Genomic DNA, 56097 nt, shown 5'->3' on the forward strand with positions numbered 1-56097 from the left:
TGGTGGCCGCGCTGAAGGGCGAATGGTGTGACACGGCCACGTTCGATGCCCGGAACCGCGCGGTGACGGCGCACTATGGGCTGGTGAGCGCAGATGGCCGCCGGGAGGCCATCATGGAAATGAGCGCGGCCTCCGGTCTCGCCATGGTCAGTGACCTGCCGCTGGATCCGGCCACCGCCAGCACGAGGGGCACAGGCTTGATGATGGCTGATGCGCTGAAACGTGGCTCGCAGCGTCTCGTCATCGGCATCGGCGGGAGCGCCACCAATGACGGGGGCATCGGGATGGCCGCAGCCCTGGGCTTTCGTTTTCTAGATGCGGCGGGGGCGGTGCTGGAACCGATCATTTCAAACATGGACCGTCTGGCCCGGATCGAGCGGCCGGAGACGGCGTTGGCGCTTCCTGAGATCCTGGTGGCCTGTGATGTGAACAATCCGCTGCTCGGGGCGCATGGCTGCACCCAGATCTATGGCAGGCAGAAGGGGGTGACGGACTCCGCATTCTTCGAGGAGCGGCTGCGGCGTCTGGCCGACGTGGCGAAAGGTGACCTCGGTGTGGACCACCGTGAGGTGCCGGGGGCGGGAGCTGCCGGCGGGCTGGGCTTTGGGCTCATGACTTTCTGTGGGGCGAAACTCACCAGCGGCTTTGATCTGATCGCTGATCTCGTCCATCTGCGCGAGCGGATTGCGGGTGCTGACCTTGTCATCACCGGGGAGGGACGTCTGGATGCGCAGACGCTGCATGGCAAAGGTCCGATGGGCGTGGCGGACATGGCGCGTGAACTAGGCAAACCCGTGGCCGCTTTTGCCGGAGCGATTGAGGCCGAAGACAAGCTACGCGGGCGGTTTGATCTTCTCTGCGCCATCAAGCCCAGGGAAATGCCGCTGGCCGAAGCCATGCAGCGCGGGCCGGAACTGCTGGGGGCTTCGGTCATTTCCCAATCCCGCGCCCTCCTTGACCTTCTGACCAACTCTTGACCTGCCCCGTTGACCGTGCTCAGTGCCGTCTCCCCTCTTCAATTACCACCTACATTAGACACACTTCACGAATGAACGCAGTTCTCCTCTTCGCCGGTCAAGGCGCACAAAAAGTCGGCATGGGCAAGGATCTTGCCGAAAGCTATCCCGCCGTGCGCGCCCTCTTTGACCAGGCCGATGCCACGCTGGGCTACTCGCTGACGAACATCATGTTTGAAGGCCCGATGGAGGAGCTCACGAAGACGTCCCGCTGCCAGCCCGCGCTTTATGCCCACGGCCTGGCCATCCTGGAAGTGCTGAAGAGCAAGGTGCCCGCGCTGAACATCACCGCCACCGCGGGCCTCTCGCTGGGGGAATTCACGGCGCATGCCGCAGCCGGCACCTTTGACTTTGCCACCGGCCTGAACCTGGTCTTTCAGCGCGGCAGCTTCATGGAAGAGGCCTGCGAAAACACCAAGGGCGCCATGCTGGCGCTGCTGGGCGGTGAGGAGCCGGCCATCCGTGAGCTGGCGAAGGAATGCGATGTGGACGTGGCGAATCTGAATGCGCCGGGACAGATCGTGCTGAGCGGCAGCGCCGAGGGCATCGCGGATGCAGCGGCCAAGGCGAAGGACAAGGGCATCAAGCGTGCCATTCCCCTGCCCGTGGCCGGCGCCTACCACAGCCGCCTCATGAAATCTGCGCAGGACAAACTGGCGGCGGTGCTCGCCACCGCGGCCATTCAGAGCCCGCGCGTGCCGGTGATCTGCAACTACGAGGCACGGCCCGTGGCCACGCCGGAAGAGATCCGCTCCACACTGACGAGCCAGGTGACCGGCAGTGTGCGCTGGGTGGAAAGCATGCAGCATCTCATCGCGGCGGGTCACACCACCTTCATCGAACTGGGGCCTGACGAAACGCTGCGGGGGCTCATGGGCAAGATCGACAAGAGCGTGAAGGTCATCAGCATCAAAGACGCGGCGTCTCTGGATGCGGCTGTGGCCCAACTGCAGTAAGATCATGAAACACCTTCTTTGCGCCTTCCTGGTGCTCACAGGCCTAGCGTCTGCGATGGAACTTCCTGCCATCGATGGCATGAGCTATGATCCTGCGGCTGTGGGCGCAAAGAAAGCGGTGGTGCTGTTCTTCGTCTCCCCGTTCTGCTCCACCACGAAGTCGTTCATGAAGGAGATCAACCAGATCAGCGCTGACTACGGTGATCGTTTGGTGGTGTATCTGGTGCATTCGGATCCTGAGATCACCAAGGAGGTGGCCATGGAGCATGCCATTCTCTCCGAGGTGAAAGTCACGGTGCTGCTGGACAAGGAACAGGCGCTGGCCAAGCAGGTGCAGGCGAAGATTACGCCGGAGGCGGTGGTGACCGGGCCGGATGGCAAGACGTTGTACAAGGGCCGCATCAATGATCTCTACCTCGGCCCGACCAAGCGCCAGCGTACCGCGACCACGAAGGATCTGCGCGATGCGCTCGACGCCATCCTCGGCGGCAAACCAGTGCCGGCTCCACAGGAACCGGCGCAGGGGTGCAAGATTGGTGGGATGAAGTGATCCTGCTTCACTCCTCGGCTTTCTTCCCCTTCCCCTTCCCTTTGCCTTTGGCAGCGGGCTTCGGGCCTGCTTGTGCGACGTATTCTTTGTCCAGCTTTTCCCAGCGCTCGGCCATGGCTTTCAGGCGCGCGGGTTCTTTGGCGGCGAGGTTGTGAGACTCTGCGCGATCGGTGCTGAGGTCGTAAAGCTCCCAGGCATCGCCATTGTCGGCAGCGCTGACGATTTTCCAGTCGCCCTCACGCAGGGCGCGATTGCCGGAGTGGTGCCAGAAGAGGAAATCGCGGCTGACGGTTCCGTCTTTGGCAAAGGCGGGCACGAGGCTGCGCCCTGGGAAGGGGGGAGCGTTCTCAGGCATGGCGGGCTGGGAGTCGCCGGCCAAAGCGAGCAAGGTGGGCACCACATCAATGACGTGGCCCTGGGTGTGGCGGAGTTCGCCTCTGGCACTGATGCCCTTCGGCCAGTGGGCGATGAAGGGCGTGCTGATGCCGCCTTCATGCACCCAGATTTTGTGACGGCGGAATGGTGTGTTTGAAACGGTGGAACCGCCTGGGCCGAGGCAGAGATAAGAGGCCGCCGCGCCCATTGGGGCCGCTTTGTCGTGCCCAAGTCCGCGCACCATGACCTCTGCACTCGCGCCGTTGTCCGAGAGAAACAGGATGAGCGTGTCTTCATAAGCATTCATGGCCTTCAACTGCGCCAGCACGCGCCCCACCTCCTGATCCAGGCGGTCGATCATCGCGGCGTGGATGGCCTGCTTCGCGGCCTGAAACTGCTTCTGCTCCGCCGTGAGACTTTCCCATGGCACGGCATGGCGCGTCTCACCAGGACCGAGGATTTCCAGATCGCTCTCCTTGCCGCTGGGTGCGGTGATCTGTGGTTCGGGATCTGACAGCGAGGTGTGCACGAGGCCGAGCTGTTTCTGCTTTTCAAACCGAGCCGCGCGTGTCTGCGGCCAGCCTTTGGCATAGGTGTCCTTGTATTTGGCGATGTCCGCCGGGAGTGCCTGGATGGGGAAATGCGGTGCGGTGAAAGCGATGTAGCTGAAGAACGGGGTGCTGGCATGCTGCTGCGCGTGCTCCTTGAGGAAATCGATTGCGTGATCCGCGATGGCGATGCTCGAATACCACTCGCCTTCCGGCTCAGGCAACGGCGCGTCATCGAGCATGTGCTTCTTGGGATGGAAGTGGTTGTCCTGCTGCTGGACGTAATAGGAGCGCGTGAAGCCGCCGTCCGCCACGACACGCGGCGCATTGGTCACGTGCCACTTGCCGGAGTGGTAGCTGCGGTACCCCAGCGGTGCGAGCCGCTGCGGCAAAGTCCGCACCCAGGCTGGAAACTTTCCATACTGCGGATCCATCCCGATCTGCTGCGCGTAGTGTCCCGTCATGAGCACGCTGCGCGTGGGCCAGCAGCGGGCCGTGTTGTAAAACTGGGTGAAGCGCAAACCGCCCGCCGCAAGCTTGTCCAGATTCGGGGTCGCTATCTCACCGCCATAGCAGCCCAGATCTGAGTAGCCTAGATCATCCGCCAGGAAGATGACGAAGTTGGGCTTGGCGGACGCTGCGTGGAGAGTGGCGCAGTAGAAAAGGAAAAGAAAAACAGGAAGCCGGAGCATAGGCATCCAAACGATGCCCATGACCGACTTCCTGCTGCAAATAAGGGAGGATTGACTGGAACGATTACTCGGCCGCAGGCGTATCTGCGGCGGGCTCCGAAGCTGGCGCATCCGGCGTCACGGCATCGGCAGCAACTGCGTCCGCCACAGCCTCAGCGGCTGCTTCATCCGCCACCACGGTGGCAACGTCCTGGATAGTTTCGCCTTCGTTGAGGCCCATGAGCTTCACGCCCTGGGCGTTGCGGCCGGTTTCGCGGATGTCGCAGACGCGGATGCGCACGCTCTGGCCTCTGGTGGTCATGAGCATGAGTTCGTCTTTGTCATGGACGGCTTTGGCAGCGACAACTTTGCCGGTCTTCTCGGTGACGTTCATGGTGGTCACGCCTTTGCCGCCGCGATTTGTCAGGAGGCGGTATTCATCAAAGGCAGTGCGTTTGCCGAGGCCGTTTTCAGACACGACGAGAACCATGGTATCTGGCTCGTTGGTGATGCAACTGACGAGGAAGTCGCCGTCATCCAGCGTGATGCCGCGGACACCAGCTGTAGCACGGCCAATGGGGCGCAGGTTTGGCGATGTGGGGTCGTCTCCCGTTTCATGGAAGCGGGCGCACATGCCTTCATGGGTGACGAGGCAGACTTCCTTGTTGCCATCGGTGAGCACGACATCGACAAGATCGTTTCCTTCATCCAGCTTGATGGCGATGATGCCGTCCTTGCGATAGTTTTTGAACTCTTCGAGGGCGGTCTTTTTGACGGTGCCGTCCTTCGTGGCAAAGAGCACGTACTTATCAGCGGCCCACATGGCTTCGTCCTCAGCGCCCTGGGCTTTGAGGATGAGAACGCTGGCGATCTTCTCTTCCGAACGCAGGTTCAGCATGTTCTTGATGCTGCGACCTTTGCCGGTGCGTGCGGCTTCGGGGATCTGGTACACGCGCTCCACGTACATGCGGCCGGTGTTGGTGAAGAAGAGCAGGAAGTCGTGCAGATGTGCGCTGAAGAGGTGCTCCACGAAATCCGTGGCCTCGTCTTCGCCCTGGGACTCGCGAGTTTCCATGCCCTTGAGCCCTTTGCCGCCACGGCCTTGGACGCGGTACTCGGCAGTGGCGGTGCGCTTGATGCTGCCCATGTGCGTCATCGTGACCACCGTTGGGTCGTTCGGGATGAGGTCGATGCTCTGGATCTCGCCCTCGGCGGCTTCGATGCGGGTGAAGCGCGGGGTGGCGTGCTTGAGGCGGATGGCCTGCAGCTCGTCCTTGATGATCTGCAGCACGCGAACTTCGCGCGCCAGGATGTCCATGAGATCGCGGATGCTGGCGAGGATCTCGTCGTAGTCGCCTTTGATCTTGTCGCGCTCAAGGCCGACGAGCTGGTAGAGGCGCAGTTCCAGGATGTCTTCGACCTGCTTGTCGGTGAAGACATAGCGGTCCCCCTGAATGCTGGCCTGGCCGCGGATGAGAATGCCGAGCTGTTCCGCGGTGCTGACGGCAAAGTTGTAGGCCTTCAGGCGCTCGCGTGCTTCGTCACGGCTGCGGCTGTCGCGGATGATCTTGATGAAGTCATCCAGATGGCCGAGAGCGAGGAGCTGGGCTTCGAGCTTTTCGGCCTTAACCTCAGCCTGCTTCAGCAGGTAGCGGGTGCGGCGGATGATGACCTCACGACGGTGCTCGATGTAGCACGCGATGGCGTCCTTCATGCTGAGCACGCGCGGCTTGCCGCCGTCGATGGCCAGCATGTGGATGGAGAAGCTGGTCTCCAGCGCGGTGTGCTTGTAGAGATTGTTCAGCACCACCTGGGCGCGGGCATCGCGCTTGAGATCGATCACCACGCGGGTGTTTTCGTCCGACTCATCACGCACGCCGCTTATTTCGGCGATGACTTTTTCATTGGCGAGTTCGGCGATGCGCTTCACCAGTTCCGCACGGTTCACGTTAAACGGAATCTCGGTGATGATGATCTGCTCGCGGTTGCCGTTTTCCACCACTTCCGCCTGACCGCGGATGCGCACGGCACCGTGACCGGTCTCCATGTATTCGCGGATGCCGCTGGTGCCCTGAATGGCGCAGCCCGTGGGGAAGTCCGGCCCCTGGATGAACTGCATCAGCTCGCTGATGGTGATCAGGGGATTGTCCACCTGCGCGCACACGGCATCCACCACCTCGCCCAGATTGTGCGGCGGCATGTTTGTGGCCATGCCGACGGCGATGCCGGTGCCGCCATTGACGATGAGGTTCGGGAACGCCGCCGGGAAGACGACAGGCTCGGTGAGACGTTCGTCATAGTTCGGCACGAAATCGACCGTCTCCTTGTCCATGTCGGACATGAGCGTGCCGCCGAGATGCGTCATGCGGGCTTCCGTATAACGCATGGCGGCCGGAGGGTCGCCTTCCACAGAACCGAAGTTCCCCTGGGGGTCGATGAGCGGCTCGCGCATGGCCCAAGGCTGGCCCATGTGAACCAGCGTCGGGTAAATGACGGCTTCGCCGTGCGGATGGTAGTTACCGGAAGTGTCGCCCGCGATCTTCGCACACTTCATGTGCTTCTTCGGCGGATAGAGGGACAGCTCGTGCATCGCATAAAGAATGCGGCGCTGGGAGGGCTTCAGGCCATCACGCACGTCCGGCAGAGCACGGGCTATGATGACGGACATCGAGTAGTCGAGGAAGGAATTTTTGACTTCGTCGGCAACGGAAATCGGATGAATGTTAGGATCTTGCATCGAATGAAAACTTGAGGTGTTGAGTCAGTGGAGAAAGCGGTGCGGATGGATCACACGTCCAGGTTTCTCACATTGAGGGCGTTCTCTTCGATGAAGTGTTTGCGTGGCTCAACGACATCTCCCATGAGGATGGTGAAGATGCGCTCGGCCTCGTGAGCGTTGGTTTCGTCCAGTTTGATCTGGAGAAGCGTGCGCTTGGTCGGGTCCATGGTGGTCTCGAAAAGCTGCTTGGCATTCATTTCGCCCAGACCTTTGAAGCGTTTGATCTCCATGCCTCGCTTGCCGATTTCCATGACCTTGTCGAGGATGCCGGGAAGGCTGAAGACAGGGTGTACTTTGGCGTGGTCGCCATCACCTTCGATGACCTCAAACAGCGGCTTGTCCTGGCTGCTGAAGTGATCCACGTGCAGGCCCAGCTCATCGAGCTGCTGGAAGCGGCGGCGCATGCCGTGAGCTTCGTGGATTTCGATGAGACGGGCGCGGCGACTGGACTTGGGCGTGTGCCCGTTGCCGCTGCCGTTACCATTGGCCTCCGGGTTCGGCGTGCCGTCTTCGTTGAGCGCCGGAGCTGTCGCAGGCTTGGCAAACAGATGCAGGTCCTGGTTCTCCTTGGCAAAGGCGGCGAGCTGCTCATTGCCGAGGAAATATTTCACGTCCACCTCGTTGCCCACGCGAATCATCACGAGGTAATGCGGCAGACTGCCGGTGGCCTCATCGCGGGCCTGAAGGTAGTGCTCGAAGTCACCGCCATGCCGACGGATAATGTCGGCAAACTTGGCCACGGGGACGAGGAGTTCCAAGATGGACTTCAGGCGGTCGTCGGCCACCTTGGTGCCATCGGAGATGTTGCGCAGGCTGATTTCGCCGGAGCCCAGCTCGAGCAGGATGGCGTCCATCTCGGCATCGCTCTGCACGTATTCCTCGCGCTTCTTGCGGGTGACCTGGTAGAGCGGCGGCTGGGCCACGAAGATGTGGCCGCGCTTCACGAGCTCCGGCATCTGGCGGAAAAAGAAGGTCAGCAGCAGGGTGCGGATGTGGCTGCCGTCCACGTCGGCATCGGTCATGATGACGATCTTGTGGTAGCGGAGTTTGTCGATGTTGAAGGAGCCTTCCACCTCGCTGTCGCCACCGATGCCGGTGCCGATGGCGGTGATCATGGTCTGGATTTCCTTGTTCTGGAGCACCTTCTCCAGGCGGGCTTTCTCGGTGTTGATGAGCTTGCCACGCAGAGGCAGAATGGCCTGGTTGTGACGGTTGCGGCCCATCTTGGCGGAGCCACCGGCGGAGTCACCCTCGACAATAAACAGCTCAGTCTTGGCGGGATCGCGCTCGGAGCAGTCGGCCAGCTTGCCGGGCAGGCCGCCGCTGCTCATGGCGTCTTTGCGGATGGCTTCACGCGCCTTGCGCGCAGCCTCGCGGGATTTGGCAGCGATGATGATGTTCTTGATCACCTCGACGGCGGTTTCCGGATTCTCGTCAAAGTGGCGCAGCAGTCCTTCATAAACCACGGAGCTCACCACGCCTTCCACTTCGCCGTTCACGAGCTTCACCTTCGTCTGCGAATTGAAGCGCGGATTGGGCAGCTTCACGCTGAGCACGCAGATCAGACCTTCGCGGCAGTCGTCGCCCTCGATGTCCGGAAGCTTGTCTTTGAAGGCCTTGGGATTGGCGTTGATGTACTGCTTCACCGCCTTGGTCAGGGCGCTCTTGAGACCGCTGTAATGCGTGCCGCCGTCGGGGTTGGGGATGGCATTGGCAAAGCACAGCGTCTGCTCACTGAGCCCCTTGTTATACTGAAGCACGCAGTCCACCAGAATGAACTTCGGCTTGTCATCGATCATGATCTCGCGGCGGCCTGCCAGCGCGATGGGCTCGGGATGTACCTTGTCCTTGTCCGCACCCATCTCGCGCACGAACTGCTTCACGCCTTCGGTGTAGAGCAGCGTCTCCTGCCGCGGCGGGGACACGCGCTCGTCGGTGACGGTGATGTTGATGCCGGGATTAAGGAAGGCCAGTTCACGCAGACGCACCAGCAGGCGGTCAAAGTTGAACGTGGTGGTGATGGTGAAGATCGTGGCGTCCGGGAAGAAAGTGATCTTCGTGCCGGTGCGCTTCGGCTCCTCCTGCTCGCCCAGAACGGTGAGCGGCTCGGTGGTGATGCCACGCTCAAAGCCGATGGCGTAGATCTTGCCGTCGCGGAAAACCTCGCACTTGAACCAGTCGGACAGGGCGTTCACGCACTTGGCACCGACGCCGTGCAGACCGCCGGAGAATTCATAGGCGCCGTCGCCGAACTTGCCGCCGGCGTGGAGATTGGTGAGCACGAGTTCGACGGTGGGAATGCCCTTCGCATGCATTTCCACGGGGATGCCGCGGCCGTCGTCCTCGACGCTGAGCGAGCCGTCGCTGTGAATGGTGACGCTGACGTTTTTGCAGTTGCCCGCGAGATGCTCGTCGATGGAGTTGTCCACCACTTCAAACACACAGTGGTGGAGGCCGCGCTCATCGGGATCGGTTGGCGGCTACGTGGGTCGTGCTGTGGAGGTCGTTGTTGTCGTCAGACATGGCTTTGCGTTACGGGGTGTTCCATCGCCTGAATCCGTCCTATTTGACCACTCCGGAAACGTGCTCGATGAAGGTCTTTTCAGACTAGCAAGATGACAGGGTGAGCCAAGAGTTTTTTTACTCTGAAACGCACTCTTTTTTGCCTCCAAACCGGCCCCTAAACAACATCCTGCAAACCCAGCTTTTCGATAACTTCCGGCAAAACGCCGGGGTACGGTCCGCCGACGCTGATATTGCCCACGTAGCCGAGGCTTTTCCAGGTCTGACTGTGGGTGTAAAAGCCGCTGAGGCAGAGCTGGCGGAAGCGCCTGAAAAAGACGGCCCCGATGTGGTGCTCCGGCCGCGCCTTCTCGGTGTCGCAAATATCGTCAGCGATCTGGCACTGCTGCGGCTCGGCCAGGTCCTCAAAACGCTTGGAAAAGCGCTTAAAACTCTCCGTATTGAGCCAGCCCAGACCGCCACGGATTGTCTCGCGGTCCTCCTGATGCGCGGGGTAGTCCGCGCTGACCCATTCATTGATGAAATCCGGCACTCCCACCTCGGATGCCGCGGGGGAGGTTTCGTCCTTCGGCAGAATGAGGTCCGCCAGTGCCTGCGTGGTGGCCAGTTCCTCGGCAGACAGCAGCTTCTCCCACGGAAACTTCAGCGGCTGCATGAAGTCGGGATCGTGAAAGACAAACCGCGAGGGATAAGCCGGAGGCGCAGGCTCGGTAGCGTGGGGCGCCGCGATGGCAGGCGCAGCGGCTGCACCTGCAACACCGGTGAGAAGGCCTTTGAGGGCGTGGCGGCGGGAGATGGCGGAAGATGATGCGGCGTCGTTCATTCGGAGACGAGAATGGCTGGTTGCACGGAAAACTGTCTGCGGTTCAAAGCCAGGAGCCAAAACCACAGCAAACCGAAAAAGGTGCCCACGTAAGGCTGCCAGACCAGGAGAAGGGCAAATGCCAGCGTGATCCCAAAAAACCATCGCTCGCGGAGGCGACCATTCATCCAGGCGTGGGTCAGCATGGCCCCGCCCACCAGCAGCACGATGTTGCCGAGTTCCAGAATATCTCCGGCCTGAGCCATCCTCTGCGTGACTGCAGAGAGCGCTTGTGTGACCTCCCGTTGGTCATCCATCCCGGTAAAATTCACCGAGCCCAATGCCCTGGCGGCACGGTAGAATCCCACGAAGCGAAAGATCAACGCAGCCCCGACGAGCAAAGTTCCCAGATATGCCAGCACCCGGGCATTCTGCCGCCGCTGCTGAGTCATTTGCGGCCGGGGAGGATTTTGCCGCAGCCTTAGAAGTCTTTGATCTTTTCTCATGGCAGGCAGAAATCACACGTTCCCCCGTTTCATCTCCTCCATCAGCCATTCGCTGGAGCGCCAGGCGAGGGCGAGAATGGTGAGAGTGGGGTTTTTGTCTGGGTTGCTGGGGAGGACGGCACCGTCCATAAGGAAGAGGTTTTTCACGTCCCAGGTCTGGCAGTATTGATTGGTGACGCTCTCGGCGGCTTTGGCCCCCATGCGGGCGGTGCCGACTTCGTGGATAATCTCTCCGGGGCGCTGGATGGCCTCGGCTCCGCTGAGTGGTTTGGGCTTGCCGCCCATGCCCTCCAGCATGGCGGCAAAGGTCTGCTGCATGTGCGCGGCCTGCTTGATCTCGTGATCGCTCCACTTCCAATGAAAGCGCAGCACGGGGATGCCCCACTGATCCACGACATTGGGGTCAAGCTCGCAGTAGCAGTCCTTGTTTGGAATCATCTCACCGCGTCCGGAAAAGCTGAAGTGTGCGCCAAAATAACGCCGCGCATCGGCCTTGAGTTTGCGGCCATAGACTCCGGGAGAGGTGGAATCCAGGTAGCCGAAGCTCTTCACATCTGGCATCTGCCTGCCGCCGCCCATCTCAATGTGGTAGCCCCGGGGAAAACCAAGCCTGGCATGCTCGTTCACCAGCCACCACGGCACGTAGGTGTGCAGGCCGCCTGCGCCGTCTTCATTCATGGGCGGCAGATCCTCCATGGCGGGAATGTGGGCGCCCAGGCGTGTGCCCACGCTGTCCATGAGATTGCGACCCACCTGTCCGGAAGAATTCGCCAGTCCGGCTTTGTCGCGCGATTTCGAATTCAGCAAAATCCGCGAGGTCTCGCAGGTGCTCGCAGCCAGAATGACCACGCGCGCCTTGGCGATGACATCCCGCCGTGACACTTTATCGATGTAATGCACGCCGGTGGCTTTGCCGCTGCCGTCCAGCACGACTTCACGCACCATGGCGTCGGTGATGATGTCGAGGTTTCCGGTGGCCAGCGCAGGCGGCAGCAGCACGGTGGTGCTCTGGAAATTGGCGCGGATGCTGCAGCCGCGGATGCAGTGGGTGGCCCAGAAGCAGGCGGCGCGGGTCATCATGTCCCTGCCGATGATCTCCTGCGCCTTGGGATTGTTCGGAAAGAGCGCCTTCGGCAGATTCTTCCAGTCCAGCGGCTGGCTGAGCACCGCGCGGTGCGCTGCCACCACGGGCACGCCGAGCTTTCTGCCCGCCTTTCTGGCGAGCAGCTCCCCCACCCTGGGTTTCGGCGGCGGCAGCAGCACGCCGGGCGATGAATTGGGAGCATTGGCGATGCCGTCGTTCTCGCCATACACACCGATCAACTGCTCCACCTTGTCATACCACGGAGCCATGTCGTCATAGCTCATGGGCCAGTCCACGCCGAGGCCGTCGCGCGACTTTGGTTTGAAATCAAACTCGCCAAAGCGCAGCGAGATGCGGCCCCAGTGATTGGTGCGCCCGCCGAGCATGCGTCCGCGCCACCACCAGAAGTCTCCCTCGGTGCCCAGCTTGTTTGTGTAGGGTTCTCCCGGCACCTGCCAGCCGCCGATGTTTGAATCATAAAAGCCAAACCAGCGGTCCGGCGTGGCCGCGCCACGGAGGGGTGCCATCTCGGGCGTGTTAAACATCGGTGTCTCCTTCGCGGGCTCGTAGTTTCGTCCGGCCTCAATCATGAGAACCTTCACGCCGTTCAGGGCCAGAATCATCGCGGCCATGCCGCCGCCTGCTCCTGACCCGACGACAATGACATCATACTGCGGCTGCGTTTTGCGATCGGTGAGGACTGGCATGGCGGATGAATGTGCTGGACTACAGCCATGAACGGATGGCGACAAGTCATGTTACGGTTTTAGCAGATTTGACGCGCGAATCAGCAGCCTTTTTCGGCGCCAAAATTTCAGATCTGACACAAGGCAAAATCGTAACGCCGTGTGTTTCGACAGTCACGGGCATTGCATGGATAGGCGCGCGGCTCAGCCCCCCCTCCTGACATGAAAACACCCCCCTTCTCCTTTGCCGCCGCCACCCTGGCCCTCGCTGGCCTGCTCGGCGCGCCTTTCCTGCAAGCGGCCGGCTTCACCATCAGCACAAGCTCCACCACGCCACAGACGCTTTCTTCCGGCACCGGCACCGTCACGGAGACGGGCACGCTGACGGTGACCGGCAACAACGTCGCAGTGGGCTTCACAGGAAGCTCCACGCTCACCAATCTCGGCACCATCCAGCAGACCAGTGTGATCACCGGCAGCAATGCGGGCAAGAGCCGCGCGCTGCGGGACAACACGGGAGGCATCACTCTCACCATCAACAATGGCAGCGCCACCAATTCGACCGCCTTGATCCAGACGGCGGATGCGGATGTGATCCAGATGAATGTGGCGGGCAGCACCATCACCTTTAACAACTACGGCACCCTCAACTCGCAGAACTCCTCCGCCAGCGGGAACCAGGCCATCGACTGGAACGCCCTGAACACGACCACGGGAAGCAACACGCTGAACAACTTCTCCACGGGTGTCATCACCGCGAGCGAGGCCGACGCGGTGCGGCCGGGTGTCAACGGCTTCATCAACAACGCCGGCCTGATCAAGTCCACCACCAGCTCCGGGAGCAGCAGCGATGGCGTGGATTTGCAGAGCAACAATGGCGCCACCATCACCAACGCCAGCAACTGGAGCGCCGGCACCCCCGCAACGCCGGGCACGGGCACCATCGAAGGCGGCCGGCACGGCATCACCGGCGGCCCTTCAACCGACATCACTTTCACCGCCAGCATCACAAACAACCTCGGCGGCACCATCCAGGGAGACAACGGATCCGGCATCAACTTTGACGGGTTCAGCTCCAAGCAGATGGCGACCATCGTCAACAACGGACTGATCACCGGGAATGGTCACAACATCAGCGATGGAGTCAGCCATGACGGCGACGGCGTGGACATCGATGGAATGGTGAACCTCACCAACACGGGCACCATCCGCTCCATCAACTCCTTCAACATCGCCGCCGATGGCGTGGCCCACAGCGAAGGCATCACCGTGGGCGGCGGCACCATCACCAACTCCGGCACGATCGAAGGCCTCGTGGCCGCAGGAAATACAAACGCGATCGGCTACGGCATCACGCTGCTGGGCAATGACATCGCGGGCGGCGGCCGCGAGGCCATGTACGCGGACGCCACCATCACCAATCAGGCGGGCGGCCTGATCCGTGGCGACAGCGCTTCCGGCATCGCCATGCTGGGTTCCACGGCGGGGGGGCACAGCGTGACCATCAACAACAACGCTGGAGCGACCATTCAAGGTGGCGCGACCCTCTCCGGGCTGGGTGGCACGATGGCAGCCATCACCACGGGCAAGGACGCCGTCACGATCAACAATGCCGGCATCATCAACGGCTCCAGCAATGGCTATGCGATCACTGGCGACAGCGGCAACATCACGCTCAATGTCACCGGCGGCGCGGCCTCAATTCTGGGAAACATCACCGGAGGCTCGGGCACCAACGCCATGCATATCGATCCCGGTGCAGGCAACAGCTTCTCCTACGCGGGCGCAATCTCCGCCTTTAACAGTATTGAGGTCAAAAGTGGCACGGTGTCCCTCTCCGGAGCCAGCAGCTCCTACAGTGGCACCACCACGCTGACCGGCGGACAGCTCAATCTTAACAACGCCGCGGCCATCGGCACCGGCGGTCTCGTCATCAATGGCGGCGCGCTGGACAACACCACCGGCTCGGCGCTCACGCTCAGCACCAACAATGCGATCACCATCAATTCTGACTTCGAATTCAAAGGCAGCAATGACCTGAACCTCGGCACCGGCGCGGTGACGCTCAATGCAAACCATGTCGTCACCGTGGACGCGGGCAAGCTCACCATCGGCGGTACGTTGACCAGCTCGCAGTATCAGCTCACCAAAGCCGGCGCCGGCACCCTGGAGCTCAGCGGTTCCAGCAACTTCACCGGCCCCGTCAACGTCAGCGGCGGTTCCCTCAGCACCAGCAATGTGGACTCCCTCGGGACCGGCACGCAGGTCAATCTGGGCAGTGGCACCGCCCTGCAATACACCGGCGGGAGCGCCACCATCACGCAGGACATCACGGTCACCTCCGGCTCCGGCACCATCGCAAACACCGGCGGCGGCACGCTGACTCTGAGCGGCACGCTCAACAAGGACGGCACCGTTCTGACCCTCTCTGGAGGCGTCATCAATGCGAACGGCGCCATCACCGGCAGCAGCTCGGGCTCCGACCTCGTGGTGGATGGAGCGACGGTGAACGAAAATGCCGCCAACTCCTACAACGGCCCCACCTACATCCGCAATGGAGGCACGCTGAATGCCAACGTCGCCGATGCCCTGCCTACCACCAACGGCCGCACCTCCGTGATTCTCGATGACACCGGCAGCGGCAGTTCCAAACTCGCACTTGGCGCGGATCAGGCCGCCGCTTCCCTCACCGGCGCGGCGTCTTCCACGGTCGATCTCGGCGGGCACAGTCTGACAGTTGGTGCCAGCAGCGGCACGACCACCTATGAGGGCGTGATCGCCAGCAGCAGCGGGGGCGTTTTAGTCAAAGACGGCGGCAGCACGCTGGAACTCGCGGGTGCCAGCACCTACAGCGGCGGCACGCAGATCAATGACGGCACCCTGAGCGCGACCAACACCAGCGGCAGCGCCACGGGCTCAGGCTCTGTGATGGTCAATGCCGGCGGCACCCTGAACGGCACCGGCACGGTGGGCTCCGTCTCCGTCGCCAGCGGCGGCACCCTTGCACCCGGCCTGAGCATTGGCACACTGAACGTGGATGGCACGCTCGATCTGGTGTCCGGCTCCCATGTGGACTACAGCCTGGGCAGCCTTTCCAGCCTGCTCAATGTTAGCGGCGCGCTCAATTTCACCGGACCCGGCGCCGCCATCTTCGACATCACCGACACCGGCGGCATGACCAGCAACACCGACTACACCCTCATCAACTACGCCTCTGAGTCCGGCCTCACGCTTGCGAACCTCGCCTTTGGCAGCACGCCATCCGTCTTCAGCGGGCACTTCGTCATCGGCGACAATTCGCTCACTCTGCATGTGGACGCCGTGCCGGAGCCCTCGCGCGCCTTGCTCGGAGCTCTCGGCCTTGCCTTCATCACCCTTCGCCGTCGGCGCCGGGTGCGTGCGGCGGTCACCGCCTAAAACTCAAAACTCGCCACGAAACACGCAGCGTGCGTTGGGTGTTTCGTGGATGACGATTTCGCAGAGACCTGGAAGCTGCGGAGCCAGTTTTTTCCAGAGCCAGGCGGCCATGTATTCGATGGTGGGATTCTCCAGGCCTTCGATCTCATTGAGATAGGAGTGATCCAGCCGGTCCATGATCGGCTTCATCGCCCTGGAGATCTCCGCGTGGTCATAGACCCAGCCGATCTTCGGATCCACTTCGCCCTCGATGGCGATCTCGATCTTGAATGAGTGACCATGCATCTTGGTGCATTTGTGGTCGCCAGGGAGATTGGGCAGCGTCTGGGCGGCCTCGAAACGGAAGTCTTTGATGATGCGTGCTCGCATGGTGGGTATAGGGGGGCGTGTCTCTTAAACCATAAATGCTCACGAATCAGCACAAATGATGAACTGAGAGGATGATGGGATCATGAGCACCGGTCAGGGCTTTTTGGCAGGCACTGGATGCGGTGGCAGGATGGTCAGGTTCAAACGGTAAACCGCACCGTCAAACGGCGTGCTGTTGGGGCGGGTGGCGGCTTTCAGCAGGCCAAAACTCTGCCCTGCGGCGATGCCTGCCGCTGCTTCCTGAGGAAATCCCTGCTCGAATGGAGCCACGCCGAGCACTTCGCTGTGTCCCGGTACGGCCAGCGTGATCACACCGCCGGTGTCGATCTGCGCGCGGATGTTGACCCGCCCTTTCTCCAGCGCAGCACCACTGATGACGGTGCTCGTGCCATTCACAAACACGGTCAGTGTCGGCTGCGCAGCCACCAGGTGCAGCACGTAGCCCGACTTCTCATCCCCCTGGGCCAGCAGCGTGCTGTCCTGGTCCACCAAGGGATCGAACTCAAAGGCGGCATCGATGAAAACACCCCTGCCCTTCAGTTTCGGCGCATCGGCAGCCGTCAGGACATCGCCGATGCGGAGCACCAGATCATCGGAGCCGGAGGGACTCGGCGCACCCACGATCTCAGCCGCAGGACGCATCGCGCTTTTGAATTCCTTGGGGAAAAAGGCCGCCAGGGCGGACTTCAGGGCCGCGTGCTCAGGCTTTGCTGCCAGATTGGTCCACTCGTGGGGATCTGTCTGGTGATCGTAGAGCTCCTCGCTCCCATCAGCATAGCGGATGTAGCGCCAGCGCACATCCCGCGCGGCGTATCCCGCGTTTTTGCCGCCGCTCATGCAGGTGACGGCAGGGTGGTCGCGCCTGGCCGCCGGATCCAGCAGCATCGGCTTCAAACTGCTGCCATCCAGATGCTCCGGCAGCGGCAGCTTGGTGAGATCGCAGAGCGTGGGATAGAGATCGATCAAAGCCACGGGCTGCATGGAGACGCTGTCCGGCCGGGTGACTCCTGGAGCGTAAATGGAAAGCGGCACCCGCGTGGTCTCCTCCCACAGCTTGCCCTTGTGCCACATCTGCTTTTCACCGAGGTACCAGCCGTGGTCGGAGGCAAAGACGATGATCGTGTTTTTCGCGTTTGGCCCCTTCTCCACGGCATCAAGGATGCGCCCGAGCATGGCATCGCAAAAGGCCACACTCGCCAGGTAGGCGCGCACGGCATCCTTCCAGAGGTTCTTTTCGAGGATCAGCTTGTGATAGCCCTCCTTGAGATGCGTTTTGGCAATGGCAGGCACATCCTCCAAATCGTCAGCTTTCACCTCCGGCAGCTTGATGGAATCGAGCGGCAGAGCATCGAAGTACTTCTGCGGTACATACCAGGGGGAATGCGGGCGATAGAGTCCCAGCGCGAGGAAGAATGGCGGCTGCTTTTGAGTCAGGAAATCCGCAGCGAACGCGGCGACCTGCCCGTCATCCGTCTTCTCTTCCGCCACGGGAATGCCACCCCAGTCCCAGTGCCAGATGTTGAGACCGTTGAAGTTCTGCCCTGTATGCACGGGCAGGTCCGGAATCTGCACCCCTGGCTGGGGGAAGCGCCGGGTCCAGGCTGATTCCTGCTCAAAACCACGCCTCCCACCGTGCCAGCCAGCGAGGCGGCCTTCGGGACCGCCGTGATTGGCGTGGAAGATTTTCCCTGCGGCAGCCGTGGTGTAGCCCTGGGACTTGAAGTATTCCGGCAGCGTGGGGTTGCCCGCCACCTGCACGCTGCGCCGCCAGTCCTGCTCATTGCCAAACACCCCGCTGGATGACGGCAGCATGCCTGTGAGGAGGGAGGTGCGCGAAGGATTGCACAGGGCGTAGTTGCAGTGCGCGTTGGTGAAGCGCATGCCCATTTTCGCCAGACGATCCATGTTCGGCGTCACTGACTGCGGATGCCCGCCCAGCCAGCCGGCGTAGTCTCGCAGGTCGTCCGCAATGATGAACAGCACATTTGGCTTTCCCTCCGCAGACACCCCCCGCGCTTTTGGTTTGACCGCCGCGCCCGCAGGCAGAGGCAGCGCCAGCGCCGCAAAAGCGAAGAAGAAGAGGCGAGCAGAAGACAACATCGCGCAACGCTTGCACGAAGGCGCAGGGAACACGACAAGATTTTTGCGCACTGCCCTGGTTCTCCTGGGGCGCATGCGGTGAAGGACTGAATATTGAGAAAACACACCCACCTTAGAGCGTGCGAACTCAAAAGTTTACCTGAGCATTTTTTTGCTATTTGAGACTTTGTGAAATTTTTCACAAATAGGGCTTGCGACCCCTTCTCATGTGGATAAAAACAAGGGCCGCCATCCCGGAGAGACCCTACACCGACCCTCCCCGGCAGGCCCTACCCCTCATGTTGCCCTCGTTTCTCCAACCAACCTCCTTCTCGCCGCTGCTCGCGAATGTGCCCAGCTATGCGTCGGAGTTTTTCAAAGAGAGCAATCTGAACTTCATCACGACGTCCCTTTTCGTCGCCGCGATCATCACCGGCCTGCTTCTTTGGTTCGCCCGCAAGGCGACGACGAACATGACCCTGATCCCTCACAAGGCGCAGAATCTGTTCGAGTTCATCGTCGAGTTTCTTTACGGGCAGATCGAAGGCATTGTAGGCGCAAAGCTTGCCCCCAAGGTGTTTCCGCTGCTGGCGACGATTTTCATCTACATCCTGGTCTCCAACTGGTTTGGGCTGCTGCCCGGCGTGGGCACCATCGGCTGGGGTGAAGGCACCGGCACCCTGAGCGTCAAGGAAGTCCATATCGCCCTGCTGCGTCCGCCGACGACCGACCTCAACGCCGCCTTCGGCCTTGCGGCGGCCATGTTCATTGTGTGGCTCTACATCACCATTAAGGAAGTCGGTGTCTGGGGCTTCATCGTTCACACCTTCGGCCCCAAGGGCGGCCTGAAAGGCATCATGGGCGCCATGGTGGCGGCGGTCTTCCTGTTCGTGGGCGTCATCGAAATCTTCTCCATTGTCTTCCGCCCCATCACCCTCTCCTTCCGACTTTACGGGAACATCATCGCGGGTGAAAACGTGCTGCACACCATGAGCGGCATGGGCGGCTTCATCGGCAGCGTGCTGGCCCCCTTCCCCTTCTATTTCATGGAGCTTCTGGTCGGCCTGCTGCAGGCCATCGTGTTCACCCTGCTGAGCGCGGTTTACATCCAGCTTTCCACCTCTCATGACGACCACGGTCATGAGGAGGCCCACCACTAATCTCTGACTTTGCCTGCGGGACCATGCGCAACGCGTGGACGCCGGTGACACAACAAACCACAAACTCGACATCACACTATGACAATGGAACTCATCTCTATGGCGCAGGAAGCAGCCGCTCACGCTCCCGCAGCCGCCGCTGGCGTGACCGGCAGCATCGCCACCGGTATCGGCGCAGGCAGCGCCGCCATCGGCGTGGGCCTCATCGGCTCCAAGGCTGTGGAAGCCGTCGGCCGCAACCCCGGCGCTTTCGGCAACATCCTGACCCTCGGCATTATCGCCATGGCCCTCGCTGAAGGTCTCGGCATTCTGTCCTTCATTCTTGGCAAGTAAGCCCTGAATTTCGCGGCGGGCTGAAGGCAGCCCGCCGCAGTTAACTTCCCTCTTCTCTTTCTTCTTCACACCGTTATGGACCAGATCAAAGGCATCGCATATCAGATCGCGGGCGACTTCGGCCTCGCTTGGGGCAAGTTCTTTGCCCAAGTCATCATTTTCATCCTGGTCTATACCGTTCTCAAGAAATACGCCTTCGGCCCCATCCTGGGCATGCTGGAACAGCGCCGCCAGCGCATCGCCGACGGTGAAGCCAAGCTCGAAAAAATCGCCCGTGACGCCGCCGAGGCCAGGCAGAACTCCCAGGCCATCCTGGACAAGGCTGAGGCTGACGCAGCCCGTCTTGTGAAGGAAGCCGACGACGCCGCCAAGCTCATTCAGGAGCGCCGCCAGCAGGACGCGGTGGCCAGCGCCAACACCATCATTGCCAAGGCCCGTGAAGCCGCCCAGCTCGAGCAGGAGCAGCTTATGTCCCAGCTCAAGCGTGAGTTCGGCCGCATGGTCTCCGACGCCACCAGCCGTGTCACCGGCAAGGTCCTCAACACCGACGACCAGAACCGCATCAACCAGGAAACCGCCGCCCAGGTCTCCGCTTAATTTTCCCGCCGCCGCGCCACCATGAAGATCACCAAGGAAGCCCGCCGCACCTCCCGCCAGCTTTTCCGCGCCTGCATTGCCAACGGAAAACTGGACGACGCCAGTGTGCGCAAGGTGGTCAGCACCGTGGCCAGCAGCAAGCCCCGCGGCTATATCAGCATCCTCGACGCCTTTGCCCGCCTCGTGGCCAATGAAGTGGACCGTCAGCGTGCCGCCGTGGAAAGCGCCAGCCCCCTGACGCCCGCCACGCAGTCCGAACTGCAGGCCAGCCTCTCCAAGAAATACGGCCGCCCGCTCACCCTTGAATTCAACGTCAGACCTGAGCTTCTCGGCGGCATCCGCGTGAAAGTCGGTTCCGATGTGTGGGACGGCAGCGTCAAAGCACGCCTCAAAGCCCTGTCCGATTCTTTGTCCGCCTAATTCCCCGCCCCCAGCCCCTCCCTCTTAGTTTTTTCACACCCGCAATACCATGAGCAACATCCTCCAGGAGATCGAATCCCAAATCGCCGGCCTCAAGACCGCCGTCACGAAGTCCAATGTGGGCATCGTACGTGAAATCGGTGACGGCGCAGCCAAGATTGAAGGCTTGAGCGATGTCATGCTCAACGAAATGATCGAGTTCCCCGGCGGCGTGTATGGCCTGGCCCTGAACCTGGAAGAAACCGAAGTGGGCTGCGTGCTTCTCGGCTCCGGCGAAAACATCAAGGCTGGCGATGAAGTCAAGACCACCGGCCGCCTGCTCTCCGTGCCCGTGGGCAAGAGCCTCCTGGGCCGCGTGGTGAACGCTCTCGGTCAGGCCATCGACGGCAAGGGCGACATCAAGGGTGAAACACAGTACCCGGTCGAAAAGCTCGCGCCTGGCATCATCGCCCGTAAGTCCGTGTCCGTCCCGGTGCAGACCGGCATCATGAGCATCGACGCCATGATCCCGATCGGACGTGGTCAGCGCGAGCTGATCATCGGTGACCGCTCCACTGGCAAGACCACCATCGCCGTGGACACCATCATTTCCCAGGCGCAGCAGAACAAGGCCGCCGAGCAGGGCAAGTTGAAGGGCCACAAGCCTCTCTACTGCATCTACGTCGCCATCGGCCAGAAGCAGTCCAACATTGCCCGCGTCGTGAAAACCCTCGAAGACGCCGGTGCCATGGAGTACACCACCATTGTCAGCGCTTCCGCTTCTGACTCAGCGGTGAACCAGTATCTCGCCCCCTACGCCGGCGCCGCCATCGGTGAATGGTTCATGGACCAGGGACAGGACGTCCTCATCGTTTATGATGACCTTTCCAAGCAGGCTGTGGCTTACCGCCAGGTGTCCCTGATCCTGAAGCGTCCTTCCGGCCGTGAAGCTTATCCGGGTGACGTGTTCTACCTCCACTCCCGTCTGCTTGAGCGCTCCTGCCGCGTGTCCGAAAACTACGGCGGTGGCTCCATGACCGCGCTGCCAATCATCGAGACTCAGGCCGGTGACGTGTCTGCTTACATCCCGACGAACGTGATCTCTATCACCGACGGTCAGATCTTCCTGGAAACCGACCTGTTCTACCAGGGCATCCGTCCCGCCATCTCCGTGGGTCTCTCCGTTTCCCGCGTGGGTTCCGCTGCGCAGACGAAGGCCATCAAGAAGGTTTCCGGCACGACAAAGCTGGACCTCGCCCAGTTCCGTGAACTCGCCGCGTTCGCCCAGTTCGGCTCCGACCTCGACGCCTCCACGAAGGCCAAGCTGGACCGTGGTGCCCGCATCGTGGAGCTCTTCAAGCAGCAGCAGTATCAGCCGAAGAGCCTGCCCATCATGGTCAGCACCCTCTACGCCATGCAGAAGGGCTACTTTGACTCCGTGGCCGTGGACCGCGTGAAGGAATTCCAGGCCAAGCTGGAAGAATACCTCACCACCCGCAAGAGCGAGCTCATGGACCAGCTCGCCAATGAGAAGACCCTCGACAATGTCGAAGCCGGCCTCAAGTCCGCCCTCGACGACTTCAAGGCTTCCTGGAAGTAAGCTGTTTCAGTTTTGAGTTTTTCATCCTTCATCCTTTAAAAGATGCCCTCCACCCGCGACATCCGACGCCGAATCAAATCGGTCAAAAACACGGCCCAGATCACCAAGGCCATGCAGCTCGTCGCGGCTGCGAAGATGAAAAAGGCCCAGGATCAGGCCAGCCACGGCCGCGCCTACGCCGAGATGCTCAACAAGATCCTCGTTAACCTGAAGGAGCACGCCGAGGAGGGCATCCATCCCTTCTTTGTGGAAGGCAAGGGAGACAAGACCCTCGTCCTTCTCATCGCTTCCGACAAAGGTCTCTGCGGAGCTCTGAACACCAACCTGTTCAAAAAACTGATCACCACGCAGATCGAAGGTGAAGTGGAATATGTCACCATCGGCAAGAAGGCTGTGCAGGCCATCAACCGTCTCCGCCGCACCCTGCTGGCCGATTTCCCCATCAAGGATCCCGCGAAGTTTTCTGAGGTGCGCTCCGTGAGCCGGTTCATCCAGGAAAAGTATCGCACGGGCGAATACAAGAAGGTGTTCGTCGTCTTCAACAATTTCATCAACACCGTCACGGTGATACCGTCGGTGGAGCAGCTCCTGCCGGTGAATCCGGTGACCCTCGGCGGCAAGCGTGACTTTGGCCACGAGATCGCCCCTGCGGCCGGCCCGTCTCTGGAATACAAGTTTGAGCCCAGCGCGCAGGTGGTTTTTGAAACCGTGCTTCCGCAGTATGTGAACGACACGGTGTACCAGATGGTGCTCGAATCCCGCGCCTCCGAGCACTCCAGCCGGATGGTGGCCATGAAGAACGCCACCGACAACGCCAAGCAGATGATCAAGGACCTCAGCCTCGAATACAACAAGCTCCGTCAGGCCGCGATCACCAACGAACTTCTCGAAATCACCACCGCCAAGATGGCTCTCGAATAAGCCCCTTCCACCCACCCCTCTTTTCACTTTTCCCTTCTATGAGCAACATCGGCAAAATCGTTCAAGTCATCGGCCCCGTGGTGGACGTGGATTTCTCCGCCTCCGGCAAGCTGCCCGCCATCTACAACGCCCTCGAAATCAAGTTCCAGCAGGGTGGCAAGCAGGTCCGTCTCACCTGCGAAGTGCAGCAGCACCTGGGTGACGGCTGGGTCCGCTCCATCGCCATGATTTCCACGGAAGGTCTCAAGCGCGGCATGGACGTCACCGACACCGGCGGCCCGATCACCGTGCCCGTTGGCGACGAAGTCCTCGGCCGTATCTTCAACGTCACCGGCGACGCCTGCGATGACCAGCCTGATCCCGCCGTGCAGAAGCGCTATGCCATCCATCGCGCCGCCCCTGCCCTGGTGGACCAGAACCCTTCCGCTCAGATCCTCGAAACCGGCATCAAGGTCATCGACCTCATCTGCCCCTTCACCAAGGGTGGTAAAGTGGGCGCCTTCGGTGGTGCAGGCGTGGGCAAGACCGTCGTCATCATGGAGCTCATCAACAACATCGCCAAGGGCCACGGTGGTTACTCCGTGTTCGCCGGCGTGGGTGAGCGTACCCGTGAAGGCAATGACCTTTACCACGAAATGATCGAGTCCGAGGTTATCAAGGTGAAGAAGAACGGCCACGACATCGTGAAGAACGAGCAGGGCGGTTACACCTGCGAGCCCGGCTCCAAAGTGGCCCTGGTGTACGGCCAGATGAACGAGCCCCCGGGAGCACGTCTCCGCGTCGCCCTCTCCGCCCTCTCCATGGCCGAGTATTTCCGCGACGAAAAGAACCAGGACGTGCTCTTCTTCGTGGACAACGTCTTCCGTTTCTCCCAGGCCGGTTCCGAAGTGTCCGCTCTCCTTGGACGTACGCCTTCCGCCGTGGGTTACCAGCCTACTCTCGCCGCAGAAATGGGCCAGATGCAGGAGCGAATCACCTCCACGAAGACGGGTTCCATCACCTCCTTCCAGGCCGTTTACGTCCCTGCCGACGACTTGACCGACCCTGCCCCGGCCAACACCTTCGCCCACCTTGACTCCACCGTCGTGCTTGAGCGTTCCCTCGCCGAGCTGGGCATCTACCCTGCCGTGGATCCCCTCGCTTCTGTGTCCAAGGCCCTCGCCCCGGAAATCGTGGGTGACGAGCACTACCGTGTGGCCCGTGGCGTGCAGCGCGTCCTTCAGCGCTACAAAGACCTGCAGGACATCATCGCCATTCTCGGCATGGACGAACTGAGCGAAGAAGACAAGCTGACCGTGTTCCGCGCACGCAAGCTTCAGCGCTTCCTCTCCCAGCCCTTCCACGTGGCTGAAATCTTCACCGGCACCAAGGGCGAATACGTCAAGGTGGCCGACACCATCAAGGGCTTCGCCGAAATCCTTGACGGCAAGCACGACAACGTCCCTGAAGCCAACTTCTACATGAAGGGCGGCATCGACAGCGTGAAGAAGGACTAAGCCGATGCGCAGGCATTTATGATTTACGATTTTTGATTTATGATTTCGAACTCATGAATCACGGCCTCCCGGACAAATCGTAAATCATAAATCGTAAATCATAAATTTTCCCCCACATGCCTCTCCAACTCGAAATCGTCACCCCTGAAGCCCGCATCTTCTCCGATGAGGTCGATACCGTCGTGCTGCCGGGTTACGAGGGTGAAATGGGCGTCCTGCCGGCGCACAGCAATCTGGTGACCACGCTCGTCCCTGGCGAGCTGCGCATCACCAAAGGTGGCAAGACCACCGAGCTGGCCGTCGGCGAAGGCCTGGTGGAAGTGACGGGAACCGTCACCCGCATCCTCACCGATGCCGCGATCGATTCCGATAAGATCGACGAAAAGGCCGCCGAGGAAGCCATCGCCCGCGCCAAGAAGACCCTCGAAGATCTGAAGCCCGGAGAGCATCAGGAAGAAGTGGCCGCGGCCATGGCCGCCATCCAGCGTGCCACCGCACACCTTAACATCAAGCGCAAGCGCAGGACGGTGTAAAAGCCAAAGCAGCGAAAGCGAGCTGCGCCCCGCTTCTTTCAAACCCAATCAGACCATGAGACATCCATCTCATGGTCTTTTGCTTTCCAGCCTTAACGGGAGAGCGAGAATGAATCCACAATCCGCTGCACCGCGGGCCCGCGGCTCACCGGCATGCCGTAATAGACGAACATCAGGCCGATCATCCGGCCTTGCTCGATAAACGTGTAGTTCAGCAATGCCCTGCTTGAATCTGCCTGCTGCGCCTCGCAACGCATTGCCTCGCGGCCGCCCACCTTGACCAGTTGTGGTTTGCCGAACTTGGTAAACCCTCTGGCGCTCCAGGTCCGCCGCTGATCCCGCACGATTCTGGGATCCCTGGCTCCCGTATGGCTGGTGTCAGGCAGCGCGGTCAGCGCAAACGCAATGCCGCCCGGCTTTTCGCCATTGTCATGCGCCGCGCCCAACAGCCGGCCGCCCCCTTTCGTTTTTGGGTTCACCTTCCAGCCGTCCGGCAAAAAGAATGAGATGTGCTCGCTGGGAAAAGAGATCTGTTCACCACCGGCCATCGGCTGGCGTTGCGGCTTGGAGCCGCTGGCGCAACTCATCAAGGACAGCGCGGACGCGAGCAGTACAAAAAGGAAGACATTCTTCATGGTTCCCGCAGTTATCTTCTTCCTGAGCTTCGGGTCAATTTACAATTCTCAGTTTTCAGGTCCCGGCTCGCCACTCGGGAAGGCTCTGCTGCCCCCGTTCAGCCAGGCTCTGCCCTATCCTGCAAATTCCAACCGTCTCCCACCTTTGTAGTTGGCACTTCCCGTTTCCTTCGGAGCTTGCCCCCAGCAACCTCTCCCGCCTATGTCCACCGCCTTTGGCTGTTTTGTTGGATTCATCGTCTGGTTCCTCATGCGCTACCTCATCGCCGGGTTTTATACGGTGAATCAAAATGAGCGCGCCGTAAAAACCAGCTTCGGCCGGGCGCAGCGCGTCGGCAGCCTCCGCACCATTGACGATCCCGTCTCGGAACACCTCACCCCCGAACAGAAGAAACGCTACGACTACCCGCAGGTGCGCGTCATCCCGCCCGGGGGGCCATATTTCAAATGGCCCTGGGAGAAGGTGTACAAGGTGGACATCGCCACCAGCACCGTGAACATGGCCTGGGACCCGGATGATCCCTCTGCAAACAACTCTGGCAGCATTCTCGAGGCCGTCACCAAAGATCAGCTCAATGTCGGACTGAACGGCCAGATCCGTTTCCGCGTTTCCGAGCGCAATCTCTACGCTTTCGTCTTCGGCGTAAAGAACGCCTATGCGCACGTCATGGGTTACTTTGTCAGCGTGCTGCGCGAGCGCATCGCCACCTTTGAGGCGCCGCCGGAGACCGGCGTCGATGCGGAGCATTCCAACGCCGCCTCCACCATCGGCATCTCCATCAATGACATCCGCAAAAACATGCGCGATCTCAATGAGCACATGGACCACGAGTGCCAGAGCTCCTCCGCTCGTTACGGCATCATGCTGGACGCCTCCCTCATCACCGGCATCGACCCGCCGCATGAAGTCGAGTCCGCCCTCGCCGCCATCAACACTGCCTACAACCAGGTTTCCTCAGACATCAGCCTGGCCCAGGCCAGCGCCGACCAAAAGATCGTGCAGTCCCAGCGCGCCGTGGAGATCGAAACCCTCAAGGCCCAGGCTGAGGTGGAGCCCCTCAAACGCCTCGCCTCCCAGCTCCTTGATTTGAAATCCCGCGGCAGCGCGGCCCTGCGCTCCTACGTCCGCAATGTCCGCCTCGCCCTCTTTGACAAAGCCGGCCAGGTCTTCGTCGAAACCCGCAAGGACTGAACCAGGAACAAAGAACCAAGAACCAGGAACCAGGAACTTCTTATGGACGCTTTCACCCATTTCCTCCTCGCCGCCGCCATCACCTTCGTCGGCTGCAGCATCGCCGTACCGCTCGTTCTGTGGATCGGGCGCGTCGTCGGGCTCTATGCCGTCGTACAGGAGCGCCGCAGCCAGGTGTATCTCCTGTTTGGCAAAGTCATCGGCACCATCGATGAGCCCGGCCTGCACTTCCTGCCTGCAAAGCTCGGAGCCTCCGCCTTTCTCGTGAACTGGCTCGGCAAATGCCACGTCGTCGATCTGCGCCTGGACCAGATGTATCTGCGCAGCCAGCCGGTGAACTCCGAGGAGGGCGCCCCCATGGGCATCGGCATCTGGTATGAGATGTTCGTCAGCGACGCCGTCTCCTTCCTCTTCAAAAACACCGACCCGCGCGGCTCGCTTTCCGCCAACGTGAGCAACTCCACGGTGCGCTGCCTGAGCAATCTGCCGCTGGCCAAGATGCTCATCGACCGCCACATCATGAGCGACACCGTACGCAGCGAGGTCACGCCCAAATCCCACGACTGGGGCTTCAAGCTCGGCAGCGTGTACATCCGCAAAGTGCACTTCCGCGATGCCATGATGATCAAGCAGATCGAAAGCAAGGTGGTGAACCGTCTCCGTCAGGTGACCTCCGCCATCAAGCAGGACGGCGCCAATCAGGTCAGCGTCATCACCAGCACCGCCGAAAAAACCGCCGCCATCGAGCTCGCCAAAGCCGCCGCTGTCCGCCCCGAAATCGTCGGCAACGCCCTCCGCGACATCTCCAACGACCCCGATGTGGCCCAGGCCGTGTTTGACGTGCTTGAGGCCCAGAAAATCATCAACGGCAAAGCCACCGTCACCTTGTTGCCCGCTTCCGGAAGCAGCCTCCTCACCGACATCCTCGCCTCGCAACCACCCAAGCGCGATGGTAGCCCGCCGCCGGTGAAGGGGTAGGCAGCCCTCGGCAGCTCATCCTTCAGCCAAGCAGGAAAAAAGAAGGTAGTTCTTCAGCTCGCTCAGCTCCCTGCTCGATCCGCGAAGCCTTGACCTCCTGACGTCCGCTCTCCATTTCCGTCGCTTGCATTCCCCCCATGCCTGCTACACTCGCTCTCCGCCGCATTCGGCATTCCTCATTCTGATTTCGTCATTTTCCCCCACACATGTCCCACAGAGTCCTCATCATCGGTGCCGGCGGCGTTGGCCGCGTTGTCGTTCATAAATGCGCCCAGCTTCCCGACGTGTTCGGCGAGATCATGCTGGCCAGCCGCACCAAGTCCAAGTGCGACAGCATCGCCGCCGAGCTCAAGCGTCCCATCCAGACCGCCGCCGTGGACGCCGACAATGTGCCCGAGCTCGTCAAGCTGCTCAAGAGCTTCAAGCCCGAAGTCGTCATCAATGTGGCCCTTCCCTATCAGGACCTCACCATCATGGACGCCTGCCTTGAGGCCGGTGTGCATTACATCGACACGGCCAACTACGAGCCGCGTGACGTGGCGAAGTTTGAATACCACTGGCAGTGGGCCTATCAGGAGAAGTTCAAGAACGCCGGCCTCACCGCCCTGCTCGGCTGCGGCTTTGACCCGGGTGTGACCAACGTGTACACCGCCTACGCGCTGAAGCACCACTTCTCAAAGATCGACACCCTGGACATCATCGACTGCAACGCCGGCGACCACGGCAAGGCCTTCGCCACCAACTTCAATCCGGAAATCAACCTGCGCGAAGTCACCGCCAACGGCCGCTACTGGGAAAACGGCCAGTGGGTGGAGACGAAGCCGCTTGAGATCAAGCGCAGCTTCCCCTTCCCGGAAGGCATCGGCCCGAAGAACATCTACTGCCTCTACCACGAAGAGCTGGAGTCTCTGACCAAGCACTTCCCCATGCGGCGCGCGCGCTTCTGGATGACCTTCGGCGACAACTACATCAAGCACATGGAGGTACTGGTGAATGTCGGCATGACCGGGATCCACCCGGTGAAGCACAAGGGCGTGGACATCATCCCCATCGAGTTCCTCAAGACCCTCCTCCCTGAACCCGGCACCCTCGGCCCCGACACCAAGGGCAAGACCTGCATCGGCAACTGGATCGAAGGCACCGGCAAGGACGGCAAGCCGCTGCGCTACTACGTGTACAACATCTGCGACCACCAGGAGTGCTACGTGGAAACCAACAGCCAGGGCGTCAGCTACACCACCGGTGTGCCCGCCATGATCGCCGCCCGCCAGCTTCTGACCAATCCCGCCGAATACCGCCAGCCTGGCGTGTGGAATGTGGAGCAGCTCAATCCGGATCCTTTCATGAAGGACCTCAACGCCTACGGACTGCCCTGGGTGGAGACCTGGCCCACTGAGAAGATGCCGGGAGAATAAGAGACAGAGCGCAAAGATCAGCAGATCAAGAAGTCAGGGCGGGCTGCATGGTGGGCCCGCCCTTTCTCCTGCTACATGACGGTCAGCGGGGCATTCTTCGCGGGTTCCTCCCTGCTCTCCTTTCCGCGTTTTTCTGCGCCGAGAACGCACGCCAGCTCGATCCCCACGATGCAGACATCATCGGCAAAATCGGTGCGGTGGGAGAAGGCCTGCACTTCCGCGAGCACGGACTGGAAGAGCTCGTCCGTGGGAAAATGCAGGCGTTCATCGACGGCCTTTAAAAGGTCCTCCTGGCTGTACAAATTTCCCTCCGCGTCCTCGACCTCAAACAAACCGTCGGTATAGAGCATGATGAGATCGCCGGGGGCCATGGTGGCGCGTGTTGTGGCAAAGACCACGTCTGGAAACAGCCCCAGCGCCCCGGCCCTGCCACGCGGCTCCAGCGATGTCGTCACACCCTCGTGCCGTTTCAAATGCAGCGGGGAGGGATGTCCCGCTATGGCATACTGAATCTCCGCGCGCGCAGCATCGGCGATGATCATCACTCCGGTGGCATACATGGTCGTTCCTGCCTGTTTCAGGATGGAGTGCAGGCCGTGGTTGACCTGCGTGAGCAGCCGGCCGGGGTCAGGCTCCGCCCCGTTGTTCTGTTCCAGCAGCGCGCGCACCATGCTGGTGACCAATGCGGCGCGCACGCCGTGGCCCATCACATCGCAGATGAAGATGCCCACGCCGGTTTCAGACACGGGGAAGACACTGAAGAAATCGCCGCTCACCACGCCTGCCGGATGGTAGATGGAGTAAAATCTCAGCGCGCTTTCCCCCGCGGAGGCCGCGCGCGGCACGCAGGGGAAACGGCCAGGCAGCAGCGCCATCTGAAGCTCGCGGGCCATGGTCAGCTCCTCCTCCATCTGCTGATTCTTCGCGCTCAGCTCCCGCGTCCGGTCAGCGATGCGCTGCTCCAGCTCACGATTCAGCGCCTCCAGCGCGGCCTGGGCCGCATTGCGCTCGCTTTCCGCCTTGTCGATGCGCCGCCCCACCAGCCGCGCCACCTGGGAGATCACGGCGGTGATGATCAGGATGTAAAGCACGGTGGAGAGCGCCGAAGTCAGCGCCGGGTTCAGCGTCCAGTCGATGATGTAGTGGGTGCGCAGCAGCCCCTCTGCCAAGGCGACCAGAACGACCGCGGGGAGAAACCAGCGCAGCAGCAGCGCGCGGGTGGAGTCCCCCTGCCAGTTTCGAAACGGCCAGCACTCCGCGCCCACCGCCGCAATGATGCTGCTGCCCAGCAGGATGAATGCCGCCGCCGTGGGCAGTGCCACGGGAATGATGGCGCCGCCATAAAGCAGCGGCGTTCCATGCAGATAACCCAGCACCACCACGCTGCTGGTGGCCAGCACCACCGCCGCCAGCGGGCCCGCCCATAATTGCAGCTTCACCTTCAGCAGCGCCAGGATGGCCACGCAGATGAGCAGGAAATTCAGCGCGGTGATGGGAGACATCCGCCCTGTGCGCACCGAGCCAAACATCGCCGGATCTGCCACCAGCCATTCCTCCACCCCGAGGCTGACACCGCTGAAAAACTCAAACAGCTTCCCGCCTGACACGATTCCGACCACGGTCAGCAGCAGCAGCGCGACGGGACGCCGAAACTGCGGGCGCTCGCGCAGCAGCATCACCAGCCCCAGCAATGTAAAGGCCAGCGCCGTGCTGGGCGCCATGGGGATATAGGTCTGGCGAATGCTGGCCAGCACCTCCAGGCCGGAAATCCAGCCGATCAACGTAAGCATTCCCAGCACACCCGTCATCAGGGCACACAGAAAGCTGATTCTGCGATAGATCATCTTCATGACGCTAGATCGGTGCCCGCAGGTGGTTGGTTGCCAGCGGCGGGACGAAACCATCATTGCACCAAAAGACAATGAAAACTCCATGTGGCGCTGGGAGCCACAGGTGCACAGATGAGCAGGCGTCTTTCTCCGTTCATCCATCATTCTGATTTCCTCATTGCTCCCTTCCCACCTTCAGTGCACAAACACGGCCCCATGTCCCTTTCCCTTATCCTCACCCATCCCGGCGGCGCCCATAAAGACGAGCTCCTCGCCTGCAGCCTGCTCGCCGCCGTGCATCGCGTGCCCATCGTGCGGCGCGAGCCCACCGCCGAGGACCTCGCGGATGCCAGCATCGCCGTGGTGGATGTGGGCGGTGAACACGCCCCTGCATGCCACAACTTCGACCACCACCAGTTCCCCGCTGATCACGAGCCCATCTGCTCGCTCAGCCTCGTGCTGCAGCACCTCGGCCTGTATGACGACGCCCGCGCCTTCTGCGACTGGCTGGAGCCCGCCGAGTGGTTCGACACCCGGGGCCCCAACACCACCGCCAAGTGGCTAGGCGTCAGCCGTGAGTCGATGGCCAAGCTCACCTCTCCCATCGATGTGACCATCCTGCGCCGCTTTGCCAAAGCGAAGCGCCTGGAGCCCGGCGAGCCTCTGTGGGAAATCCTCAGCTACATCGGCAGCGATCTCCTCGAGTATTTGCGCGAGCTGCGCAGCCGTCTCGACTACATCTCCCTGCACGCCAAGATCTGGAACCTCGGCGACCACGAAGTCCTCTTCCTCCCCCGCACCGATCCCCTGCCCGACGAGCCCTCCTCCAGCATTGAGCGCTACATTGAGAGCCTCGGCAAAGACACCACCGTCGCCGCCCTCATCTACCCCGACCGCCGCGGCTCCGGCTACGGCCTCTCCCGCCACAACGACAGCCCCCTCTATGACTTCACGCGTATCGAGAAGGAGCCGGATGTCCACTTTGCGCATGCGCGCGGGTTTGTGGCGAAGACGTCTGCGGTGGGGGTGGAAAGGGTGAAGGAACTGCTGGGGCTTGCCAGAGTGTAGTCCAGACTGGTCAAATGCCGTCAAGAAGGTCAAGCATCGAACCCTGACCTTTTGACCACTCCTTGACCCTCTTGACCTCCGTTTACAGCCTCCGCTCCTTCACCTCGCTGGTAATCTCCGCGATGAAGTCATCGATCGCCTTCACGCCCAGGTCGCCCTTCTTGCTGTGGCGCACCGCCACGCTCTGAGCGGCAGCTTCCTTCTCACCAAGCACGAGCATGTAGGGGATGCGGTCGAGCTGAGCGAGGCGGATCTTGGCGCCGATTTTGTCGGCGTCGTTGTTGAGGGTGACGCGCAGGCCGGCGTCCTTGAGCTTGGCGTACACCTCGTCGGCAAAAGCGTCCACCTTCTCGCTGATGGTGAGGATGCGCACCTGCTCGGGGGCGAGCCAGGTGGGGAAATGACCGGCGAAGTGCTCGATGAGCACGCCGCAGAAGCGCTCCATGCTGCCAAAGGGCGCGCGGTGAATCATCACCGGGCGGTGCGGCTTGTTGTCCGCGCCGTTGTAGGTCAGGTCAAAGCGCACCGGAAGCACATAGTCCACCTGCACCGTTCCCAGCTGCCACTCGCGGCCAATCACGTCCTTGATCACAAAGTCGATCTTCGGTCCGTAGAACGCAGCCTCGCCGGGCTCTTCCGTGAAGGGCACTCCCAGCGTGGCAGCAGCCGTGCGGCAGGCTTCTTCGGCGGCGTCCCACTTGGCGGAGTCGCCGGTGAACTTGCTGCTGTCCGGATCGCGCAGGCCCACGCGCACGCGGTAGTCGTGCATGCCGAGGGTGTTGAGCACGATCTTCACGAGGCTGAGGCAGCCGAGCACTTCCTTGGCCACCTGCTCCTCGGTGCAGAAGAGGTGCGCGTCATCCTGCGTGAAATTCGGCGAGGCGCACGGGCAGATCGCGGTAGCTGCGCGGCTGGCTGTCGTAAATTTTGATGTGGTGCGGGCAATTCATCGGCTTCAGCAGGAAGCCGTCGAGAAGCTGGTCATCCGGCATCACGCGGTCTTCCGGCACCACTTCCTTGCCGGCACGCTCATTGAGCTGCTGGCGCAGGCGGGAGGAGACGGCACCGAGGCGCTCCATCACCTCGCAGCAGCCGCAGCCTTCCTTGATCACCTTGGCGAGATCGTCGTTTTCGATGACGGGCGCGAACTGGCTTTCCTTGTAGTAGGGGAAATGGCCGCTGGTCTTGTACAGCACGGTCTTGCCGATGTGCGGCGTGAAGACCTGGCTGTAGCCCTGCTTGCGCAGTTCTTCGCTGATGAAATTTTGCAGCTCCTGGCGCAGGATGGCGCCGTTCGGCGTCCAGAGGATGAGCCCCTGCCCCACGTCTTCGTCGATGTGGAAGAGCTTCAGTTCCTTGCCCACTTTGCGGTGGTCGCGCTTCTTGGCTTCTTCGAGCTGCTCGAGGTGCTTGGCCAGTTCTTCGCTGGTCGGGAAGGCGGTGCCGTAGAGGCGCTGAAGCTGTGGCTTCGTCTCATCGCCCATGTAGAAGGCGCTGGCCACGGACATGATCTTGACGTTTTTGCACTTGGACGTGTAGCCCACGTGCGGGCCGGCGCAGAGGTCGAGGAAGTCGCCGTTTTGGAAGGTGGAGATCTGCTCGCCTTCAGGAATCTTTTCCAGCAGGTCCAGCTTGAAGGTGCTGGGATTGCCGGGGCGCTCCGTCAGACCGCCGAGGCGGCCGGATTTCGCCAGCGCGATGGCTTCATCCCGGCTCACACCCTTCCATTCAAATTTCTGGTTCTCCTTGGCGATCTTCTTCATCTCCGCCTCGATCTTCTCAAAGTCATCCGGCGTGATGCGGTGGTCCGGGAGGTCGAAGTCGTAGTAGAAGCCGTTTTCCACCGGAGGTCCGTAGGCAAACTGGGCGTTTGGCCACAGGCGCAGGATGGCGGTGGCCATCACGTGGGCACAGGAGTGGCGCAGGCGGTCGATGTCAGACATCTGAGCGCGTTCTTCGAGGGTCTTGCGGGCTTCGGACATGGTTGTAAAGAGGGGCCTTGTCCATGCCGCAGAACACGCCCGGATTCAAGGTGATAACGAACCCGAAATACCCGCCGCCTCCGCTCTGGGCCGCGGACGGGCCTTATTTCTGCTTGTCCCGCACGTAAATGACCTCGCCAGACTTGAGCCTGTAGGCGGTTCCCAGACGCTCCCCTTCGCCGCTTTTGCTGGCTTTGCTTTCCTGAAAACGCTCCACCTTCATCCGCGTGGCATCAATGGTCTCGGTGATGGGAGACTTTTCCGCCTGGGCATCCGTGGTGGCGGAAGGAGCCGGTTTCGGGAGGTTGAAATAGCTCACCACCGCCAGGAGCAGTGCTGCGGCAAAGGCAATCCACACATCAAACAGATTGATGAGCCCGGCGGCGGGATCGTCGCCCTCGGAATCGTCCCAGAGGCGCTTTTTCATGGCATGGCGGGCTTGTTTGCCGAGACAAAAAGATGCTCCAGGGTACTGAGGTCCCGCTGATACCAGTTTTTGCGCACCAGGTTCATCGTGTAAGAGCAGCAGCCCAGAAGCACCCCCACCACTGTGGCCGTGAAAGCGACCACGAGGTTGCTGGAAAGCGTGGCCAGGTCTCCCGAGGCCAGCCCTGTAAGCGCGGGTCCCAGCGGGATTAAAGTGCCCATGAGACCGAGCATGGGGGCGATGCGCGTCATCCAGGTCAGGCGGGAAAGCGCCGCCGCTGTCTCGATTTCCAGATCCACCAGACAGTGCTCCAGCTCTCCTGCTCCGCCCCACTGCCCCAGCAGCTGGTGCAGCCGCACAGGCAGGCCGCTTCTCGCAGTGCTCAGAATCTGCAGCATCCTCACCTGATCCCCGCCCTCCACATGTGTACGACGGAGAGCCGCCAGGATTTTCCATGTATCGCCTCGGGCGCTCCATTCACGCAGGAGTCCTCCCAGCAGCATGGCGCTCCACGCCACGAGAATGACAATGGCCGCGAGGGTAGGCAGCAGCACCGCCTCGGAAATCAGAGATAAGAGTTGTTCGAGCAGCTTCATCAGGCAGAGCCGGCTCGTTTGAAAAAGCCGGCCAGAATCAAAAGCACAGCTATCGCGGCGATCAACCAGGCGAATCCATTCCACATCGGCTGCAGCACAGTTCCCTCATGCTTTGCTTCAGGCTCTGCCGCCGCCTGGGCCGCCTGCTGCAGTTGTGTCCCGCTGACCTTCTCCACCGCCGCTGGCGGAGGCTCGGCGCTCTGCTGCAGCCTGGTGCGCATCTCCTGCGCCAGCGCGGCGCCCTCCTGGTCTCCCGGGGCGGTGAGCCTGGCATTCACAAAGTCCGCCATCCGCGTGTTTCCACCGCTCACGAGGCCGCCGGAGTCCCCGTGTGCATTGAGCGAGCGCGCATACATCTCCGCCAGAGCACGCACCTGCTCCGGCGTGGCCTTCCAGAGATCCTTGCGCGCGGCCTCGATCAGCGTGGCGCTGATCTCCTGCATGGCGTGCGGGGACACGCGCTCGAACCACTCCGCCAGTCCGAGGTTGTGCTTGTCCTTCACCAGCACGTCATAGACTTCGTCCCAAGTCTCCTGGGTGATGCTCTCCCGGCGCGTCACTGACCAGCCAAAGGTGTTTTTCACCAGCTCGGCCACGTGTCCTGCACCCGCATAGTCATGCGCCTTCATGCCCTCCAGCCAGCGGCGGTTGAGCAGCTCGGATTTCAGGTTTGAAGCCAGCACCTCCTCGAAATCCCGCACGCGTGCGCCGCCGGGATCACGCACATCCGAAATGACTGCGGCAGGCGACTTCCCGGTGACCTTTTTCACCGCCATGCTCAGGCCGCCAAGATATTCATAGGCGTGGTGATTGGAAAGCTGGCTGGTCATGTTCGAAGCCCACACACGCAGCACGGTGTCCGTGTTTTGCAGCGCTTCTTCATAGAGTCCGTCCACCTTCTCCCCCCAGGTGTCCTGGGTATAGACAAAACTCATGTTGTCCGTGTACACATCGGTGATCTCATCGTCCTTGTCCCACACTCCCGAGCGTGGCACCAGGTAGAGGATGTGTGTGCCGCTCATGTTCCCTGGCTTGGTGCCAAAGATGCGCGCAGCGGCATACTGCTCCGCGCGCGCACCGGAGAAGCCGCGCTTCAACAGGCGCTCTTTGGTGGCAGCCACAGCGTCACGCACCGGATTCTCTGTTTCTGGCGCCGAGGCGGCCAGGCGCACCGCCTTGTCCAGCAGCGCCACGCGCGTGGGGAAGTTCTCCTTGTACTGCCCCCCCATGGCGATGAACACCTCCACGCGCGGCCGTTTCAGTTCCTCTGCCGGGATCAGCTCCACATCGATCACCAGATTATTCTGGTTCCAGATCGGCCGCACTCCCAGCAGGGCCAGGATCTGCCCCTCCATGACGCCAAAGTCGCGCATGGTTTCCATCCCATTGAGGTCCATGGCGATCTTCTTTGGCTTCCGTGTGCGAAGCAGTTCATCGACCAGCTTGCGCGCGGTTTCCCACGCAGGGCGGGTGGGAATCTCCTCGGGGTTCAAGGAGTACAAATTGCGCCCGCCGGGAGCCGTGGCCGGGTTGCGAATAGGGTCCGGTCCGGGTCCGGGCTCCAGGTAGTGGCCGCTCAGTGCGCTGACGAGCCCCGCGTGCTCCTTGCCGGCATCCAGCAGCCGCGCCCGCACATCACGCGCAAACTCCACGTCTTTCTCCAGATCCGTCGTCATGCGTATGTCCGAAGGCGGCGCGCCATTCAGCGCCGCGCCCAGAAAGGTCGCCGCGGCGGCGCGATCCTGCTGCTTGTGCTCCAGCCCTGCCCGGTGAATGCCACGCGTGGCGGCAAGATGATCCAGCAGCGGCTCGCCTAAGATCTGCGTCAGATACGGGACCATCTCGTCTTCATGCGGCCCCTCCCCCAGCACATGCAGCCGCAGGGGCGTGCGCGACTCCAGCAGGTTGTGGAGATGCTCGTCCAGTCGCGTCACAGCGGCATCATCCAGCACCGCGGCCGTCTCCGCTTCCGCACCGTGCAGGCGTGCGTCCCGCGCCTGCTGGGTGATGCGCTTACGGTACTCCTCTTTCAGCAGGCCGTCCTCCAGCGTCCGGAACTTGTGGATGTCCTCATGCAGGTTTTTGAATTCTCCATCCAGCCCCGCAGCCAGCGTGGGTGGCGGCATGTGGTCCACCAAGGCTGCGTAGGAGCGCCGGCGCGCGAGGGTGGCCTCCCCCAGATTGTCCGTGATCCACAGATCCACCACCGGCAGGTGGCCCGTGCAGATGTCGCTCCAGCAGTCCTTCGAAAGTCCGGCCTCCTTGCCGGGCAGCAGTTCCAGCGTGCCGTGTGTGCCCCAGTGTACAATGGCATCTGCATGATGCTCTTGTTCCAGCCACCAATAGAAGGCCAGGTAGTTGTGAGGCGGCGGCACGTCCCGGTTGTGCAGCAGGTTTTCGTCCTGCTTTTCGCCACGTTCCGGCTGCGGCATGAGCACCAGGTTTCCCATCTCCAGGCGCGGCAGCACAATGTGCGGCTCACCATTGCGCTTCACCACCATGATGCGGCCGGGCGGCGGACCGAATTTTTCCACCACCACTTTTCGCAGTGGCTCGCTCAGTTTGGCCTGAAACCATTGCTCATACTGGTGCAGCGGCACGAGCACGGGCTGGGATTCATCCACCAGCTTCTCCAGATCTCCCTGGGCCCAGGGGCCAATATTGCGCCCGCCACGCTTCATCGCCGCAATGAGCGCCGCCGAGTCTGCGGGCGTGTCCTTGAGCGTGAAGCCCGCCTCCTTCATCCGCGGCAGAAAGCGCATGAAACTTTCAGGTGCGTCCAGAAAGCCGCCGGTGGGGCTGCCACGCATGAGGTCATCCTGTCCCAGCCCCTTGTTGTAGTAAATCAGCGCGATCTTCTTCTCCGCGTTGCTCTTGCGGCGCAGCGAGGCCCAGCGTGCCGCACGCGCGGCAAAGGCCTCGATACGATCCGGGATCGGCTCATGCAGGCGGAAGCCCTGGATGCTCTCTTTCAAGCCGCCCACCACCACGGGTTCAATGGTGCCCCAGGACTCCTGCAGCGCCATGAACATGCCCACATCCCGGTGCGAAAGCCCCCGCGGATCCTTCAGCCACTCTTCATTCGTGGTGGCGAGCATGGAAATGGGACGCAGATACGGCGCATTGAGCTCCTTCAGCAGCAGCGTGCTCTGCCACATGGCGCCGTGCCGGTCCTCGATCAGAATCGTGGGACTGGCGGCACGCACGAGTTGCGTCACCTGCAGTTCACGGTCTCCAAACACAGGCACGACATTCATCCCCTGCTTTTCCAGCGCCGCAATCTGCGCATCAATCACCTTTAGATCATGCGTGATCCAGAACGACTGCTGCAGAATCAGCACGGCCACGGAAGCCCCCTCCACCCAGCGTTTCTTCTCCCGCTTAAAACCGATGAACTCGCGAATGTCCGCGAAGGACTCCTCACGCGCCGGGTCATAGTAGCCCGCGTCAGGAATGAGCACCGGCGGCTCAATCTCCCCCGGCTGGCCGCAGTACTTCACCATGCAGTAGCGGATGAGCCGCCGCACATTCACCGTCCCATTGGGTCGCCAGTAGGCGGGCACCGCTTCGTCCTTCAGCAGCAGCCCCGCCTTCTCCAGGTCCATCTGGCTGCCGCGCGCATCCAGAGGAATCACACGCTGCCCAGGGTTCAGTTCCCGGGCCTCCTTCAGCCTCTGCGTCAATGCGGGAGCCTGCTCCGCCTCCAGGTTCAGCACAAACACCAGCCGGTAGCGCGCGGCCCGCTCAGCCTTTTGTGTCTCGTTGAAGTTCTGCCCGCGGAAAAACGAAGCCTTGATGCCGTTTTCACGGCATGCGGCCTCCACCTGCGGCATGGAGCGGTCCCAGACGCCGATGAAGGCCCAGTCCAGCGGCTCCGCCGCATGCAGCCGCCCCGCCAGCAGCAGACAGCCGGCCACCCACTTCAGGAAACAGCGCATGGTTGGTGAAAGTCGTTTAGATTCAGAAAGTGAGGCGACCGCCGACCACCACATTGAAGCCCGCGGCCTGACGCTGCTGCTGGGAATAGGCCTGCCGGTATTTCGTGTCGAAGACATTGTTCAGATTCAGCGTGAGTGTAAAAGAGTTGCTGCCGCGCTCCCAGACCTTCACCCCGGCGCGGATGTTCGTCACGAAAAAACCCGAGATTTGGAAGTTGGAGTTGATCGCGGGATTGTTCGTGGTGTTCGGAGAGCCGTATGCCGGATCCACGGAGAAGCCGGCGTCGATTTCATCGCTTGGATTGTGGCGGATCAGCGGGCCGGCCCAAAGCTCGGAAAGCTCCACCCAGTAACGCTTTTCGTCAGACTCGAAGCGTATGCCAAAGTTCCCATACAACGGGGGGATGAAGCGCAGCGGCACGTTCTGCGACTGGTTCTGCCCGTAGGTCCACGTGGTGTTGTTAAACACCGAGAAATGCTGGTCCAGATCGTAGTTCAGCGCCAGCTCCACCCCGGTGATGTATCCCTTCGCAGAGTTCGCATTGCGCGTGGCGGTGTACGTCACCCCGCCGATCACCACCGTTCCAGAGGTGGTGGAGGTGATGATGTCAGAGAGCTTGGTCAGGTAACCGGTGATCGAGCCCTTGAACTTTTCCGTGTGCACCCGCGCTGCGAGCTCATACGTGATGCTCCTTTCCGGATTGATCGTGGTGCTGGGCAGCGAGGCGGTCAGGCTGGAGAATACGGGCGTGCCCGCGCTGAGCAGGTCGCTGTAAGTCGGGGTGCGATAGCCTGTGGCCACGTTGGCCACCAGGTCAAAGGACTTCGTCGCCTGATAAACCGCACCCACGTTCCAGGTCACCGCGTTCCAATACTTGTTCGCCATCAGATCACTCAGCGTGTAGCCGGCGCCGGGGATCACGTCCATCAGCTCCGGGTTTGAATGCAGATGCGTGTTCTCATAGCGGGCGCCCACATTCATCAGCAGCTTGTCCGTGGGCTTGAAGTCAAGCGTCACGAAGGTGTCAAAGACGGCGTAGGTGCCGTCCGGTGTGATGCCGGCAGGCTGGGAAACCGTGGTGACGCCCGTTGAAATAACTCTGGAATTCAGCATCTGCGAGGAGGAGAGATTCTCGTGGCGGTAATCCATGCCAATGACCAGCCGGGTGTTCTCCCCCCAGGTGGCGGCGTTCTGAATGCCCACGCCCCAGACATCCTGATCCGAGTTGGTGATGGTGTTGTTAAACAGGGTGGAGGTCTGCACCCGGCGCTCGCGCAACTGGTCGTAGTATTGGTAGTAACCGTAAACTTTCAGCTCCTTGCTGAGGAAACCCAGGTCTTCGGCCGTGTAGTCCATCTTCACAATGCCGCGGCGCTCCAGGGGGCTGTAGATGCGCGGCACTCCGTTGGCGTTAAGCTGAGACTGCACGTAGCTCTTCACATCGGTGCGCTCATTGCCCACCCAGGACAGCCGGAAGATGTGGCCTTTGACGGGCTGATAGGCCAGGTTTGCATACCCCCCGCTGGCATGAAACCCCGTGGGCTGCAACGGCCCCGTTGAGGTGTGGTAATTGCCCACATCCTGCGCGGACCAGCCGGCGGAAAAGGCCCACTCCTTGTTGCTCGCGTGCACATTGGCCGCATTGGTGAATTCCGAGTTGTTGCTGCCGTAGCGCGAATACACATCTCCCCCCACGTTCAGGCTCTCAGAAAACTCACCGCGCTTGGAGAAGACGTTGATCACGCCGCCGATGGCGTCGCTGCCATACTGCACGGAGCCGGCGCCCCGCACCACTTCCATGCGGCCCATGGCATCAATGGGGAACTGATTGAAGAAGGGATTGGGCCCGGAGAAAATCGCGCCGTTGTTGATGCGGATGCCGTCCCACAGATACACCAGCTTGTTGCCCATCTGACCGCGAATGACAGGGGAGCCCTGCGCCGCCACCTGGTTTACCCAGACTCCTGGCTGCTCCTGCAGCATTTCAGAGGGTGTGGTGGCCTGAAAGCGCTCAATGCGCTTCTGCTCAACCACATTCGTGGATTGCGGCACTTTCTTTTGATCTGTGGCGGTGCGGGACGCCGTGATGACGACGGTGGGAAGCTCCTCGGACTCGCCCTCCTTTTGAGACGGCGGTTTTTGGGCCATAAGCACTTGTGAGCTCAGCAAGAAAGCAAGGCAAAGCCCTGAAAAGCGGGGAGATAAAACAATCATTGAGAGCGCTTTGGCATACACCCGCTGTCTTTAGCAACAGGCTTTGCCACCAGGAGTCCAAAAAATACAGGAAGGGACAAAATTTGTTCATTCTTCGCCCCCCCTCTTATCCGGCCTCTCCTGACATTTGCCTCCGGGAGTAACCTTAGCGCTCCGTGGTTCTTCGAGAGCGATTATTCGTTGGGACAACCCCCTTATCACTATGAAAATCAAATCGCTCATCCCTGCCATGGCGGCGTTCGCGTTCGCAGTGGCAGCCCACGCGCAAAGCGACCCCTCCGTCGGCGGTTCATTTGGCACCTCCTTTGACCACACCGTTCCCGCCGATCTCAACGCCGTTTCTCAGAGCCCGGATCCTTACCGGTTCGACACGACCAACGTTCAAACCCACCGCAGCTTCTGGGACAAGATGACGGGCCGGAACCGCAGCATGCCCTCCTCTGCTCCTAGCAGGTCAGACCACAGCCGCAGTTGGTTTCATCGGTCAGGCGGTCAACACACCGGCTGGTTCAGTTCCCACACATCTCAGAGCAGAACCGATCAAACCAAACCCACCGCAAACCCCAGGAAAGGTGGCTGGCACCTCCCCTGGTTCCACCGACGTTAGCCGTTCCACCTCCACCCGCCCGGCTTGAGAGCCGGGTGGGTCCGCCGGAGGCGGAAACATATCAATGCTCGGAGCGATCATTGCGCACGATCTGCCAGGCCAGCACAAGACCACCGCCCGCCGCCAGGAAAAAGAGGAGCATGGCCAGGCCTGGATAGCCAAAAACACGGAATGAGGTCTCCACTCGCATCAGCAGCGCTGCTCCCACGATGAGGGAGGCCAGAATGAGCCCAAGGGTGATGCGGTTGGCGATTTTTTGCAGGGTGGTGACAATGAGGTTCTCGTTGAAGGTGTCCACCTTGATCCGCATCTTGTTGGCGGAAAGCAGGTCCATCAATTGATTGAGACGAGACGGAAGTTTTTCGAGGAACTCCTTCGCCTCCAGCACGAGGCCGAAGAGATTTCCGGAAGAGAAGCTCTTGAGCGCCTGCTCATGCATGATCTTCGCCGCATTCCGGCGGACAGATTCATTGGGATCGAAGGCAGGAGCGAGCGTGCGGCCGACGAGATCCAGATTGAGCAACGTCTTGCCCAGCAGGGTGAATTCAGGCGGCACCCGCAAATGGCAGTCCCCGGCGATTCTCTGCACCTCCAGCACCACGCGGCCGATCTGGAGGTCGTTCAGGTTCGCTGTCCGGTGCTGGCTTACGAGGTCAGCAATGTTCCGCTTGAAGGCCAGGGAATCGTAATCCTCAAAGGGCTCGCCCATGCTCTCCGCCACTTTCGCGGCCTGATCGCCATTTCCCTCGCTGATCCCCAGCAGCAGTTTCAGCAGAAGGGCCTGCATGTTGCGCCCCATCCTTCCGACCATTCCGAGATCCAGCAGGGCGATCCGATGATCGTCCGTCAAAAAGATATTCCCGGGATGCGGATCGGCATGAAAGACACCCACCACCAGGATCTGATGCAGATAGGCCTGGAACAACTCTTCAGCCAGGGCGTCCCCGTCAATATCCACCCGGATGAGCGGGCTGAACTTGGTGATCTTTTGCCCCGTGACATGCTCCATCGTCAGAACACGCCCCGTGGAATAATCCTCCACCGGCGCGGGGATAAGAATGTGCTCGAAGCCAGCCAGATGCTCACGCATCAAGGTGAGGTTCGTGGCCTCCAGACGGTAGTCGAGCTCCCGCAGCAAAGACTTCCGCAGCTCCTCGACGATCTGGACCAGACCATACCTCCGGCCCATCTCCGTGTGTGCTTCCAAAAACGCCGCGAGCTCAGCCATGGCATCCAGATCCTCCGCCACGTTTTGCCTCGCGTCCGGGCGCTGCACCTTCACCACCACGTGCTGCCCGCTGCGCAGCACCGCACGATGCACCTGCCCCAGCGAAGCGGCGGCGATGGGCTCGGGATCGAATTCACTGAACGCCTTCGACAGGCGCGCTCCCACCTCCATCGAGACGATGGCCTGCACCTGTTCAAACGAGAAGGGCTCCACGTGATCCTGCAGCCGTGAGAGCGCATCCATGTAGCCCTGCGGCACAAAGTCCGACCGTGTGGAAAGCAGTTGAGCCAGCTTGATGTAAGTGGGGCCGAGTTTCTCCACGTCGCTGGCCAGCTCCCGCGCCTCGATAGGCACCGGTGGCGTGGACACATAGGGCAGCGGGTCATCGATCACCGGCGCATTTTTGACAAGGTCTCCGTGCCCATACTTGTAGAACAGCATGAGCAGGTCTCGGTAGCGCTTCAAATTGGCAGGTTTCAGGGAAAGACTCATGGGTGCGGAAACTTGGATGAGGGTCTCATCATCCTATCGGAGCAGACCCGGCTTTTAAGCGTGGAAATCGCACAGAAGAGCGAGAGTCAACGAGCCGACCGTGAGCGGCCGCTGGCGCGGCGGGTGCCTGCTTCGTTTTTCTGCACGAAGAACTGGGCCACCCCGAGATCGAGCCGGGTGAAAATGAAGCGGGCCACCTTTTGCTTGAACCGCTGCCACCAGCCGGAGGGCTTTCGCCAGGAAACGGGCTGCACCTGCACGCTGTGCCCCAGGTCCCGCTGAAAGGTCAGGCGCGCCTGCTGCGCGAGGGCTGCGCTATGAATGCGCAGCATGATCTCAAAATTGATGGACAGGCTGCGCGGATCGAGATTGGCGGAACCGATGTAAACCAGGTCGTCCACAATGAGCACCTTGGCATGCAGCACCTGGGGCTGGTATTCATGAATCTGCGCCCTGCGTCGGTGAAAGCCGCCGTAAAGGGCACGCGCCGCCACCTGGATCAGCGGCACATCGCTCCTGCCTGGGAGCAAAAGGCGGAAGCTGCGCGCGACCCTGGCGGCACGCAGCAGCATCTTTTTAACTCGTCCCACCGGCAGAAAATACGCCATGGTGATCGAAACGTCCCGCGCATGCAGCAGGTCCGCGCGCAGGGCATTCTGAAAGACTCCCTGGTGCAGCCCCGGACGCGTGAGCAGAAGGGACACATGCTCACCGGCTCTCACCCAGCCGCTGCGCGCTTTTTTTCGCTCGCGCCATATCTTGTTTCCCGCTATTTCGACCTGGGTGGCAAAGGATTCCATGAGGGACTTCACCACCGGGCCCGTGACAGCGACTCCGCCATCTCTCCAGCCTTCGCTCACACCATCACCCGCATATTCCGGAGCCACATTGCACCCGCCGACGAATGCGTGGGTCTCGTCCACCACCAGCAGTTTGCGGTGATCCCGGAACACCCAGAAACGCCAGCGCACCGGATTGAACCAGATGATCTTCCCGCCGAGCGCTGCAAGCTCGCCGAAGTAGTTCCTCGGGAGCCCCCAGCATCCCACATCGTCCAGCATCACCGTCACCTGCACTCCGCGGCGCGCGGCATCCGTCAGGATCTCGCGGAAACGTTCGCCCACGGGCGAAGCGCGGAAGATGTACTGCTCCAGGCAGATGCTGGACTGCGCCGCGGCCATGGCGGCCAGTTCAGCCTCCAGGAACTCCCTCCCCGTGTCATACCAGTGAATGGCATGACCGTCCGGTGTGGTGAAGGGCGGGTGAGGATTCGCGTGCATGCTGGATCAAGACAAACATCATGGATGTTTTCACGTCAGACAAGCCTGCTCTCAATAACCTCCCGCGCCTCCTTGAGCGAAGTCACGACCCACGTGGCCCCGGCCTCACGCAGCGGCTTGGGGTCCAGCTCATGCTCGGGCAGCGCCCACCGGCAGACGAGAATCTTGAGATCGGGCAATTTGCCGCGCAGTCTGCGACAGAGGGTTTTGGCGCCCAGCTCCGCCCGCAGAGGCATGGCGCTGATGCACACCATGGCGGGCTTTTTCATCTCCAGCTCGGTCACCAGCTCCCCCACGAGACGAGGCTCGGCACTCACCTCCATTGCCACGGTCGCTGGCAGCAGCGCAGCCAGCATCTCCAATGCCAGCGCATCCGCCTCCCCATGCAGGGCGCGTCCGTAAACCTGCAGGAGCGGCTGCGCCTCCACTGGGGCTTTCCCTCCATCCGTGGTGGCCACGGCATTGCCCTTGCCATCCTGCACTGCCGCCACGGCTGAGCGCATGCTTTGATAAATCTCAGCCGCCTCCTCATCATCGAGCTTGCCCAGCACTTCTTCCCGCCGCGTCAGCACCAGAGCAGGCAGCGCGATGCCCTCCATGGCTGTTCCCAGGTCCGTCTGCCGGATTGTGTCTTCGAGCAAGGTGTGCGCCACCTCCTCATTGCCGGCCAGCTGGTACTGGTAATAGCTCAAATGTGGCTGTGGCAGCGGGTTCTCTCCCATGAGGATGTCCACCCACTCCAGCGAAGGGGCGTGCTTGCAGAACACCACGATGCACACCGTGAGAGGCGTGGCGAGCACCAGTCCCACGCCTCCCCAGAGCCACGTCCAGAAGGCGATGGCAAGCAGGAGAGCAAAATCAGAAAGCCCCACGCTGTGGCCGTAGAGCATGGGCTCCAGAAACATGTTCGTGAGGAGCTCCAGCGTGATGATGAAAGCAACGACTGTCAGCGGCCGCGTCCACCCGTCAAAGATGGCCAGGCTCAGGCCGAAAAGCAGTGTGGTGACGATCCACGAGCCCGCATACGGAATAAAGCGGGACACCGCCGCCAGCACGCCCCAGAGCAAAACGTATGGCAGCCCGATCAAAGCCAGACCGATGCCGAGCACGAAACCATAGATGGCATTCACCGTGCTCTGCATGAGCAGATAGCGGCTGATGCGGTCTCCAGACTCGTCGATCGCCTTCGTCGTAAGCGTGAGCCGCCCGTAGCCCACCAGCCGGGCCACGCGCTGATTGATGTCATTCAGCCGCAGAAGCATGAAGACGACGAACAAGATCACCACCGCCGCCATTCCCAGCGCCTGCGCCAGAGTGGAGATCACCATGTTCAGCGCCTTCATCAGCGCAGACTCGCCGCTCAACGCCGAGGCGGTGGCTCGGGGAGCGGCGGGCGCGGCCGGGGCCGGGGCCGGGGCCGCGGCCGACTTCCCGGAAGAATCTGCCGCTGCTGTGGACGACTGGCTTACGTCCCCCACCATCTGGCGCAGACGATGAATGAGCGGGGTGTCCCCGATCTTCTGTAAAGAGGTGATGCGCCTCTGAATGTTCTGCTGATGATTTGGCAGATCACTGGCCAGGCTGGCCAGTTCCCCGCCCAGCAGCCAGGCCACCAGCGCCAGGGTGGAAAAGCAGACCACCGTCACCGTGGCCACACTCAAAACCCTCGGCACGCCCCAGCGGCAGAGCCGCTTGACAAGCGGATTGAGGAGAAAGGTAAACAGGGATGCGAGCGCGAAAGGCACCAATACTTCCCGTCCCAAATAGAGCGCAGCGATGGCCAGCAGCGCACCAAACCACTTCAGAAAATGCGACAGCGTACGGTTGAAAGTTTCCATGACGGTTTTTCGCTGGGGGCCGCGCGGATGATTTTTTTTTAACCAGGCTTATCTCGCCACCACCGGTTCTGGATGGTCTGCGCAGCTCCGTCCTGGCAGCTCTTCCTGCTGGCTCACACGACTCCGAAAATAAGACCGCCTATTTCCCTTTGGACTTGATCAGCATGAAAATGCCGCCCACCAGCAAGACACCGCCGATGACCGGCGGAAGATACACATAATGCTGCTTTTCAGCAGTCACCTGGATGGGCCCCAGATCAATGGCCTTCTCGCGGGTGGTGTATGTGAAGCCTTGATAGGCGAGCATGGCTGCGCCGATAACGATGAGCACGATGGCGATGACGGAAGGTTTCATGAGGGTGAAAGGTTTTGAAATGAAATGTGCAATAAACAGACACCGCAGGTCCCGCCTCCCGAAAAAGTTAAAGAGCCGTCATTTCCCGGCAGGGAGCGGCCATCAGGACGGAGGGCATGAAAGCGTTGTTGTAAAACCTGGCCGGCTTCATCAACAACGCTCTCGAAGGTCCTGCCGCGGACTAGCGGGCGGCATGTTCAATGTGGCCGCCCACGTGTTCGATATCCTGGCCGAAGCCACGGACCGTGCGGCAGCTGGTGCCCACAAGAGTCCACGAGATGGACACCAGGGCGGCAACGAAGAGATGTTTCAAGGATGTTTTCATAGGTGTATGGTTTGTTGGCAGTTGTTTCATCGAAAATGACGACAGGCTGGACAGCGCCTCCGTGCGTGGGGCGCCTGCACAGGCACCATCATTTTTTCTCCGCATCGATTTTGGCCTTCGCCGCGGCGGCATCCGCTTCGGCCTTCTTCTTTTCCGCATCGAGCTGGGCCTGATCAGCGGCCTGTTTGGCCTCGATGTTGGCCTTTTCGACCTTGGCGTTGATATCCGCCTGTTTCTTGGCCTCCTTCGCATTGGCATCCACCGCATCTTTTTGATGCTCGATGGCGGTCTTGGTCGCGTCTGTCTGCGCATCGATCGCTTGTTTCTGCTTGTTGCAGCTCACGCTGGCAAATGTTGCGCACGTTAGAATGGCTAATAGGATGTGTTTCATAGTATCAGGGTTGGACATTAGGGCATCGTCAGTCATGAAGCAGGCGGATGGGTGAAGTTTTCAACCCAGTGCTGTCATCTCGATGCCTACTGAGGCGGACACCTTCCGGCCCATCCATCTCTGGCGTGTACGCCCGTCCATGACTCCCGACATCTGCGATAACGAGGTATGAAACAGTGCGCCAGGTGCCTGCTGATGCTCACCAAAACGACTCTGCTCATGGCCCTCTGCGGACTGGCCGGGTGCGCCCCGCGCTGCCCCATCTATCAGGGACGGTGCCCTTCCTGGCTCGCTCTCTTTTCGAAGCGCTGCCCTTGCCCTCAACCGCTCCCCACGCAGCGCATCGTCATCAGTGTGGAAGAACAAACGATGGTGACCTTTGAAGACAGCAGGCCAAAGAAGCGCTATGCGGTCAGTACCTCGCGTTTTGGTGTCGGGGACAAGCTCCACTCCTGCCTCACTCCCCTGGGCCACCTCGAAGTCACGGAGATCATTGGCGACGGCCTGCCCAAGGGCGCCCTGCTGCGGGGGCGCCAGCCTACAGGGGAGATTCTCCGTCCAAACACACCCGGGTATGATGCCATCGTGACCCGCATCCTCCGTCTGCGCGGCACAGAGCCGCGCAACGCACGGGCCATGCAGCGCTGCATCTACATTCATGGCACGACCGCCGAGAAGTGCCTGAAAACCGCCGTGTCGTGGGGCTGTATCCGCATGGGGTCACGGGACATCATTCATCTGTGCCGCTGGGTGAAGCCAGGGACGCGGGTGGACATCGTTCCCGGAAAACTGCCGCCACCGGAGATGCTGCCGCCTTAAGCCGCCTGGAATATGTGAGGGGCTTTCATTATCTTGCAGCCGCTTTGGGCTCGCGCGGCGATCTGAGCTTTGATTCCCACCCCCTGTCACCATGGCTTTTCTTGGAATGCTTATCATTGGGCTCTTAGTCGGAGCAGTCGCCAAGTTCCTCACTCCTGGCAGAGATCCTGGCGGCTGCCTGGTGACCATGCTTCTGGGGGTGGTCGGCTCCATGCTCGCCGGTTTTCTAGGCCGCTCCGCCGGCTGGTATGCGGAAGGGGAGCCTGTGGGATTTCTTGCGTCAGTCGGCGGCGCCATCCTGATACTTCTGATCTTCCGGCTGATCAAAGGACGTTCCTGATGCGGGTCACTTCATCAGTTTCGACAGCGCGCGGATGACCATGGGGGAAACCTCCAGCAACTTTTGCTCCGCCGGGATCACGTGATTGACCAGCTCCGTCATCCACTCGCGCGATGCTTTGACTTTAACGATCTGCAGCAGCGTGGGGCCTGCCACATGATAGTGGACCTTCAGCTCCACTGGTGCCGTTTCTCCATGGAGTTCGAGCACCATGAAGATCTCTTCGGCCACACTGTCCACCTTAAGTTCCGTCACACGGCCTAGTTTCTTGAGGTGGTAATGGTTGGCAAACCATCTGGCCACCTGTTGCAGGGCCGTGTCTTTAAGCTTGTTGGCGAAGGCATTGAGGATCATGCCTATGAATCGTCGGCGCGCCGTCAGTCTGGCCGCATGCAAATGACTCTCCCTTCTGCCGCCCGTTCGCCTCAGATTCAACCGATGGCATACGACCATGTCACGCCGCCAGGGCGTAATGATTGAAAACAAAAGGAGCCGCCATGTTGTCCTGGGCCATCACTTTTCTCGTCATCGCTCTCATCGCAGGCGTTCTCGGCTTCGGCGGAATCGCCGGCGCCGCCTCGGGGATCGCGCAAATCCTGTTCGCTCTGTTTCTCATCCTCTTTCTGTTGTCATTGCTGGTCGGGCGTCGCGCACCTCCGGTGTAAGAGTATCGGAGTCGGTTCAGCCGCTGCTTTGGCCGGATGGGAAGAGAACCGCCAGTTTCAGGCAGGCACAAGTTCAGACAGCCGGGCGGAGCACTCCTCATGCGCAAAATCTTCCGCCACGTCTCTCAGCGGTTGATCCAGATCCTCTGGAATCCCCACACGCGTGATCATCCGGCGAAATTTGGAGGTGTGCGGATCTGCCTCAAGATGCGACACCGGCTCGATGCGAATGTCGAGATCCTGCCGCAGTCCTGTCAGAGCCAGGCGCTCCTCAAGCCGTCTCTGCGCCGCAATGAGGTCCGGCGTGGCTCCAGGCACGGGCTCCAGCCTGACCACGATGCTGTTTCGCGAAACCTGCTCCGCCTGCCATTCACGCACCTCGCGCCGATAATCGAAGGCATGCTGAAAAGGATATGCCGTCAGAGGTCGGAAACCAGCGGCTGTTTGAACCCAGAAGAAATCGGCGGCACGACCCACAATCTTTTCGATCCTTGGCATCAAGTTGCCGCATCCACACGGCTCGGTGGCCATGACAAGACGGTCGCCAATTTCGTATCGGATGAAGGGCTGGACGGTGTTCGCAAGATTGGTCATCAAGACTTTGCACCCGAGCTGGCCGGGCGGAACGGGCTGGTAGTTTTCATCCACCACCTCCAGGATGGCCCAGTCGGCATTCACATGCGCGCCGGAAGAGTTGGGACAGCCATTGGTGAGAAACATGCATTCGCCCGCGGCATAATTATCCATCAAAGGCACACGAAAGGCTTCCGTGATCCTGTGCCGCGCGGGCGCCGTCAGCGTCTCGCTCCAGGTGACCACCTGCCGCAGGTGTGGCAGACGAAACTGGTCTCTTTTCAATGACAGAAGGTCGAGCGTGGTCGGGGTGGCGCTGAGGACGTTGGGGCTGAAGTCATTGATTTTTTTGACGAGCTCAGGATCCGTCGCCGGGATAAACAGAAACTGCATGTACACGTGCATGTACTCCGGCAGCCGCTTCCAGATCCACGCCGATGGGAAAAAGCCCTGCTGATTGATGATCACCGCCAGCCTGGCCGGCAGGCGCAGCATTCGCAGCGCATCAACGAAGCCCAGGAAACCTCCGCGGTGACCGTAGTGTCCGCGTGTCATTTGAAAGGCAAAGAGCAGATCCAGCACAAACTGATTCTGCACGATCAGGGTGGGCTGCCCCTGGCTTCCGGAAGTGTGCGAGACCGAGTACTTCCCGAGAAACGGCTCTTTGACGTTGCGAATGTCCTCAATGAACTCCTCCACCCTGGCGCGGGTCACCGCCGGATCAGTCACCACCTGGTCGAAATGGGTCATCATTTCCGCCTTGGTCATGACCGGAAGCTCCTCGAGCCTCGTGCTGCCTGGGTCGATGTGGCGGTATTTCTCCCGGTAGTAGGAGGAACGGACACGTGCCACCTGCAGCAGATGCTGCAGGCGCTGCTGCTGCTGTTCGCGCACGCGGATGGGGTTCATCCGCGTGGCACGAAACTGCACGCCAGTCCAGTAAGAGCGCTCAATGCACGACAGTAGATTGCTGCCCTTGGTGCCAGGGTTTGGGTGCGCCGGGTCTTTCATCTTGGAATGCGTTGGATACGTGGCTTGCAGGCACTGGCTCTGGATTCATCCACTGTGGCGGAGGCTGGAAGACCAAGCCGTCCGGTTACGGATGGTCGAGCACCTTGATGGACTCAGCCTGGTCATCCATATTCCCGAGACTGGAGGCGCTCGTGTTCGGACCGATGACCATGCTCTGATCCTTGTAGTCCTTGTCCTTGTAGAGCACCACCCAGCAGCCAGGGCCCGTTTGCAGGCTGCCGATCGTATTGTCCCAGTCACGCCCTTTCAGCCCCTTCAGAGAAGAGTAGGTCGAGGGGCCCTGGAGCTGCACCACTTCGCCGCGGAATCCCGAGTGTTCGTAGATGTTCACGTAGCAGTTGGGATTGTAGTAGCCTGGAGATGTGCTTGGCAGATGGTGGGCGCAGCTTGTCAGAGTGATGCCGACGAGGGCCAGAACAGCGGTATAATAAGATTTCATTGTCGTAGGGGGTTAGGTTTCCTTCAGTCACCAATCGGTTGATTCCCCGCACGCGGATGGAAAAAAAGTCTGCATACGCACCATCCCTCTTCTTTCGCAGGACGATTGATCCGGCCGCCCGTCCCCCGATTTACGAAACCATGGCATGCCGAGACAAGCCGCCATCGACCAGGCCCGCCGCGACCAGCGAGAGGGCAAATCAGCTTCAACCCAGGCTGGTGAATTCGTTCGGGAAGAGATCGATCTGATCCGCCGCGGCGCGCATGGCGTGCGCTCCACCAGGCAGGCCATCGCCATCGGGCTTTCCAAAGCACGCCGCGCCGGCGTGCCTCTGCCGCCTCCCAAGCCGGGCGCCGTCTCCGAAAAGACACGCCAGAAGGCTTTGAACGACTCCAGCAAAGCCAGGAAAGGCAACGCAAAACCTGTCTCCAAAAAACGCTCCCGCGCCACACTCGATGTCCTCCGGCGCGAAAGCAGCGAGCCCGCATCCAGGGCTGCGCTGGCGCGGCAGACACGTGCCGCCGCCCGCAAACGGTCTCCCGCAGAACGTTCGGCGGCTGCCAGAAAAGCAGCCCGCACCCGCGCGGCACACTCCCGTTGATCGCGAGCCATTGCAATTTTCTCACGTTCCCAAATTCATCGCTATGAACACCGCCCCACCTCCCCAACCCGCCGAACAGCTTGTGCAACGCCTTGTCCACGACGCCGAAACAATGGCGCGGAACGAACCCGCCAAGGCCATGGCCGTGGCGATGGGCGTTGGCATGGTGCTCAATATCCTGCCCACCCGCTTTCTGGTGGCCAGCGTCACCGCGGTCACTCTCACCATGCTGCGCCCTGCTCTGCTGACTCTCGGCGTGGTCAAGGCCTTCGAACTTTGCAACTGCCCCAGCAAACCCCAAACACTGCCATGAACGATCCCTCAGTCATTCCCCCCACGGACGAAGAAGCCCCTGTGACAGGCTCCCCGCACTCCTCCCCTCTCAGCCAGATCGAAGGCCTCATTCGTCGTCATCCTGTCGCTGCCGCCATGGCCACTGTCGGCTTTGGAGTCGCCGTCGGGATCGTCGCCCGCGAGTTCCTCGCTCCTCCCCCTTCCCCAAAGCATCGTGCAGTTCAACTGCTGGAGGACATCCAGCACCGGCTCGCGGAGCTGGCGGAACCTGCATACGACCGGGCCAGCCATCTCGCGGATGATGGCATCGACGCTGTGAAGCGTGGAGTCCATTCAATCAGCAGTTCCAGGCTGGGCAGCCGCCTCTGCCATCTCTTTTCGTGAGATTCTGCTGAGTCTGCACAGAGCGCACGTGGAGCCCGGGCCAACATCCCGGGCTCCTTTGCTTTCACACTCTCTGGCCTGGCGGGGCGGCACCATGGCCTTCGGCGTATCCACTTTGTGCCTGGAGCGAAGCTTCACGATTAGTGATAGTAGCGGTAATGACGGCGGTCCCTGGCGTTGCCGATCATGTTTCCTGCCAGTGCACCGAGACCGGCGCCCACGGCGACGCCTCCGAGATTGCGGCCAATCAGACCGCCGGCAACACCGCCGCCGACAGCGCCGATGAGAGTGCCCCTGCGCGCGGCAGGCCCGTTGGCACAGGAAGTGAGGGAGAAAAGGGCAAGCAGCATGGCGAGAAGGAGCGTTTTCATAAAGGTGGTGATTGAGGGTTTCGACTATCTTCAGTTCTATCGTACCAGTTTCGTCCCTCGATGCGCGCCCGGCCGTATGGGCCGCATTTCGCCCCCGTCTCTCAGCGTCCGGGCTTAAGTCTTCCCGCAAGCGGCTTGTTTGCGAACGATGCAGCCGCCCCAAAAGCCAGAGACGATTTCACTGCACTTTCAAATCGTAGATGATGAAAACACCTCTGCTCACGTTTGTTCTTGCTGGCTCCGCATGGCTCCTCTCTTCTTGTGATTATGGCGGCTACCCCGTGGGCGGAGTCGGAATGGGAGCTGGCCCCGGCTATTACAGCACGCTGCCTCGCGGCTACAGCTCCCCCTACTATCACCACAACAACCGCTATTATTATGGCGGACGTTATGAGCCCGGCCGGTTCCACTACAATGGACACTACTATTCCGGCCGCTACTTCCACAACGGACACTACCTCTACGGCGGCAGAAATTATGGTCACTACCATCATCACTGATCATAAATCAGCGCATCGGAGCCTCCTCCTCGAAGGACAAACTTCATTTTGAGCACCGACACAGAGCTTCACGCCCAATGAAAAACGCATTCCTCCAGCGGCAGTCCATGTTCCTTTCCATTCTGGTACTGCTGATCTCCCTGAACGGCTGCTCCATGGAAGGCTATCGCGCCAGCCGCGCCCGGCAGCATGCCTTCATTGATTATCACCCCCTCGCTGATGGCAGCGGCAGGCTGCGGGTCGCCGTCAAAGACAACATCGACATGAAAGGCGAAGTCACCACCGCCGGCTCCGAATATCTGGCACGCCACAGCCCGCCCGCGGCTCGTGATGCACCGTGTCTGGCGCTTGTCCGTGAGCGCAACCTTCCCATTGTGGGAAAAACCAACCTCACGGAGTTTGCAGTGACGGTTTCCGGGGAAAACAGCCACTTCGGTACGCCACGCAATCGCTTCGACGGCAGGCATGAGGTGATTCCAGGGGGCTCGTCCAGCGGCTCCGCGGTGGCGGTGAAAACCGGCATGGCAGATGTGGCCCTGGGCACGGACACCGCGGGCTCCATCCGCGTGCCAGCCGCATGCTGTGGTGTGTATGGGCTCAAAACCACTTTTGGTCTGGTGCCGACAAAGGGTGTCTTTCCCATTTCACCGAAGTACCTGGACACCGTCGGCCCCCTGGCCCGGGACATCAGCCACCTGGTCCAAGGCATGAACCTGCTCCAGCGCGGATTCGCCAGCCGGTATTCAAAAGCCGTCGCCGCCAAGCCTCTGGCACGCCAGATCAAAATCGGACGGCTCTACCTTGACGGTACCGACCCCGCGATTGACAAGGCCATCGACGAAGCGCTCCGGGCCAAGAACTTCAAAGTTGTCATCCTTTCCCAGTCATTCAAAAAACAGTGGGAGCAGGCTCAAAAGGACGGCAAAGTGGTGGCGGCGGCGGATGCATGGCTCAACGACCGGCAGTACAATGACAAGAAGGGTGTCAGTCTGCTCACGAAGGCGGTCTTTGCCCTGGGAGAAGTAGAGTACCACACCAGCTATGCAGCCGCCCTGCGGCGGCGCGCAGGCTGGCAGCACACCCTGCGTGAAGTCTTCAAGCATGTGGATTTCATCGCGGTGCCCACGCTGCAAAATCTGCCTCCCAAGTTTCCCTTCTGGGGTTCGAGCGTCGTGTTTGAACTGCGTGTGTTCGGCATGCAAAACACGGTGGGCGTCAACTACGCGGGAAATCCCGCCCTGGCCGTGCCCATACCGCTCCCAGCTCGGAAAAAAACGGTGCCTGTGACCAGCCTGCAGCTCATCGGGCGCCCGTTCCACGAGGCTGAGCTGCTGAATGCAGGCCGTCTGCTCGAATCCAAATCCTGACCCCGCCATGAAGCTTCACTCCTACATCCATGTCCTCTGTGGCATCGCCCTGCTGGCAGGGGTTCTTCCCTGTCCAGCTCAGACAGCGAGCGAACTTGTGGCGAAAGGAGACGTGTTTGATCGGACCTTCGACGCAAACCGCGCGCTGAATTACTATCTCCAGGCCGTCGAACTGGAGCCAAATCACGTACCACTGCTGCTGCGCATCGCGCGTCAGTATCGCTACCTGCTGGCGCAGGCCAGATCCAATGAAGACAAGCTCAAGTTTGGCAACATCGCCCTGGGCTACGGGCTGCGGGCGGCAAAGCTCGCGCCCGATGACTCTGAGGCGCAGCTTTCACCCGCCATCACCTACGGCAAAATGCTGCCCTATCAAGGGAGCAAGACGCAGGTCGAAGTCTCGCCCCTCATCAAAGCCGCCGCCGACAAGGCGATCAAACTGGACCCCCGCAACGACACCGCCTGGCATGTGCTCGGCCGCTGGCATCAGGTTCTCGCAAATGTGGGCGTTCTCAAGCGCA

At 61.0% G+C, this 56097-nt stretch carries 48 protein-coding genes and 2 pseudogenes (2 of these 50 cut by a window edge); 25 read left to right on the plus strand and 25 right to left on the minus strand.

All coding sequences use genetic code 11. From position 1 onward, the window contains the following. The 3 genes from ACILSQ_RS27530 to ACILSQ_RS27540 form a co-directional block, all read left to right on the plus strand. A protein-coding gene (locus ACILSQ_RS27530; protein WP_395746910.1) for a glycerate kinase crosses the window boundary here: on the plus strand, positions 1 to 977 show its 3' portion. Its footprint begins 154 nt before the window's first position; 977 of the gene's 1131 nt are visible here — the last part of the coding sequence; the start codon falls outside the window, past its left edge; the stop codon is at positions 975 to 977. Between the two features lie 71 nt (positions 978 to 1048). Beyond that, complete coding sequence (gene fabD, locus ACILSQ_RS27535) at positions 1049 to 1972, plus strand: ACP S-malonyltransferase (RefSeq protein WP_395746911.1); 924 nt, start codon at positions 1049 to 1051, stop codon at positions 1970 to 1972. A 4-nt stretch (positions 1973 to 1976) separates the two neighbouring features. Beyond that, on the plus strand, positions 1977 to 2522 hold the full coding sequence (locus ACILSQ_RS27540; protein ID WP_395746912.1) for a redoxin domain-containing protein: 546 nt from the start codon (positions 1977 to 1979) through the stop codon (positions 2520 to 2522). 7 nt (positions 2523 to 2529) lie between these two features. Here ACILSQ_RS27540 and ACILSQ_RS27545 read toward each other — a convergent pair whose 3' ends face one another. The 6 genes and pseudogenes from ACILSQ_RS27545 to ACILSQ_RS27570 all read right to left on the minus strand — a co-directional run bounded on the left by ACILSQ_RS27545 (position 2530) and on the right by ACILSQ_RS27570 (position 12517). Then, positions 2530 to 4137 carry an arylsulfatase gene (locus ACILSQ_RS27545; RefSeq protein ID WP_395746913.1) on the minus strand — a complete coding sequence of 536 codons (1608 nt, stop codon included), beginning with the start codon at positions 4135 to 4137 and terminating at the stop codon, positions 2530 to 2532. 64 nt (positions 4138 to 4201) lie between these two features. Next, positions 4202 to 6853 carry a DNA gyrase subunit A gene (gyrA, locus tag ACILSQ_RS27550; protein ID WP_395746914.1) on the minus strand — a complete coding sequence of 884 codons (2652 nt, stop codon included), beginning with the start codon at positions 6851 to 6853 and terminating at the stop codon, positions 4202 to 4204. Between the two features lie 50 nt (positions 6854 to 6903). Continuing rightward, a pseudogene (locus ACILSQ_RS27555) lies at positions 6904 to 9348 on the minus strand (DNA gyrase subunit B); the annotation flags it as partial. A 227-nt stretch (positions 9349 to 9575) separates the two neighbouring features. Next, on the minus strand, positions 9576 to 10241 hold the full coding sequence (locus ACILSQ_RS27560) for a gluconate 2-dehydrogenase subunit 3 family protein (protein ID WP_395746915.1): 666 nt from the start codon (positions 10239 to 10241) through the stop codon (positions 9576 to 9578). Next, positions 10238 to 10726 (minus strand): hypothetical protein, encoded by a 489-nt coding sequence (locus ACILSQ_RS27565; RefSeq protein WP_395746916.1) that lies wholly within the window; start codon positions 10724 to 10726, stop codon positions 10238 to 10240. The genes ACILSQ_RS27560 and ACILSQ_RS27565 overlap by 4 nt, the downstream gene beginning before the upstream one ends. A 12-nt stretch (positions 10727 to 10738) precedes the next feature. After that, entirely contained in the window at positions 10739 to 12517 is a 1779-nt protein-coding gene (locus ACILSQ_RS27570; protein WP_395746917.1) for a GMC family oxidoreductase, read from the minus strand. A gap of 201 nt (positions 12518 to 12718) precedes the next feature. Here ACILSQ_RS27570 and ACILSQ_RS27575 point away from each other — a divergent pair, with 201 nt between their 5' ends. Further along, the gene (locus tag ACILSQ_RS27575; RefSeq protein WP_395746918.1) at positions 12719 to 15913 is read left to right on the plus strand and encodes a beta strand repeat-containing protein; all 3195 of its coding nucleotides are present in this window, start codon (positions 12719 to 12721) and stop codon (positions 15911 to 15913) included. Positions 15914 to 15916: 3 nt separating this feature from the next. On the opposite strand, the gene queD is transcribed toward ACILSQ_RS27575, so the two are convergent. Together queD and ACILSQ_RS27585 are read right to left on the minus strand one after the other, a co-directional pair. Continuing rightward, positions 15917 to 16282: a 6-carboxytetrahydropterin synthase QueD gene (gene queD / locus ACILSQ_RS27580; RefSeq protein WP_395746919.1), complete on the minus strand. Its 366-nt coding sequence runs from the start codon at positions 16280 to 16282 to the stop codon at positions 15917 to 15919. Positions 16283 to 16375: 93 nt separating this feature from the next. Further along, complete coding sequence (locus tag ACILSQ_RS27585) at positions 16376 to 18382, minus strand: sulfatase (protein ID WP_395746920.1); 2007 nt, start codon at positions 18380 to 18382, stop codon at positions 16376 to 16378. A gap of 278 nt (positions 18383 to 18660) precedes the next feature. Here ACILSQ_RS27585 and atpB point away from each other — a divergent pair, with 278 nt between their 5' ends. The 8 genes from atpB to atpC all read left to right on the plus strand — a co-directional run bounded on the left by atpB (position 18661) and on the right by atpC (position 25400). Continuing rightward, positions 18661 to 19521: a F0F1 ATP synthase subunit A gene (atpB, locus tag ACILSQ_RS27590; protein ID WP_395746921.1), complete on the plus strand. Its 861-nt coding sequence runs from the start codon at positions 18661 to 18663 to the stop codon at positions 19519 to 19521. An 84-nt stretch (positions 19522 to 19605) separates the two neighbouring features. Next, complete coding sequence (locus tag ACILSQ_RS27595) at positions 19606 to 19854, plus strand: ATP synthase F0 subunit C (RefSeq protein WP_395746922.1); 249 nt, start codon at positions 19606 to 19608, stop codon at positions 19852 to 19854. 75 nt (positions 19855 to 19929) lie between these two features. Beyond that, the gene (locus tag ACILSQ_RS27600) at positions 19930 to 20451 is read left to right on the plus strand and encodes an ATP synthase F0 subunit B (protein ID WP_395746923.1); all 522 of its coding nucleotides are present in this window, start codon (positions 19930 to 19932) and stop codon (positions 20449 to 20451) included. Positions 20452 to 20472: 21 nt separating this feature from the next. Further along, positions 20473 to 20871 carry an ATP synthase F1 subunit delta gene (atpH, locus tag ACILSQ_RS27605; protein ID WP_395746924.1) on the plus strand — a complete coding sequence of 133 codons (399 nt, stop codon included), beginning with the start codon at positions 20473 to 20475 and terminating at the stop codon, positions 20869 to 20871. A gap of 49 nt (positions 20872 to 20920) precedes the next feature. After that, positions 20921 to 22450 (plus strand): F0F1 ATP synthase subunit alpha, encoded by a 1530-nt coding sequence (gene atpA, locus ACILSQ_RS27610; RefSeq protein ID WP_395746925.1) that lies wholly within the window; start codon positions 20921 to 20923, stop codon positions 22448 to 22450. Between the two features lie 42 nt (positions 22451 to 22492). Further along, the gene (gene atpG / locus ACILSQ_RS27615) at positions 22493 to 23371 is read left to right on the plus strand and encodes an ATP synthase F1 subunit gamma (RefSeq protein ID WP_395746926.1); all 879 of its coding nucleotides are present in this window, start codon (positions 22493 to 22495) and stop codon (positions 23369 to 23371) included. 38 nt (positions 23372 to 23409) lie between these two features. After that, on the plus strand, positions 23410 to 24867 hold the full coding sequence (gene atpD, locus ACILSQ_RS27620) for a F0F1 ATP synthase subunit beta (RefSeq protein ID WP_395746927.1): 1458 nt from the start codon (positions 23410 to 23412) through the stop codon (positions 24865 to 24867). A 116-nt stretch (positions 24868 to 24983) separates the two neighbouring features. Further along, a complete protein-coding gene (atpC, locus tag ACILSQ_RS27625; protein WP_395746928.1) occupies positions 24984 to 25400 on the plus strand; it encodes an ATP synthase F1 subunit epsilon in 417 nt (138 codons plus the stop codon). Between the two features lie 92 nt (positions 25401 to 25492). Here the strand turns inward: atpC and ACILSQ_RS27630 are convergent, their stop codons facing one another. Beyond that, positions 25493 to 26035 carry a hypothetical protein gene (locus ACILSQ_RS27630; RefSeq protein WP_395746929.1) on the minus strand — a complete coding sequence of 181 codons (543 nt, stop codon included), beginning with the start codon at positions 26033 to 26035 and terminating at the stop codon, positions 25493 to 25495. A gap of 202 nt (positions 26036 to 26237) precedes the next feature. Between ACILSQ_RS27630 and ACILSQ_RS27635 the strand changes: the two genes are divergently transcribed. The 3 genes from ACILSQ_RS27635 (at position 26238) to ACILSQ_RS27645 (ending at position 29620) form a co-directional block, all read left to right on the plus strand. Next, positions 26238 to 27227, plus strand: coding sequence for an SPFH domain-containing protein (locus ACILSQ_RS27635; RefSeq protein ID WP_395746930.1), 990 nt, complete (start codon positions 26238 to 26240; stop codon positions 27225 to 27227). Positions 27228 to 27269: 42 nt separating this feature from the next. Continuing rightward, positions 27270 to 28205: an SPFH domain-containing protein gene (locus tag ACILSQ_RS27640; RefSeq protein ID WP_395746931.1), complete on the plus strand. Its 936-nt coding sequence runs from the start codon at positions 27270 to 27272 to the stop codon at positions 28203 to 28205. Positions 28206 to 28411: 206 nt separating this feature from the next. Further along, a complete protein-coding gene (locus tag ACILSQ_RS27645) occupies positions 28412 to 29620 on the plus strand; it encodes a saccharopine dehydrogenase family protein (protein WP_395746932.1) in 1209 nt (402 codons plus the stop codon). Positions 29621 to 29691: 71 nt separating this feature from the next. On the opposite strand, the gene ACILSQ_RS27650 is transcribed toward ACILSQ_RS27645, so the two are convergent. Next, entirely contained in the window at positions 29692 to 31470 is a 1779-nt protein-coding gene (locus ACILSQ_RS27650) for a PP2C family protein-serine/threonine phosphatase (protein WP_395746933.1), read from the minus strand. Between the two features lie 195 nt (positions 31471 to 31665). Here ACILSQ_RS27650 and ACILSQ_RS27655 point away from each other — a divergent pair, with 195 nt between their 5' ends. Continuing rightward, positions 31666 to 32517: an MYG1 family protein gene (locus tag ACILSQ_RS27655; RefSeq protein WP_395746934.1), complete on the plus strand. Its 852-nt coding sequence runs from the start codon at positions 31666 to 31668 to the stop codon at positions 32515 to 32517. Positions 32518 to 32599: 82 nt separating this feature from the next. Here ACILSQ_RS27655 and ACILSQ_RS27660 read toward each other — a convergent pair. The 11 genes and pseudogenes from ACILSQ_RS27660 to ACILSQ_RS27710 form a co-directional block, all read right to left on the minus strand. Next, positions 32600 to 34499, minus strand: a pseudogene (locus ACILSQ_RS27660) (threonine--tRNA ligase). Positions 34500 to 34602: 103 nt separating this feature from the next. Beyond that, positions 34603 to 34926: a DUF2149 domain-containing protein gene (locus tag ACILSQ_RS27665; protein WP_395746935.1), complete on the minus strand. Its 324-nt coding sequence runs from the start codon at positions 34924 to 34926 to the stop codon at positions 34603 to 34605. After that, positions 34923 to 35522 carry a MotA/TolQ/ExbB proton channel family protein gene (locus ACILSQ_RS27670; protein ID WP_395746936.1) on the minus strand — a complete coding sequence of 200 codons (600 nt, stop codon included), beginning with the start codon at positions 35520 to 35522 and terminating at the stop codon, positions 34923 to 34925. The genes ACILSQ_RS27665 and ACILSQ_RS27670 overlap by 4 nt, the downstream gene beginning before the upstream one ends. Then, positions 35522 to 39460: a cobaltochelatase subunit CobN gene (locus tag ACILSQ_RS27675; RefSeq protein ID WP_395746937.1), complete on the minus strand. Its 3939-nt coding sequence runs from the start codon at positions 39458 to 39460 to the stop codon at positions 35522 to 35524. Before ACILSQ_RS27675 ends, ACILSQ_RS27670 begins: the two co-directional genes overlap by 1 nt. Positions 39461 to 39482: 22 nt before the next feature. Further along, positions 39483 to 41609, minus strand: coding sequence for a TonB-dependent receptor plug domain-containing protein (locus tag ACILSQ_RS27680; protein ID WP_395746938.1), 2127 nt, complete (start codon positions 41607 to 41609; stop codon positions 39483 to 39485). A 734-nt stretch (positions 41610 to 42343) separates the two neighbouring features. Next, a complete protein-coding gene (locus tag ACILSQ_RS27685) occupies positions 42344 to 44002 on the minus strand; it encodes an ABC1 kinase family protein (RefSeq protein ID WP_395746939.1) in 1659 nt (552 codons plus the stop codon). 86 nt (positions 44003 to 44088) lie between these two features. Next, entirely contained in the window at positions 44089 to 45282 is a 1194-nt protein-coding gene (locus ACILSQ_RS27690; RefSeq protein ID WP_395746940.1) for a phosphatidylserine/phosphatidylglycerophosphate/cardiolipin synthase family protein, read from the minus strand. A gap of 35 nt (positions 45283 to 45317) precedes the next feature. Then, positions 45318 to 47120 (minus strand): AI-2E family transporter, encoded by a 1803-nt coding sequence (locus ACILSQ_RS27695; protein ID WP_395746941.1) that lies wholly within the window; start codon positions 47118 to 47120, stop codon positions 45318 to 45320. A gap of 139 nt (positions 47121 to 47259) precedes the next feature. Beyond that, positions 47260 to 47475 (minus strand): DUF3185 domain-containing protein, encoded by a 216-nt coding sequence (locus ACILSQ_RS27700; protein WP_395746942.1) that lies wholly within the window; start codon positions 47473 to 47475, stop codon positions 47260 to 47262. A gap of 181 nt (positions 47476 to 47656) precedes the next feature. Further along, entirely contained in the window at positions 47657 to 47800 is a 144-nt protein-coding gene (locus ACILSQ_RS27705; RefSeq protein ID WP_395746943.1) for an entericidin A/B family lipoprotein, read from the minus strand. Between the two features lie 88 nt (positions 47801 to 47888). Then, a complete protein-coding gene (locus ACILSQ_RS27710; protein ID WP_395746944.1) occupies positions 47889 to 48227 on the minus strand; it encodes a hypothetical protein in 339 nt (112 codons plus the stop codon). A gap of 132 nt (positions 48228 to 48359) precedes the next feature. Between ACILSQ_RS27710 and ACILSQ_RS27715 the strand changes: the two genes are divergently transcribed. Together ACILSQ_RS27715 and ACILSQ_RS27720 are read left to right on the plus strand one after the other, a co-directional pair. Continuing rightward, the gene (locus ACILSQ_RS27715) at positions 48360 to 49010 is read left to right on the plus strand and encodes a L,D-transpeptidase family protein (RefSeq protein WP_395746945.1); all 651 of its coding nucleotides are present in this window, start codon (positions 48360 to 48362) and stop codon (positions 49008 to 49010) included. 91 nt (positions 49011 to 49101) lie between these two features. Beyond that, a complete protein-coding gene (locus tag ACILSQ_RS27720; RefSeq protein ID WP_395746946.1) occupies positions 49102 to 49350 on the plus strand; it encodes a GlsB/YeaQ/YmgE family stress response membrane protein in 249 nt (82 codons plus the stop codon). Between the two features lie 6 nt (positions 49351 to 49356). Here the strand turns inward: ACILSQ_RS27720 and ACILSQ_RS27725 are convergent, their stop codons facing one another. Continuing rightward, positions 49357 to 49704 (minus strand): hypothetical protein, encoded by a 348-nt coding sequence (locus ACILSQ_RS27725; RefSeq protein WP_395746947.1) that lies wholly within the window; start codon positions 49702 to 49704, stop codon positions 49357 to 49359. Between the two features lie 143 nt (positions 49705 to 49847). On the opposite strand from ACILSQ_RS27725, the gene ACILSQ_RS27730 reads away from it, so the two are divergent. Then, on the plus strand, positions 49848 to 50015 hold the full coding sequence (locus ACILSQ_RS27730) for a DUF1328 domain-containing protein (RefSeq protein WP_395746948.1): 168 nt from the start codon (positions 49848 to 49850) through the stop codon (positions 50013 to 50015). Between the two features lie 57 nt (positions 50016 to 50072). On the opposite strand, the gene ACILSQ_RS27735 is transcribed toward ACILSQ_RS27730, so the two are convergent. Together ACILSQ_RS27735 and ACILSQ_RS27740 are read right to left on the minus strand one after the other, a co-directional pair. Beyond that, entirely contained in the window at positions 50073 to 51497 is a 1425-nt protein-coding gene (locus tag ACILSQ_RS27735; RefSeq protein ID WP_395746949.1) for a phenylacetate--CoA ligase family protein, read from the minus strand. Positions 51498 to 51684: 187 nt separating this feature from the next. After that, entirely contained in the window at positions 51685 to 52059 is a 375-nt protein-coding gene (locus ACILSQ_RS27740; RefSeq protein ID WP_395746950.1) for a peptidase inhibitor family I36 protein, read from the minus strand. 145 nt (positions 52060 to 52204) lie between these two features. On the opposite strand from ACILSQ_RS27740, the gene ACILSQ_RS27745 reads away from it, so the two are divergent. The 3 genes from ACILSQ_RS27745 to ACILSQ_RS27755 are packed head-to-tail and all read left to right on the plus strand — an operon-like array spanning position 52205 to position 53338. Then, complete coding sequence (locus tag ACILSQ_RS27745; RefSeq protein ID WP_395746951.1) at positions 52205 to 52660, plus strand: DUF6496 domain-containing protein; 456 nt, start codon at positions 52205 to 52207, stop codon at positions 52658 to 52660. A 43-nt stretch (positions 52661 to 52703) separates the two neighbouring features. Beyond that, positions 52704 to 52973, plus strand: a complete 270-nt coding sequence (locus ACILSQ_RS27750) for a hypothetical protein (RefSeq protein ID WP_395746952.1) — start codon at positions 52704 to 52706, stop codon at positions 52971 to 52973. After that, positions 52970 to 53338, plus strand: coding sequence for a hypothetical protein (locus ACILSQ_RS27755; protein ID WP_395746953.1), 369 nt, complete (start codon positions 52970 to 52972; stop codon positions 53336 to 53338). Before ACILSQ_RS27750 ends, ACILSQ_RS27755 begins: the two co-directional genes overlap by 4 nt. Positions 53339 to 53478: 140 nt before the next feature. Here ACILSQ_RS27755 and ACILSQ_RS27760 read toward each other — a convergent pair whose 3' ends face one another. Further along, positions 53479 to 53709 (minus strand): glycine zipper 2TM domain-containing protein, encoded by a 231-nt coding sequence (locus tag ACILSQ_RS27760; RefSeq protein WP_395746954.1) that lies wholly within the window; start codon positions 53707 to 53709, stop codon positions 53479 to 53481. Positions 53710 to 53912: 203 nt separating this feature from the next. Between ACILSQ_RS27760 and ACILSQ_RS27765 the strand changes: the two genes are divergently transcribed. The 3 genes from ACILSQ_RS27765 to ACILSQ_RS27775 all read left to right on the plus strand — a co-directional run. After that, on the plus strand, positions 53913 to 54209 hold the full coding sequence (locus ACILSQ_RS27765; RefSeq protein WP_395746955.1) for a hypothetical protein: 297 nt from the start codon (positions 53913 to 53915) through the stop codon (positions 54207 to 54209). Between the two features lie 77 nt (positions 54210 to 54286). Continuing rightward, the gene (locus tag ACILSQ_RS27770) at positions 54287 to 55576 is read left to right on the plus strand and encodes an amidase (RefSeq protein ID WP_395746956.1); all 1290 of its coding nucleotides are present in this window, start codon (positions 54287 to 54289) and stop codon (positions 55574 to 55576) included. A 7-nt stretch (positions 55577 to 55583) separates the two neighbouring features. Then, positions 55584 to 56097 carry the 5' portion of a hypothetical protein gene (locus ACILSQ_RS27775; protein ID WP_395746957.1) on the plus strand. 257 nt of this gene lie beyond the right edge of the window, so the window shows 514 of its 771 coding nt (coding positions 1–514); its start codon is at positions 55584 to 55586; the stop codon falls past the right edge of the window.

This window comes from Prosthecobacter sp., assembly GCF_044227185.1.
GTDB lineage: Bacteria > Verrucomicrobiota > Verrucomicrobiia > Verrucomicrobiales > Verrucomicrobiaceae > Prosthecobacter.

What these genes read in the sequence shown, in the direction of transcription:
- fabD (WP_395746911.1), top strand. Translation starts at nt 1,049, where the DNA reads ATGAACGCAGTTCTCCTCTTCGCCGGTCAAGGCGCACAAAAAGTCGGC.
- ACILSQ_RS27540 (WP_395746912.1), top strand. Translation starts at nt 1,977, where the DNA reads ATGAAACACCTTCTTTGCGCCTTCCTGGTGCTCACAGGCCTAGCGTCT.
- ACILSQ_RS27545 (WP_395746913.1), bottom strand. Translation starts at nt 4,137, where the DNA reads ATGCTCCGGCTTCCTGTTTTTCTTTTCCTTTTCTACTGCGCCACTCTC.
- gyrA (WP_395746914.1), bottom strand. Translation starts at nt 6,853, where the DNA reads ATGCAAGATCCTAACATTCATCCGATTTCCGTTGCCGACGAAGTCAAA.
- ACILSQ_RS27560 (WP_395746915.1), bottom strand. Translation starts at nt 10,241, where the DNA reads ATGAACGACGCCGCATCATCTTCCGCCATCTCCCGCCGCCACGCCCTC.
- ACILSQ_RS27565 (WP_395746916.1), bottom strand. Translation starts at nt 10,726, where the DNA reads ATGAGAAAAGATCAAAGACTTCTAAGGCTGCGGCAAAATCCTCCCCGG.
- ACILSQ_RS27570 (WP_395746917.1), bottom strand. Translation starts at nt 12,517, where the DNA reads ATGCCAGTCCTCACCGATCGCAAAACGCAGCCGCAGTATGATGTCATT.
- ACILSQ_RS27575 (WP_395746918.1), top strand. Translation starts at nt 12,719, where the DNA reads ATGAAAACACCCCCCTTCTCCTTTGCCGCCGCCACCCTGGCCCTCGCT.
- queD (WP_395746919.1), bottom strand. Translation starts at nt 16,282, where the DNA reads ATGCGAGCACGCATCATCAAAGACTTCCGTTTCGAGGCCGCCCAGACG.
- ACILSQ_RS27585 (WP_395746920.1), bottom strand. Translation starts at nt 18,382, where the DNA reads ATGTTGTCTTCTGCTCGCCTCTTCTTCTTCGCTTTTGCGGCGCTGGCG.
- atpB (WP_395746921.1), top strand. Translation starts at nt 18,661, where the DNA reads ATGTTGCCCTCGTTTCTCCAACCAACCTCCTTCTCGCCGCTGCTCGCG.
- ACILSQ_RS27595 (WP_395746922.1), top strand. Translation starts at nt 19,606, where the DNA reads ATGGAACTCATCTCTATGGCGCAGGAAGCAGCCGCTCACGCTCCCGCA.
- ACILSQ_RS27600 (WP_395746923.1), top strand. Translation starts at nt 19,930, where the DNA reads ATGGACCAGATCAAAGGCATCGCATATCAGATCGCGGGCGACTTCGGC.
- atpH (WP_395746924.1), top strand. Translation starts at nt 20,473, where the DNA reads ATGAAGATCACCAAGGAAGCCCGCCGCACCTCCCGCCAGCTTTTCCGC.
- atpA (WP_395746925.1), top strand. Translation starts at nt 20,921, where the DNA reads ATGAGCAACATCCTCCAGGAGATCGAATCCCAAATCGCCGGCCTCAAG.
- atpG (WP_395746926.1), top strand. Translation starts at nt 22,493, where the DNA reads ATGCCCTCCACCCGCGACATCCGACGCCGAATCAAATCGGTCAAAAAC.
- atpD (WP_395746927.1), top strand. Translation starts at nt 23,410, where the DNA reads ATGAGCAACATCGGCAAAATCGTTCAAGTCATCGGCCCCGTGGTGGAC.
- atpC (WP_395746928.1), top strand. Translation starts at nt 24,984, where the DNA reads ATGCCTCTCCAACTCGAAATCGTCACCCCTGAAGCCCGCATCTTCTCC.
- ACILSQ_RS27630 (WP_395746929.1), bottom strand. Translation starts at nt 26,035, where the DNA reads ATGAAGAATGTCTTCCTTTTTGTACTGCTCGCGTCCGCGCTGTCCTTG.
- ACILSQ_RS27635 (WP_395746930.1), top strand. Translation starts at nt 26,238, where the DNA reads ATGTCCACCGCCTTTGGCTGTTTTGTTGGATTCATCGTCTGGTTCCTC.
- ACILSQ_RS27640 (WP_395746931.1), top strand. Translation starts at nt 27,270, where the DNA reads ATGGACGCTTTCACCCATTTCCTCCTCGCCGCCGCCATCACCTTCGTC.
- ACILSQ_RS27645 (WP_395746932.1), top strand. Translation starts at nt 28,412, where the DNA reads ATGTCCCACAGAGTCCTCATCATCGGTGCCGGCGGCGTTGGCCGCGTT.
- ACILSQ_RS27650 (WP_395746933.1), bottom strand. Translation starts at nt 31,470, where the DNA reads ATGAAGATGATCTATCGCAGAATCAGCTTTCTGTGTGCCCTGATGACG.
- ACILSQ_RS27655 (WP_395746934.1), top strand. Translation starts at nt 31,666, where the DNA reads ATGTCCCTTTCCCTTATCCTCACCCATCCCGGCGGCGCCCATAAAGAC.
- ACILSQ_RS27665 (WP_395746935.1), bottom strand. Translation starts at nt 34,926, where the DNA reads ATGAAAAAGCGCCTCTGGGACGATTCCGAGGGCGACGATCCCGCCGCC.
- ACILSQ_RS27670 (WP_395746936.1), bottom strand. Translation starts at nt 35,522, where the DNA reads ATGAAGCTGCTCGAACAACTCTTATCTCTGATTTCCGAGGCGGTGCTG.
- ACILSQ_RS27675 (WP_395746937.1), bottom strand. Translation starts at nt 39,460, where the DNA reads ATGCGCTGTTTCCTGAAGTGGGTGGCCGGCTGTCTGCTGCTGGCGGGG.
- ACILSQ_RS27680 (WP_395746938.1), bottom strand. Translation starts at nt 41,609, where the DNA reads ATGGCCCAAAAACCGCCGTCTCAAAAGGAGGGCGAGTCCGAGGAGCTT.
- ACILSQ_RS27685 (WP_395746939.1), bottom strand. Translation starts at nt 44,002, where the DNA reads ATGAGTCTTTCCCTGAAACCTGCCAATTTGAAGCGCTACCGAGACCTG.
- ACILSQ_RS27690 (WP_395746940.1), bottom strand. Translation starts at nt 45,282, where the DNA reads ATGCACGCGAATCCTCACCCGCCCTTCACCACACCGGACGGTCATGCC.
- ACILSQ_RS27695 (WP_395746941.1), bottom strand. Translation starts at nt 47,120, where the DNA reads ATGGAAACTTTCAACCGTACGCTGTCGCATTTTCTGAAGTGGTTTGGT.
- ACILSQ_RS27700 (WP_395746942.1), bottom strand. Translation starts at nt 47,475, where the DNA reads ATGAAACCTTCCGTCATCGCCATCGTGCTCATCGTTATCGGCGCAGCC.
- ACILSQ_RS27705 (WP_395746943.1), bottom strand. Translation starts at nt 47,800, where the DNA reads ATGAAAACATCCTTGAAACATCTCTTCGTTGCCGCCCTGGTGTCCATC.
- ACILSQ_RS27710 (WP_395746944.1), bottom strand. Translation starts at nt 48,227, where the DNA reads ATGACTGACGATGCCCTAATGTCCAACCCTGATACTATGAAACACATC.
- ACILSQ_RS27715 (WP_395746945.1), top strand. Translation starts at nt 48,360, where the DNA reads ATGAAACAGTGCGCCAGGTGCCTGCTGATGCTCACCAAAACGACTCTG.
- ACILSQ_RS27720 (WP_395746946.1), top strand. Translation starts at nt 49,102, where the DNA reads ATGGCTTTTCTTGGAATGCTTATCATTGGGCTCTTAGTCGGAGCAGTC.
- ACILSQ_RS27725 (WP_395746947.1), bottom strand. Translation starts at nt 49,704, where the DNA reads ATGATCCTCAATGCCTTCGCCAACAAGCTTAAAGACACGGCCCTGCAA.
- ACILSQ_RS27730 (WP_395746948.1), top strand. Translation starts at nt 49,848, where the DNA reads ATGTTGTCCTGGGCCATCACTTTTCTCGTCATCGCTCTCATCGCAGGC.
- ACILSQ_RS27735 (WP_395746949.1), bottom strand. Translation starts at nt 51,497, where the DNA reads ATGAACCCCATCCGCGTGCGCGAACAGCAGCAGCAGCGCCTGCAGCAT.
- ACILSQ_RS27740 (WP_395746950.1), bottom strand. Translation starts at nt 52,059, where the DNA reads ATGAAATCTTATTATACCGCTGTTCTGGCCCTCGTCGGCATCACTCTG.
- ACILSQ_RS27745 (WP_395746951.1), top strand. Translation starts at nt 52,205, where the DNA reads ATGCCGAGACAAGCCGCCATCGACCAGGCCCGCCGCGACCAGCGAGAG.
- ACILSQ_RS27750 (WP_395746952.1), top strand. Translation starts at nt 52,704, where the DNA reads ATGAACACCGCCCCACCTCCCCAACCCGCCGAACAGCTTGTGCAACGC.
- ACILSQ_RS27755 (WP_395746953.1), top strand. Translation starts at nt 52,970, where the DNA reads ATGAACGATCCCTCAGTCATTCCCCCCACGGACGAAGAAGCCCCTGTG.
- ACILSQ_RS27760 (WP_395746954.1), bottom strand. Translation starts at nt 53,709, where the DNA reads ATGAAAACGCTCCTTCTCGCCATGCTGCTTGCCCTTTTCTCCCTCACT.
- ACILSQ_RS27765 (WP_395746955.1), top strand. Translation starts at nt 53,913, where the DNA reads ATGAAAACACCTCTGCTCACGTTTGTTCTTGCTGGCTCCGCATGGCTC.
- ACILSQ_RS27770 (WP_395746956.1), top strand. Translation starts at nt 54,287, where the DNA reads ATGAAAAACGCATTCCTCCAGCGGCAGTCCATGTTCCTTTCCATTCTG.